This is a genomic window from Tumidithrix elongata BACA0141, from assembly GCF_036349135.1.
Taxonomy (GTDB): Bacteria; Cyanobacteriota; Cyanobacteriia; order Pseudanabaenales; family Pseudanabaenaceae; genus Tumidithrix; species Tumidithrix elongata.
The window spans coordinates 1-45,531 of the sequence record NZ_JAZBJZ010000032.1; the positions used below are offsets into that span (position 1 = coordinate 1).

Genomic DNA, 45,531 nt, shown 5'->3' on the forward strand with positions numbered 1-45,531 from the left:
TTTCTGGCAGCTTTTTCTATCTTATTCTCCTGTCCGATTTATGGGGAGCATTATACTGGGGTAGGAAGTCAAATTTATCTGACAATTGAAGCAAAGGCTTTAGAATTGGACTTGCAACGCTTATTTGTTGAGGTAAGCATTACTGCAAAGCCCTTCTTTGAACGTATGGGGTTTTCCGTTTTATATCAGCAAGAGGTAGCTTGTCGAGGCGAAACATTCGTCAATTATGTTATGGAGAAATTGCTGTAAAATTGAACATATATAGCAATGTAATGGCTGCTAAAAGTGAAGATTTTGCTAAATTAGTTGAGGTTTTAACTATGCAATTTATAAAAATTGTGTGCAGTTGATATCTTGGTCAAGCAATCTGTATTCTGTATGCGTTGCATTTGCCTGAATTCCATTTTACCAACGCATGTAGCAGACCTAAATGGGTCACAACTAATTTTTAGCGTAGGTATCTTGCCTGCACAAATCAAAAAACATCCAATTCTCATAAACGATTAAGGATCGCTATGGTCAAATGATAATCAAGAATAATATGGCTTAGATCAGTCGGTTTCTATCTTTACAGAAGGCATTATTCAAGAACAGTGAATTAAAGCTCGATCGCAATCATAAATGTTTACCCCTGTGACTGCCCACACTCAAGATGAACTTACTTCTGCGATTGTTCGCGAACCTTTGGTAGTTGCACCCGATACAACTGTGATGGCGGCGATCGCAAAAATGAGTGGTGTTCGTACAGTTTGCTCCACATTCAAAAACGTCAATAGTCAACAAGAAGATTTGCATATTGAGGCGCGATCGAGTTGCGTATTGATTGTCGAAGACCAGAGACTTTTAGGTATTCTCACAGAGCGGGATATAGTCCGACTTAGCGCTCAGAAACGATCTTTAGACAATTTAGCAATACGCGATGTCATGGCATCAAAGGTGATTACACTTCGCGAGTCTGCCTTTACCGATCTCTTCTTTGCTGTGAATTTACTCCAGCAGCATCACATTCGGCATATACCAGTTCTCGACGACCGCGATCGCTTAGTGGGATTGCTAACCCATGAGAGTTTGCGTCAAACTTCACGACCAGTCGATCTCCTGCGCTTGCGCACTGTGGCTGAAGTCATGACCTCTGAAGTAATTTGTGCGGTTCCGAATGTTGCCATGTTAGAGATCGCACGATTGATGAACGATCGTCGTGTCAGTTCCGTCGTCATTGTAGAATTCCAGGTAGGTAGGCATCAGGAATCCCTGCAAATTCCAATGGGAATTGTGACTGAGCGCGATATCGTTCAATTTCAAGCCTTGAACCTAGATTTAGAGACCTGTCAGGCTCAGGTAGTCATGAGTACGCCAATTTTCTCGGTAAATCTTGAAGATTCGCTTTGGGTCGTGCAGCAGATTATGGAGCAGCGATCGATCCGTCGGTTGGCAGTTACAGGTTCTCAAGGTGAGCTATTAGGCATTGTCACCCAGACCAGTATTTTGCAGGCACTTAACCCCTTAGAACTTTACAAGTTAGCAGAAGTTTTAGAAAATAAAGTTTTACGACTAGAAACCGAAAAAATAGACCTACTAGAAAGTCGAAATACCGAACTAGAAAGGCAAGTTGCAGAACGAACTGCCACATTACAAGCAAAAGTAGTACGGGAACGACTTATTACCTCAATCTCCTCCCAAATTCGGTCTTCACTCAATTTGCAAGAGATTCTCGATACCACCGTTGAGGAAGTGCGAACGTTTTTAGAATGCGATCGCGTTGCTGTTTGGCAGTTTCAAACAGATTGGAGCGCAATCGTTGTAGCCGAATCAAACACCGATGGAAATGGCTCTCACCTTGGGCAGCGAGTATACGATCCTTGCTTTGCAGATTGGATTGATGCCTATCGTAATGGCAAAATTCGTGTTGTGTCTGATATCTACACCACCGAAATGAGCGAATGCCATCGAAACCTATTAGAAAACTTGCAGATTCGGGCAAAAGTTTTAGTACCGATCCTGTATAAAGAAACCCTATGGGGAGTGGTGAATGCAACGGAAAGTCACTCTCCTCGTGAGTGGCAAACAGATGAGATCGCGCTCTTGGAACAGCTTGCTGCTCAACTTGCGATCGCGATTCAGCAGGCAACTGCTTACCAACAGGTGCAAGCTGAGTTGTTACAACGACAACGGGCGGAGTCAGAGTTGTTAGAGAGCAAACACTTTGTCGATGCGATCGCCAATAATTCACCACAACTGCTATATGTTTTCGATCCGATTACGGGTAGATATCTCTACGTTAACAATCAGTCCCTAGATCTACTAGGCTATATTTCTGAAGAGATTCGCCAAAGAGGTTTAGAGTTTTTTGTCGATATTCTGCACCCGCAGGATCTACCGCAGTTTATGCAAAATCTGCTCTTTTGGGAAAATGCTCAGGATAGTGAAGTGTTAACAGCAGAGTGTCGGATGCTTCATCAAGATGGCTCTTGGCATTGGATGCGATCGCGAGAAGTTATTTTTAGCAGAAACGATAATGGTATTCCCAACCGAGTACTGGGTACAGCTCAAGATATTACCGATCTTAAAGCGTCAGAGCAAGCTCTCAACCAACTAAACCAGTCCTTAGAAGCAAAGGTAGACGAACGCACTTTCGAACTTAAAGAACGTGAAGAACAAATGCGCAGTCTATCAAGTCGATTGGAACTAGCCGTCAAGTCCGCTCAGATTGGCATTTGGGAATGGGATGTTGTTCTGGATAAGCTCATTTGGAATGAGCAGATGCACGAATTGTATGGAACGAGTCCATCGAGCTTTGATGGCTCCTATGAAGTGTGGTTGAGTAGGTTGCATCCAGACGATCGCCCCAATGCTCAAATTTTTACTAAACTGGTATTACAGGGCGCGGTTGAATATGATACAGAATTTCGCATCACCCATCCTAACGGTGCGATCAAGTGTATTAAGGCCTATGCACTTGTAAATCGGGATCCACAGGGTATTGCCACTAGGTTGATCGGTGTGAATTTTGACATTAGCGATCGCAAACGCACAGAAACTAGATTACAAGAACAGGCACAAAGAGAGGCCTTACTGCGAGAAATTACCCAACGGATTCGCCAATCGCTCGACTTGTCTGCGATTTTTGACACGGCTTGCCAAGAGATTCGTCAATTTATGCATACCGATCTCGTAGGCATCTTTAAATTTCATCCTGACTCCAATTTTAATGATGGCGAGTTTGTTGCCGAATCAGTGCTTGAAGGGTTTGACTCTGTCTTAGCGATTAAGATCCACGACCATTGCTTTGGCGAACAGTACGCCATCCATTATCAGCAGGGCAAAATCCAGGCTGTAGATGATATTTACAATGCGGGACTGCTTGATTGCCACCGAGATGTTTTGGCACAGTTTCAAATTCGAGCCAATCTCATTGTGCCGTTGCTTAACGGAGAAGATCTATGGGGCTTACTCTGTATCCATCAATGTTCTGATTCTCGGCATTGGAAAAAATTTGAAATTGAATTTATTCAACAAATAGCCAATCAGTTAGCGATCGCGATTCAGCAGGCAAGTCTCTTACAGCAGTTGCAAAAAGAACTAGTGGAACGATTAGCTGCCGAAACCAAACTTACAGAGAGCAATCAACAACTTGCGATCTCTAATGAAGAACTCCTGCGTGCCACTCGCCTCAAGGATGAATTTCTCGCCAATATGAGCCATGAATTACGTACGCCCCTTAACGCAATTTTGGGAATGGCTGAAGGGTTACAGGAAGAAGTGTTTGGGGAAATCACGATTAAACAACGATTGGCATTGCAAACCATTGAGCGCAGTGGCAGCCATTTACTCGAATTAATTAATGACATTCTCGAACTGGCAAAAATCGAAGCCGAGCAAGTGCAATTGCATTGCACATCCGTATCCATCGAACAGATTTGCCTTGCAAGTTTAGCGTTTATCAAACAACAGGCTTATCAAAAACAGCTTCAGATTGAGGTAAAAATTCAACCCAACTTACCGACAATATTGCTAGACGAGCGGCGCATTCGGCAGGTTTTGATTAATTTGCTCAACAATGCTGTGAAGTTTACGCCTGAGGGTGGGCATATTACATTAGAAGCAATGCTCGTTTCTCCGCAACCCTCTTCCCTTCAAAACTTTGTTCAGATTGCTGTGACCGATACAGGTATCGGTATTGCACCAGAAAATCTCAACAAGCTATTTAAGCCCTTCGTCCAAATTGATGGTGCTTTAAACCGCAAATATGAAGGTACAGGGTTGGGTCTCGCCCTCGTTAAGCGTATCGTCGAGCTGCATGGCGGAGCAGTAGACTTGATCACTGAGGTTGGGGTGGGAAGTCGTTTTACGGTTAATTTACCCTGTAACATACTTTCGCTAGAATCCTCTGATGCTGCGAACAATATCGCTCCTGAGCTAAATTTTACCTTCCAGGAACCCGAAGAACCAGTGGAAACTATAAAATTACCGCTGATTTTGCTGGCAGAAGATAATGAAGCGAATATTAGTACCCTCTCTAGCTATTTGAGCGCAAAAGGGTATCGTATGGTTGTAGCAAAAAACGGACAGGAAGCGATCGACCTCACCAAGGCAAACCATCCTGACCTAATTTTAATGGATATTCAAATGCCAGTTCTTGATGGTCTAGAGGCAATCAAACAGATTCGCGACGATCGCCAATTTGCCCATATTCCCATCATTGCCCTGACCGCCCTAGCCATGCCGGGCGATCGCGAGAAATGTCTTGCCGCAGGTGCTAATGAATATCTAACCAAACCTGTTAAGCTCAAACAATTGGCAAATGTGATGCAACAACTTTTAGCCGTCAAGGATGAGAATAAATGAACATGCCCTCAATCTTAGTTGTAGATGATGAACCCAATAACTTTGATGTAATCGATGCTTTTTTGTCAGATAACGAGTATCAGTTGCACTATGCTTCTGGAGGGCAAGAAGCATTAAAGTCACTAGATATATTCCAGCCTGATGTCATCCTATTGGATGTGATGATGCCGGGAATAGATGGAATGGAAGTATGTCGGCAAATTAAAGCCATGCCTGAATGGCAAGGAGTGCCAATCATCATGGTTACTGCCTTAACTGCTAAAGAAGACCTAGCTCGATGTCTCAAGGTTGGTGCTGATGATTTTATTAGTAAGCCTGTTAATAGCGTCGAGCTTCGCGCTAGAGTTAGCTCCATGCTACGTATTAAGATGCAGTACGAAAACATAAAATCGTTATCTCAACTCCAAGCAAACACCATCGATCTGCTACAAAATAGCTTAAACGAGTTGCGACGCAACATGGTCTATAGTCTACCCCACGAGCTGAATACCCCTTTAAATGGTATTTCTGGAATCATTGGTATACTGATCGATCAGTATGATTCTATGACAGCCGAAGAAATTCATGAGTTTTTAGGATTAGCACAACAATCATCATTTAGACTAGAAAAACTAATTCAAAGATTTTTGACCTACCTACAGTTAGAAATGTCTGCGAGTAAGATAAATAGTCCTACATCAATTGGTCGCGATCGCAACGAAATAGCTGTTCAATCAGTAATTGAAAAAATAGCCAAACTGCAAGCAACTAGCTTTGGTCGAGATCCTGACTTGGTTCTCAAGCTAGAAGATGGCAATGTGCTGGTGGGGGCTAAAGATTTTCAACGCATCATCGAAGAGTTGCTAGAAAATGCTTTTAAATTTTCTCAAAAAGGCACGCCTGTCACAGTAACCTGTAAACCCATTCATCATCGATTGCATTTATGGATCTCAGACCTTGGGCGGGGAATGACGGAAGAACAGATCGCTAAAATAGGGGCATTTATGCAATTTGAACGTAAGTATTACGAACAGCAAGGCGTTGGCTTAGGCTTAAAAATTGTCAAGAAAATTGTAGAAGTTTATGGTGGTGAGTTCTCAATTTCAAGTATTTATCACCAAGAGACAACCGTTCACATTACATTGCCAATGGTAAGTTAATCGCAATGCATCAATTTTCTATTCTAGTTATTGACGATGAGCCTGAGAACTTTGATGTGATTGAGGCTCTCCTACATAATCGTGGCTATCAGTTACACTATGCCTCGGGTGGGAAAGAAGCGATCGCCTCCCTTGATGCATTTCAGCCCGATGCGATCTTGCTGGATGTGATGATGCCAGAAATAGATGGCATTGAGGTTTGTAAACGTATTAAAGCTATGCCCCAGTGGCAAGCAGTACCGATTATTATGGTCACAGCCTTAACTGCTAAAGAAGACCTCTCCCGCTGTCTTCAAGCAGGTGCTGATGACTTTGTCAGCAAACCCGTTAATGGGCTTGAACTACGGGCTCGGGTTCAATCTATGTTGCGGATTAAACAGCAGTACGACCAATTACAAACATCCCTTGAGCGCCAAGCTATCTTAGAAGCAGAAAAATTAGAGTTATTAGAAGACCGCAATACTGAGCTAGAAAGACAAGTGGAAGAGCGAACGGTAATGCTCATTCACAATGCTTTATACGATGCCCTCACCGATCTGCCCAACCGCAAGCTTTTAATGGAACGGCTTGAGTGTGCGATTATCCAAGCCAATCAAACGGAAAATTATACCTTTGCTGTTTTATTTCTTGACCTTGACGGGTTTAAGATGATCAATGACAGTTTGGGGCATCTTGTTGGCGATCGCCTGCTGATCGACATTGCTCAAACCATCCAAACCAAGATTAACGAAACCGATCTAGCTTCTCGGTACTTGGCTTCTAGACTGGGGGGGGATGAGTTTGTCATTTTACTAGAGGATATCGCAGACATTCAAGATGCGTTGCGGATTGCGGAACGGCTGTTTGAAGAATTTCAGACTCCCTTTAAGCTCAACGAGCGTGAAATATTTATCACGACCAGTATTGGAATTGTACTGGGAACACCAGATTATACTAGAGCCTCAGACTTGCTTCGAGATGCTGATATCGCTATGTATCGCGCTAAAGCTCAAGGGAGAAATTCTTACAAAATTTTTGACGCCGAAATGCACACGCAAGCTGTAAATCGGCTCACGCTTGAAACCGATCTGCGAAAGGCGCTGGAGCGAGAAGAGTTTGTCGTATACTATCAGCCAATTGTTGATATTGTTGGCGATCGCCTCATTGGCTTTGAAGCTTTGGTACGTTGGCAACATCCCACGCGCGGTTTCGTCTCTCCAGCAGAATTTATTCCTGCGGCAGAGGAAAATGGATCGATCGTACCGCTCGATAGCTGGATGTTTGAAAAGGCTTGTCAGCAAATGGCGATCTGGAAAAGCAAGTATCCTAGCCATTTCCCGCTCAAGATTAGTATTAATCTTTCTGCACAGGATCTTCGCAAAGCTAGTTTCATTGAAGACATCGATCGCATTCAATCTGAGACAGGGTTAGAGGGAAGTGCCATAGCGCTAGAAATTACTGAGAGCATGCTGATTGAGAATATTAAAAAGACAATTGACTTGTTAACTCAGTTAAAGGAAAGGAAAATTCAGATCAGTATTGATGACTTTGGCACTGGATACTCATCCCTCAATTATCTCCACCGCTTTCCCGCCGATAATTTAAAGATCGATTATTCTTTTGTCAGTCAAATGCAGCAAGGAAATCGCAATTATCAAGTTGTGAGTACGATCATCGCCTTAAGCAACCACTTAGGCTTAGATGTTGTCGCAGAAGGAATTGAAACACCTCAACAACTGCAATGGCTACAGCAGCTTGGATGTGAATTTGGACAGGGCTACTTATTTTCTAAGCCCTTATCTGTCAAAGAGATAGAAACGCTTTTTCTCTGTGAAGCACCGAAGAAACTCTGCCAACCTCATGGAAGCAATTCGCCCTAAAGTACCGCCCAAAGCACCTTTGATTCACAGGCATCTTACCCTATCAAGGAACCTCGTCCGTTCCAAATCGACTTCATCTTTAGATCTTAAAAGTTCATGATTCGTTATTTACCCCTTGTGGTTGGTTGTATTGGTGGATTAGGACTTATGTTTAACAGATTCTTAACGCCAACCATCACCTCCAGTCAATCGCGCTCAGATGCCCTAGGCATAATTCTCAGCGCCCTACTAATTTTAATTGGGTTACTTTGGCAGCAGATCCAGCCCAAACTACCCGAATCCGTGGTGTTGGTGGGCGAGGAAGGATTTGAGCTGGACCAAACCCTATCGGAAGCAGTCAAGACTGAACTGGCCTGGGCATCTCACACCTTGCTCACAAATAGCGTTACCAAGTCGCTTGTGGTTTGGTATGAGGGCAAGACCATCTGCCGTCGAGGCGTGCTTGGAAAAGCGAATCAACTCAATGTTGGAACCATTGTGCAACGCGTGCTAAAAACCCAAAAACCTGTGTATTTGGTGAGTTTGTCCATCTATCCGGGGCGGTTTGAGTTTGACTATTTGCCCGAAAACACGCAAGGCGTGATTGTGCAGCCATTAGGGGAGAAAGGTGTAATGGTTCTGGGTGCAAACGCACCGCGTAGTTATACCAAGCAGGATGAAAATTGGGTCAGCGCGATCGCGTCAAAATTACTACATAGCCTTGAGTCTTGACTTGGAAATCATCACAAACCCCAGAGGTACAAGTTTTCACCTATAATCCTATCGACTCAGAAAATCGTAGTTTTCCGACTTACTCTTAACGTATCAGTAAATTTTTAGACAGATGGCAATTTTAGATCGGCAAGGTCGCCTGTTTGGCAAGGTTAGTATTCTTGATATTGGTGCGATCGCGGCAATTTTAATCACCGTAATTGGCTTATTTTTGCTCCCTGGGAATAACGGCAACTCTATCGCCCAAATGCTCTCTGCTGACAGCAAGCCTGTAGAAGTAGATATGATTGTAAAGGGGCTAAGCATTATTGACCCCGCCAACGTCATAAAAGTAGGTGATAAAGTCAGTATTATCATTCGCAATCAGCCACGCGAACAGGTCACAATCAAAAAAGTAGAAATTTCCATTCCCAAAGTACTTGTCGCCAAAACCGATGGCACAACAATCTCAGTTCCCGATCCTCGTTCCATTGACACATCTCAAAGAGATATTACGATCGTTCTATCTGGCCCAGCTCGAATAACCGATAGTGGTGTAGTTTTTGGCAGTGAAAAAGTAAAAATAGGGACTTCCATTGATATCGAAGGGCCAAAATATATTATGCGTGGCAGTGCGATGGGAGTTCGTTATTAACTGTTTACTTCTGTCTCATATCGCAGCCTGAATTATCAATATGCCCATCGGGCATTGTGGTAAGACATAAAATTGCGCCTGTGAGGTCAGCCCTTGTAAGATTCGTTTGGTTGAGGTTGGCAAAGCTGAGATTGGCGCCTGTGAGGTCTGCGCCCTCAAGGTTAGCACCGATAAGTATGACACCTTCTAGGTTGGCTCTATTGAGCTTGGCATCAAAGAGGTTGGCTTTATTGAGATCGGCATCAAAGAGATTGGCTCTATTGAGATTCGCATCAAACAGATTCGCACCTTTGAGGTTAGCTCCTTTAAGATTTGCATTAAAGAGATTGGCTTGCCAAAGGTTAGCTTCGCTCAGATTGGCTTCATTCAGATTGGCTTCGCTCAAATTGGCTCCCCTAAGAATAGCCCTGTTGAGATTGGCTTCACTCAAATTGGCTTCAGTCAAATTGGCTTTGGTAAAGTTAGCTTTGGTAAGATTGGCTCTGTTAAGGTTAGCTCCGTACAGACTAGCTCCGTTAAGACCAGCTTCGCTAAGGTTAGCTCTGTTAAAGTTCGTTTCTGTCAGATCTGTTTCTGTCAGATTGGTATTTGTAAGGGTAGCGCCAATCAGTACCGCATTAGAAAGATTGGCTTGCACAAGGCTTGCACCACTGAGATCGGCGGCAAAAAGATTAGCTCCACTCAGGTTAGCTCCTTCAAGGTCAGCATCTTTTAGATTGACACCTCTGAGGTTTGCTCCAGCTAGGTCACATCCATTGGCAACAAACTTTTCTCCAGCAATACCATCCGATTGTAATAACCATTGCCTATGCTTTTCCAGCCTTTCTCGGATATCCATGCGTAAATAGCCTGTAATTTGCCCTAGAAATACATAAACACGACAACTGATAAATCCCGATAAAATAGAAATTCCCGAGGCTTCTCGTAGAGCGACGCGATCGAAGCAATTACCTAACTGCATTATCATCGTTTTTACTATAAGCAATAACCAAAAGGCAAATTCTGAATGGCGAATTTCCTCCGCTACGTTTAAGGTGCGATCTGTTGATTGATGGAGATAATTTGTAAAAAAGATAATGAGTTCGAGGCGCTCATCAAAAATATTAGGATTGTTTTTTTGCAAATGGTTTCAAAATTTTAGCAAAGCGATCGCTAGAAAACAGTTTTTTATGGTGACGGTGAAAAACGAATAACGAGCGATCGCTTTCTTAAACAGAGTGCTTGGGGCTGAGTCTATTTGTAGTCAGCCCCTCAAAGTTAATAATTGGTTAATAATTGACGAGGGACACAATCGGCACATCAGGCAGAACCTTACGACCTGCTAAAAAGTCCAACTCAACAATAAAGCCAAAGCCCACAAGCGATCCGCCTGCCATAGAGACCAGTTTTGCCGCCGCTGCCGCCGTACCACCCGTAGCAATCACATCATCTAAGATCAAAACCCTACTGCCTGATGGAAAAGCATCTTGGTGCATCTCTAACTTGTCCGTACCATACTCCAAGGCATACTCGACTTGATGCACTGCGGCTGGTAGCTTATTGGGTTTGCGTACGGGGATAAAACCACAACCTAAATGCTGTGCCATCGGCGCACCCACAATAAACCCGCGCGATTCCATACCGACAACATAGTCGATCTGGGCATCGGCAAATCCAGATGCAAAGCCTTTAATAATTGTGGTGAGTCCTTGTGGATGTGCCAGTAAAGGGGTGATATCTCGAAACAAAATTCCTGCTTGAGGAAAATCGGGGATATCGCGGATGATCGTTTTTATATCCATCGGGCGTAGAGTATAGGTAATTCGTCTTAAACTTATAGTACAGAAACTTATAGTACAGAACAGTCGAATCGCAAAGCTGTCAATCTCAATTTTGCCCAATCGCCAAAACATCGTTTGTATCATCTAAAGCCAAAATAAATTCATGAATGCACTTTCTTTTCCCACATGGATTATTCATATTTCTAGCGTGCTGGAATGGACGATCGCGATTTGGTTGATTTGGGAATATGCCAAACTTACGCAGCAGGCAATCTGGCGCGGACTAGCGTTTGCCATGCTCCCCGCTTTAGTTAGTGCCATGTGTGCTTGTACTTGGCATTTCTTTGACAATCCGCCTGCCTTAGAATGGCTGGTGACGGTTCAAGCGACGATGACGCTGGTGGGAAATTGCACCTTGGCGATCGCGGCTTATCAAATCTGGCGCAGCCGAGCGACAACCGATCGGGAAATCTTATGAACAAAGAAACGATCTTTGCCCTCTCTTTATTCCCCTATCTTGCCTTCCTGTGGTTCATGACCAAATCAAAACGTATGCCTAAATTGGCATTGTTTGGGTTCTATGGCACGTTAGTCTTTGTTGCCCTCACAATTCCCGCAGGAATCTATGCCTTAAAAGCCTATGGCGATACGCTCGCAAATGTGGACTGGTTGCATGGTGGGGCAGAGGCATTTTTAACCCTTGCCAATATCCTTGTGGTACTTGGGTTTAAAGCTGAAATCGATCGCCTCAAGCAGGGCTCAACCACCCCAGCAGATCGAACTGTCGAATAGCCCCAAGTTAGCCCCAAGTTAGTCCCAAGTTAGTCTATAGTCAGAAATCTCGATGGAATTCAGATATTAAGCCCTAAAGTAGCAATTTGTTTTCCATGTCACAATGGTGTTGTAGAGATTCAAATCGAAACGCTATGTTGAACAAGACAAGAGGGAAGAGCTATTTGTTAGCTCACCTGAAATTCGCTTATTTATTCCCGATATCGCTCATATTCTCTGCGGCTTTTGGGAATATTGCCATAGGGGCTAAATCTGCTTGGGCGCAAAAAACCGATGCCGATCTACCCAATGTTGAGGGGCAGGTCAAGCCTAGAAAAGGGGATGCCAATACGCTGCGATCGCTTCAGGGAGAGCCTGTAACCCCTACCAATGGGAACTTATTCGATCGCTCAGTCAGTGACCCTACCTCTGATGTCAATTTGCATAAAACAGAAATCAATTTTGTGCCGATTATTCCGGTTACCCCCGCAATTCCCAATGCTTCGCCACAAAGCCCAACCTTAAACGTACCTGGCGTTTTTACGAGCGATCCGCTTCATGCCATCCCCCTATTTCAAGGTTCAGGGGATGCTGATAGCAAACCTCAAAAAGATCCTCAAAAGGGACGAAAGTAAGGATAGCCGCGTGGTGCCCCAAATTCTTTGTCCATCTCAAAGTTGACCACCCCCCAGCGGGGCTCAGCTTGCTCTGGCGGACTAAACTCAACCAGCAATCCATAAAGCCTTTGAATATCGCTGTCAACAGGGCTACGCTCTAAATAAGGACTGACTAAACTGATATAACGATGGGCGATCGTTACTTTTGTGGCACGGTATCCTTGGGTATAAAGCTTGTCCAGCGTTTCGTGAATTTCAAAACGAATCCCATCAGGGTGGGTATGTTGCCGATACCATTCACCATCCCATAGCCGCCACTGACGCTCTGACTGAAGATGGACAAGGTCTTTGGTTTCTTGTTTGACTTCAAACGCTCCATGTCGAGGGCAGAGATAGGTATCAGTCAAAATTAAAGCTGGAATAATTTGGCGGCAGTGGGGACATTTGATCTCTGGTCCAAAAACGGGATATTGCTGGGATGATATGACATTCCACATGGATATAACCTTAGGGATACAAGACTCCAGAGCCTAATTTCTGAAACATCAGGCTTGATGGCGATGACTCATACTTGAGATTCTGGTTGACAAATCACAACTTGAGAATTCACATACCCCAGTCATTTTAAGGGTGATTAAAAACGCTAGGTAAAAGCCTAGAGATGCTTTGAGCTTTATTGGCTAACAACGCTAGTGGTCAATTTTAACATGCTGACTGTGTTTAGGCAGTGTTGAAAATTCGTCGCGATCGCAAGCCCAAAGTACTGTAATACCAATATCCCTTCAATTGGCAACAGATCCCCAAGCATTGATTTTTTCGAGTTTTAGCGATTGATTGGGTCTGAGATTCATCACAAATTGCACGATTTAAGCAAAAATGCGAGCGATACAATGTTTATATATTCCCGTTGGGGATCGAGCGGCTATGAGTAGCTAGCCATATTTCTTGAAAGCGAGAAGCTAAGCTCATACGAGCATAGGGGGTAGTGAGTGACAGATTTTGAGCAATATCAGGATTGTCTAAGGGCTAAAGCACAGCTAGAGCAAAAACTTGCGGCTCAACAGGCAGCTTTGCAAGCAGAAATTAGCGATCGCCTCGCCCTCGAACAGTCATTTTTGCAAATTGGTACGGCTCTCGAAAGTGCCAGTGATGCCGTATGTATTTCCGATACGAAGGGTATGGCAATTTATGTTAACAAGGCATTCTCCGATCTGTTTGGCTATTCTTTGGCTGAGCTAAAAAGCTCTGAACTACCGCCGACCCTATTTGCCAATCCGCTGATCGCAGAGGCAATCCTCAAAACTGTGATCGCTGGAGGTTCTTGGAGCGATGAAATCGAAATGTGTAACCGCATGGGGCATGTGATTTCCGTCTCGTTACGTGCCGATGCGATCAAAGATTATTCAGGAACCGTGATAGGGGCGGTAGGCATTTATACCAACATCAGCGATCGCGTTGTAGCCGAAGCCGAAACCAATCGTAGCTTTGCCCTTTTAGGAGCCACCTTAGAAGCCAGTGCTGATGGCATTCTTGTCGTCGATCACCAGGGGAAAGTCGTGATCTGCAATCAAAAATTTGCCGATCTCTGGCACATTCCCCAACGCATTCTTACTTCTCACAATGACAGTCAGATTTTGAGATTTATGCTCAATCAACTTGAAGCGCCTCAGGTATTTACCCAAACAGTCAAACAACTACCTATCCATGCGGATAGTTTTGACAGGGTTAAACTTAAGGATGGCAGAACCCTAGAATGTTACTCACAGCCTCAACGGGTTGATGGTATCTGTGTGGGAAGAGTTTGGAGCTTTCGCGACATTACAGAACGCCTCGCAGCAGAGATGGCTTTACGGTCTTCAGAGATCAAATCGAGAAAGCAAGCGCAACGATTAGAAAAGGCGCTGAGTACGCTAAAGCATACACAGGCTCAGTTAATTCAAACTGAAAAGATGTCAAGTTTGGGTCAACTTGTAGCGGGGATTGCCCATGAAATTAATAATCCCGTGAACTTTATCTCAGGTAATCTTGCCCATGCAGACAGCTATACCGAAAATTTGCTCGATCTCTTAAATTTATATCGTCAACACTATAGCGATCCTATACCCGAAATTAAAGCCAAGTCCGAAGAAATTGATGTCGATTTTCTGGCAGAAGATTTTCTCAAACTGATTGCCTCGATCAAAATTGGGGCTGAGCGAATTCAGTCCATTGTGCGATCGCTGCATCATTTTTCCCGCACCGATGAAACGGGTTTTAAACCTGTTGATATTCACGCAGGACTAGACAGCACTTTGATGATTCTGCAAAATCGGATCAAGGCGTCTCCCGAACATCCTGAGATTCTGATCGTTAAGGAATATAGTGCGTTGCCAGCGATCGAATGTTTTGCCAGTCAGCTCAATCAGGTGTTTATGAATATTCTGGTGAATGCGATCGATGCCTTAGAAGAGGAGGGGCAATCACGCGGTAAGTGGTCTCTCGTGAATGGACAGCCCACATGGCAGAATGGGCAGACAAAGGCTTTGAGTATTCGCATTCAAACCATTCTGCTTGATGACTGTAACATTGCCATTCGCATTGCAGATAATGGTCGGGGAATTCCTAAATCCCTTGATGCCAAATTATTCGATCCGTTTTTTACCACCAAACCCGTTGGAAAAGGGACAGGACTGGGCTTATCCATTAGCTATCAAATTATCACCGAGAAACATGGTGGCAAACTGTATTACATTTCCGAGGAAGGACAAGGTACGGAATTTGTGATAGAACTTCCAATTCAACAAGATCCAGATCGGGTATGAACGAGGAGGCGATCGCTATCAGAAAATTAGATCGATGTCTAATTCTTTTAAATCGATAAAACATAACCGATGGCGTTGATTTTGAATCACAGAAATTGCTAGGGATTGGATGCCGATCGCGGCGATCTCCACAATTTCTCCTTCCACCTCTAGGCAACCCAGATTCTGACCGTAAAAGTCCAAGAGAATAATCGCAGTTTTGCCAATCTTTGCGCGATCGCTTGTTAGTGAAGCATTCATAGGTACAGTTTCGCAAGCTCCTGTAATCGCATAGCCCCAAGATGTCGATGCAATTAAAATCGGTTGGTAAGCTAAAACAATTCGTGTGATGTGGTAGGGCTTTAGCTGAAGCAAAAGAATCGTTTTAGGATTTTTTGCCTCTACCAATAGCAATTGGTTGGAGGGTTGACCCGCGATCGCTTGAGAAATAAGAGATGGCAGGGTGCGTTTTTCCATGAGGTTTCCCCTGCGGGAGATCACCATGAGACGACTATCTTTGGTGTCGGTGCGATTGGAGATCGCGACAAGGTGATGTTGGTCAAGGGGGACAAGAAAGTGAATCGTTCTCTGGTTAAACCCTAATTTCACAGATCGCAAATATTTGAGGTTCTTAATTTCTAATGAATTGTCGATCGCAACTGCAATCCAATCAGCTTCTGGAGATATCGCCCATAGAAATTTTTGTGATACCTGCTGCTGACTTTGCAGTTCTCCCCTTTGAATTTCTGAAGATTGATTCGTTTGATAAATAGTCTGCCATTTTCCCTCTAGCTGCCGATGAATGCTGCGTTGGGTAATGACAAAGATGATTTGCTTAGAGATGAAGATTGCAGCGATCGCAGGATTAAATTTAGCCACAAACTCTTCTTCTTCATAAAAGCTCAAATCCTTGGCTACGAGTTGTTTTTGTAGTTGATTTGCCGTGGCATAGTAAATCCATTCGCCATCTTGAGATGCATGGGCGATCGCCACCACGCGATCGGACATATTTTGCCATAGGAGTAAATCCGCTTGTTCAGCTAAGGAGATCGTTGGTAAATCGTTGAGTCTGGCAATTGGCTCTAGATTCAGGTCTATCACTTCAGATGAGTTGGCGATCGCTTGCAATTCTTCCAGCATCTGACGTGCGGTCGTGTAACGACGAGCTGGGAGTTTCTGAAGTGCTTTTGTGATAATTGCTTGCAGCGATCGCGGCACCAAATCAGGAATGGTTACCCTTTGATTCATGTGCGCGGACATTAATTCGGAAGGTTTGCCTGTAAAAGGCCGATCTTTTAGCAGCAACTCATAGAGTATGATGCCCACCGCATAGATATCCGAAGCGATCGAAAACTGCCCATAAAATCGTTCGGGAGCCATATACCCGGGCGAACCAGTATTGCCTGCCCCATTTTCCTCTGACATCTCTTGACTGAGTCGGGCAATACCAAAATCAGAGAGCTTCGCTTGCCAACCATTAGCTGTTAAGGTCAACAACACATTCTCAGGCTTAAGATCGCAATGAATAATCTTGGCATTGTGGGCATGTTCTAATCCCAATAAAATATCGATTACCAAATCAATGCACTGCTGGGGGGTAAGTTGATAATGATGATCGATCAGTTCCCTCAATGTCCCTGAAGCACAGTATTCCATAACAAGGTAGCGGCAGTTCTTGCTATGTACTAGTGACATGCAGGACACAATATTAGGATGCTGTAAACTGATCAAAAATCTCAGTTCCCGCAACAATTTACTCGTAGGAAATCTTTTTTGCTCTAATTCCTTAAGGGCAACTAAATTTTTAGTTTCACGGTTACGGGCACACAAAACTCTGCCAAACTGACCTCTGCCAACCAGACCAATGATTCGATATTTTGAAAACTGGGAGGATTGGCTTTGTGACATATAAGAAAGAGAGACAAGGGAGGGAGAAGCAACACAAAAACAAGGCTACTATCCCCTAGCTACCAAAGTGACATTTGTTAAAAAGCACAGTCAGATTCAGCTAAAGAGATTACTTCTCATCTTACCTAGAAGCCCCAAAATGTAAAAATCTCTAAAAAATAATCAACCCCTCAGAAAGCAAGCTCCTTATAAAATTAGCGCAGTAAATTTGTATTGTATTTATGAAAATTTGAGATTTGAGCTTTTCAGTTTCCATGGGCTGGCGTCAAAAGTTTTCGTGAAAATAATATTGGTCGCGATCGCTTGCCATCAGCACCTTAGCCATAAAAGTGTTGTACGAAATTCACACTTATTTACAAAACAGTCAAAGTTAACATTTCGTTGCAAAACAAATCGCGAGATGGGTTGAGATAGTAGATATGATGGTACAGAACAAGATACAAAATGTAATATTCACGCTTACAAGTTATTAAGCCAATCACAATCAGCCAGTAACAAATCGTAAGTCTGTGGAAATCATTGCAGTAAGAGCGAAAGATAAATAAGAAGGATAAATTTCAGGTATGAGTCAAGCTTCCGTATCAGGTGATGTGCCTAGCATGGGTCGTCGCCAGTTTATGAATCTTCTAACTGGTGGAGCGGCTGGCGTAACAATACTAGGGGCACTGTATCCCGTAGTGCAATATTTTGTGCCGCCTTCTAGTGGTGGTAGTGGTGGTGGTGTAACAGCCAAAGATGCCCTCGGTAATGATGTTGTTGCCTCCCAATTTTTGGCTACACATCAAGTTGGCGATCGCGTACTGGCTCAGGGGCTAAAAGGCGATCCAACCTATTTAGTTGTGACTGACAACAAAGATATTGCATCTTACGGAATTAACGCCGTTTGTACGCATTTGGGCTGTGTTGTTCCATGGAACGTAGCAGAAAATAAATTTATGTGTCCTTGTCATGGCTCTCAGTATGACAGTACAGGTAAGGTAGTACGTGGACCTGCGCCACTATCTTTGGCATTGGTTCATGCTGAAGTTTCTGATGACAAGGTACAGTTTATCCCTTGGAAAGAAACTGATTTCCGCACCAACGAAGCACCTTGGTGGTCATAGATTTGGTTCGCGTTCAGTGGTCAGTTGATGGATATTAATTACTCATTTCCCATTAATCGCTGATTACATAATTTTGCACTTATATATTTCTTAGATATTTAAACCATAATCGATGAAAAAGACGTTGCTCGTAGCGATCGCTGCTATAACCATTCTGTTTTATGGGCTGGCAGCATCCCCTGTTCAAGCCTATCCCTACTTTGCCCAAGAAGCCTTTGAAAATCCAAGAGAGGCAACAGGGCGGATTGTCTGTGCTAACTGTCATCTAGCTGAAAAGAAGACAGTGCTTGAGTTGCCCCAATCTGTCAAGCCTGACACTGTATTTGAAGCAGTGATTAAAATTCCCTATGACCATAGCCAACAACAAGTTACGGCCGATGGTTCAAAGGGCGGGCTAAATATCGGCGCAGTCTTAATCTTGCCAGAAGGATTTAAAATTGCTCCAGAAGATCGCATTCCTGAAGAATTAAAAGAAAAGACCAAAGATATTTACTATCAACCCTACAGTGACACCAAAGAAAATATTGTGTTGGTAGGTCCGATTTCAGGCGATGAATATTCTGAAATTGTTTTCCCTGTTCTATCTCCCGATCCTGCTACTGATAAGAACATCCACTTCCTCAAGTATGCTGTTCACGCAGGTGGTAATCGCGGTCGCGGTCAGATCTATCCTACAGGGCTAAAGAGCAACAACAATGAATATACGGCGTCAGTAGCTGGCACGGTTGCGCAGATTTCCCCAATCACTCCCAATGAAGATGAAGGCATCTATGGTGGCTACGAAGTTACCATTCAGCCTGAAACTGGAGACCCTGTTGTCGAAAAGATTCCTGCTGGACCTAGCTTAATCGTCTCTCAGTACGATTCTGTCAAAGCAGGTGCACCTCTAACCAAAAATCCTAACGTGGGTGGATTTGGACAAGCTGATGGTGAAATTGTGTTGCAAGATCCAAGACGAATTCAATGGCTCTTGGCTTTCTTTGCTTCCGTCATTGTGACGCAAGTCATGCTAGTGCTCAAGAAGAAACAAGTTGAAAAGGTTCAAGCCGTAGAACTAAAGTTCTAACGCCTAAGAATTGGACAACTACGCAATTCTCCTATTCAAGATATCGATAAAGCGGGCTAAATGCCTGCTTTATTTTTTAGCCAAACAATAGAAGTAATACCATTTTCAAAAAAAGATGCGTTGCATCTTTTTTTGAAAAGACCGCGCGGAGCGCGGAACCCAAAAATCGATCTGTCGCAAATTTAAGAGAAATTGGTATAACAGGTCTGTTCCGAAGCAATGAGTTTGGGTTAAGGAAATCTTGAGATTGGTTTATGAGAGATTTGCAATCATCTTATCGACTAACCTAGAGAAAAGTTCTCGCTCATCTTGGGTTATTCCCAATGTGGTTTCTTCGATCAGTTGAAACACGATGGGTGGAAGAACTTCTTGCAACTGCTTACCTGTAGCTGTGAGCCAAATTCTCCAGATGCGCCGATCGCTAATATCACGTTCGCGATAAATCAATTTTCTCTCTTCCATGCGATCGAGAACTCCTGTAAGGGTTCCACCCACCTGTTGCAGCTTTTCTACAATTTTTGTAGTTGCCAATCCATCCTCTTGCCATAGGCAGCATAAAACTACCCAATGAAAGGGCGTTAGCCCCATTTCAAGTGCATCTAGTTGCTCTTGAAATCTGCGACTGGTTAGTTGTGACAGCAAGCGCATTCGATAGCCAATACCATGAGGAGCAAGAACCGATTGGCATTTTTTGGGTATTTTGGGCTTAGGCGATAGGGCAGTCATAGACAACTTAGGCAGTCAATATTACTACGCGTACTTAGAGTGTGTGTAGTCTACTACACAAGCCCAATTTCAAAACATATTGGATATAGCACTTTAAGGCTCAAGTCAAAACTGTAAAGTTTGCCCCATGAGCGTTAGCCTAAATTGGCTAAGCGACAAGGACTTTTTTCATGGTTATGCGGAGCAATCATAATTTTTTACTGCATAACTTTGAGCAAATGGTCGCATCACAAGTTTTAATAATTGTGCCAATTGCGATCGTACGTATAGCAGCAACGACAAACATTTTGCATAGGTCTCAAGCTTTTTATAGTTTGCGTTCGATCGGCTAAGTGTATTTTTGTCCACTATGAACCTAGTGAACGCGTGAGAATGCTTATACAATACAAAAGTGTAAGCAGTCGGTTAGTTTTACCAAAATTTTTTGAGTACTTTTTTAAGGTGCGTTTTGTAAGTTTATTTAGTCTCGATACTTAAACTGTGTCTACCACAATCGAATTCCAAGCTAAAACTGACCTCGACGAGTTATCCCAAGTTTTAATATGGTTTAACCAACTTTACCGTCCCTTTATTCCAAAAATGGACTGGATGAAATGTCAAACGGCTCTTGCCGAGGCCTTTACCAATGCTGTGCGTCATGCGCATCAGGGTAAGCCTGCTGAGACCCCCATTTGGCTAGAAGCTTCTATAACGGATCGATCGATCGAATTTAAAATTTGGGATTTGGGCGTTGGTTTCGATCTAGAGAAAAAACTAGCAAACTTATCTAGAGTTGTCGATCCAGAGGCAACTGGCGGCAGGGGGTTAGATCTGCTCGATCAGATTGCCGATATTCTCAGTTATAGGCGGACAGAAGACGATCGCAACTGCTTACATCTAGTACGACACTATCTTGCAAATCCTGAACTAGACCAAAGTCTGCCAAATTCATAGCTTTTGCTTTTCTGTAATTTCAAGCATTATAGAGATCGCCCCATGCGGCTCAGATCTAACTTGGCACGCAGTTCTTCCTTCACCCGCGCCAGAATCGATGCCTCATCCAAGGTTTCGAGAATGCGGTTAACCACAGCTTTGGGCCCTTGTGCTCCCCATGAAGCACCATTGGCTAAATATTCCTTGGTTACTAGGCCGATCGCGTAGGTAGATACCCCCGCTACTGCAGCCTGAGTAATCGCGATCGAGATATAGCCTCCCATGGTTAGCCCACCAGTCACTGGCGCTGCAATGCCTAAAAGACTCTTAAGCGAACCCAGTCCCAAGGTTGCCAACAGCTCGCTTGCCCCAATTCCTCCCATACAAATCGCAATTTTTTGCATCAAAGCGATCGCACCGCGATTGGTCATATCAATGCCATAAAGTTTAGACAAGGCTACAATCATTGCCACATCAATGATCGCTGTGCTGATCACATCTATCACTGTGATTGGGTTGACTGCGATCGCGACTGCTTGAGTAATTACAGCATTCCAGATCAGACGATTGGCTTTTTGGTCGCGGATCAGCATTTTGCGTTGCACAACCCGTTCTTGTACTAGGTCAGCAAACATCATGCTATTTAGTGCCACCAGCGATTTTCCTTCGCGATCGAGGACTTCTAAAATTTTCAACTTTAAATCATCTATTTGGGGTTGTCCTGCAACCAATTCCGCTTCAAAGGAGCCATCGGGCTGCTTGACGGCTTTTGCTACTAAGGGCGAAGCGGCTGCCATGACAATTTCATCGGCTGAGAGAATCTGGCGCACCCTTTCATCTCGAATTTTGGCATAGATCGCCATGCGATCCTGCGGGGGATATTGATCGATTTTGTTAAATATCAGCAACATTGGCTTGCTGGCCGATCGCAGTTGAGAGAGTGCCTCGTACTCCACTTTGGTCATATCTCCTGCGACCACAAATAAAATCAAATCGGCTTGCTGTGCTACTTGCTGTGCCAACTCTGCACGGGTATTGCCGTCAACCTCATCGATGCCGGGGGTGTCGATCAGTTCGATGCGGGTTTCCCCAGAACCGTTAAGAGATGCCCGCAAAATTTCGCGATCGCGATCGCTGGTCAGAGATTCCCTCGAAAGTTGCCAGTCTGCCCTTTGGCTGGTACGCGTTACCCCATGAATGGGCCCTGCCTCAAAGACGCGATCGCCCATTAGCGCATTCAGCACTGAGGATTTCCCCCGCCCCACCATGCCAAATACAGCAATTTGCACAACCTGCTTTTCTAGCTTATCTAGCATTTGCTGAAGTTCTTCTAGCTCGGGTTCAAGGCCTTGTCGCTCTCTAGCAGTAAGGTCGAGATTTTGCACGAGATCGCGCAGGGTGCGCTGAGCCTGCCTGTAATTAAGTTCGTCAAAAATCCGATCGAAACTTAGAAAATCTTCATTCATAGAACTATTCTCCATAATCTCCCTGCCAGAAATTCAAAGTCTAAAATCAGGAACTATAATTATTATCGTGAAGTCAAGACAAGTTAGTGATAGGGCTAGAGGGGTAAAGCACAGCCAACCTGACTTAAACAACGTAAAAGGTGAAAGCATCAAAAGACCATTTTGAAAACAAACTGATTTTTTGCTAGGGAAATAACTTGCCTCACCTAAAAATCCAAAATGAGCTGTATTTGATAATATGCTTCGACTAGCTGAGCGCTTGCCATCGAAGCCCCAGCAGATTTAGGTTGAGCGCATTAACCTGAGCTTGTCTAAGGGAAACCAAAGCCTACCCTAAATTAAATTCACAAACCGAATCGATTCGTGTATCTTTAACGCAATTAATGAACAGGAGATGTATGTCCATGATGAAATCTTTGCTAAAGCTCGCTACAGTGGTCAGCATAGCAGGGGCGATCGCCATCAGTCCGATCGCAAATCTAAAAGCACATGCTTTGACTGAGGCTCAGGCGATCGAGCGACTGAATGGTATTCCCATCTTCACAATTACCGATGATAAAGGCGCACCACTCCTAGGCTCATTGGCCCAACAAGCAGGACGTAAGCCCGAAGATCCAGACCAGTTGATGCTATTTTTTCTCAGTCCTGATGATGCTCAGGCAATGCTGAATCAACTTAAAGCTTCAAATCCAAGTGTGGGTGGCAAGGCAAAAATTAGTACAGGTTCTATGTTCCAAGCCATTAAGCTGGCTGAACAAAATAAAGGCAAAAAGGTAGCTTTCCAATTTGTTCCCTCTAAGGCAAGCATTGATTCTGCTAGAAATCTCTTAAGCGCTCAAGGTAAGCCCGCCGATCAAATCCCTAATGTGCCTGTTTTCTATGCTACGGGTGCTCAAGGAAATGGACAAGGTCTTTTAACCCTCGAACAAAATGGCAAACAAGTCGTACCGTTTTTCTTTGACCAAAAAGATCTACAAGGCTTGATCGATCGCGCGCGTCAACAACAACCTGATGTCGCCAAAGACACCAAGATTCAGGTAACTTCCCTTTTTCAGGTGCTAGATTCTATGGTGACGAAGGATAACAAGCCCAATCCTGAAGCCGATCGCTTTGAGTTTGTGCCGTCTCGTTCTGCTTTTGAATATGTGCTCAAGAGCCAGCCTGCTCCTACCCAGCCAAGCGTAACACCGCAGCCTAAGCCAAAAGCAATGCTAAAAGCGAACTAACTTAGTTCGTGCCACATATAGCATTCCTATGGGGACAGTGCCCCTGTAACTGCCCAATACTTTTTGGGTAATCAGAAGCAGTAGTCCCCATAGAACTCATTCTCTTTCATTGTCGGGTCAATAGGTTATGGCGAATTCATATGAAATTCATATGAGGGGGGACGATTAGACCTATTGAGAAGCTCAAAGTTCAGTGAGAGGGCAGGCTGGATGCCTGTCCTGTGAATTTTGCAAGAGCAGTCAAGCTATGCGCCGTAATAGAAGCGTTCGTGAACTACTTTCCCGTCTTTCCATCGCTGTACAGAGACTTGATCGTGGGTGACCTTACCCCATTCTGCATGGGTATAGTCAACGAACCATTCAGAAATAATTACATCTTCACCATAGGCAACAGCTTTGACCTCTGCTCCCCGAAATTCAGTCACTTTAGAAAAGAAGTCTAGTGCAGCGTTACACCTTAATTTTAGGGTAAATATCGCAGTTTTCATGTTAACGAGGACGGATTTATAGGAGAACCGTCTTAGCATCACAATCTGAATACCATCCTACAATATCCTTCTTCGTCACAGTATTAAGTGCATCTTCGCGTTATCCAATTCCTCACGGGTACGAGGTTTACGAAACTCTTTGATTTTTGACCATAAGAGTTCAATTGGCGATAAATCTGGCGAATATTTAGGTAAAAATATCACTTTTGCTCCTGCGGCTTCTACCGCTGCTTTGACTTGTCGATCTAGATGAACATTGAGATTATCCATCAAGAGGATTGCTCCTACCCATAACACTGGCACAAGCATTTGGGTAATAAAGGTCATGAAGGCAAATATATCTGTCCCACCTTCATAGGTCAGTGTTGCTAATACTTCTTTCACAGATATAGCACTAATCATCGTGATGTTTTTGCTTCGATTTTTGGGTCTGCTCCCATGTGCCCTTTCTCCTGACAATGCTCGACCAAATAGTCTTGTCATTCCTAAATGAACACCCGATCCGTCTAAAAATACCATCTGAGCAGGATCGAGCTCCCAAGTTGTTTTCTGGTACTCTTTCCTCAATTGTTGAATCAACTGACTTACAAAACTTTTGCCCACCTGAAACCGTTGTGCTAGTTTTCTTACGGATTGTTGCCCTTCTTAATGTGCTTTGATGATGCATTTTCTCAGGTCTTCTGAATATGCGACTCCCATTTTTCCTCTTTTCTCTGATTCTACCTTGTGTCCATACTTTCTTGAAAATCGCGATATTTCAAGCAAACAGTTTGAAATTCTGGCAGAAATGCAAGCACAAAATCTTGTTCGGGAATACCCTTTTGTACTAATTTCTGAGTAATTCCATTCTCTATTCCATCATACTCAATGAGAACCTTACCATTTTTGATACTCACATAGATGACGCTCTCTATGCCAACCAAATTACATCAGCGCATAGCGATGATTAACGGCATCAAAGAACAGATCTTGCATGTCGTTAAGAATTACAGTGTCTTGCATTTCCTATCTGTTGCTTTCACCAATTAAATTGGTATAACATTCCATTGCTTCTACTTCCAAAAAAAAGGAGCCTGTCACGGCTCCTCAGAAGATTTATTTGGAGAAATTTGGCTAGAAACGCTAGTACGGAAACTTAATTGGCTGAGGTTAGCAAGCTGATAAATCCTTGGTCTGTACCGTATTCGATCGCTAACAACAACACAAATCCAATCATCGCAAACCGACCATTCCACTTTTCTGCGAACTCCGTAAAGCCAAAGCGGGACTCTTCATCAATATAAACAGGTGGTTCGTAAGCGAAGTTGTTTAAAAGTCCTCGGTCGTCTTTGATTACGGTGCGCTGGGTCATGGCTGTTTGGTTTGAATTCTATGTTAACTAATGTAACAAACCCTTCACTTAACTTCATCTTCCTGAGGGCATAAGTCAACCCAAACCCAATATGTTTGAGTTAAACGATCTAGCCGCACTAAACCTCTAGAGACTTTAAGAGATCTTGCTCCCCTAGAATTGGGGTTGGGGGCTAACTACCAATGCCTAGCCGCTCAGCAACGGCAGGCGTCAAGGGTAAAAGGGTAAAGAGCATCCAAAACAGGGCAACCAGACCTAAGGCATCGCGATCGCTATCCAGATCAGAAATCTCATTCAGCATCGGACGCTCTAGATCGCGCAAAAGAATCAAAATAATGCCAGCCCAGTAAAGCGCTAAGGGATTAATTAAGGTAGCGATCGCCAAAAAGATTAAGGTTAAAGCTGTTGTCCAGCCCGCCGTTTTACGCCCATAGACCGCTTGTACAATTCTGCCGCCATCCAATTGTCCCGCTGGCATTAAGTTCAGTGCTGTAATCACCGAGCCTAGCCAGCCCAAAAGCACCAAAGGATGAATGCTGATCAGATCGACATGCAAAGCATTGCCGAGGATCAATTTCGCCAGTGACCCCACGAGTGCTGAAGCTTGAAAAATCTGACTGGGAATTTCCACCCCGCCCAAGCCTCGAGCCGTTAAAACTAGACCCACGACTAAAAGCAGTAAAGATAACAGTCCGCTGGCAAGGGGAGCGGCGATCGCAATATCAAATAAAGCCTTACGATTGGGAATCGGTGACTGGATGCGGCTAAATGCCCCAAACGAACCGAGCTGTGAAGATGGAAGCAAAAAGGGCCAACTCATTTTGACCTGATAGCGCTTTGCCATCCAACGCATTGCCAATTCACGGCAGACCAAAATTAAGATAATGCCCACACTAAAAGGAATAGCCGTAAAAAACTGTTCGGGATGTTGCGACAAATCTACCCCTGCAATTTGTCCGCTCAGCGATAAAGCCGTGTAGGCATTGGCAAGCACCAAAATACCGACCAGCACCTTTTGCGGAATGCCTTCATCCACCAAGTTAAGGCTATGGGGAAGCACAATCACCACAGGTCGTTTTTCTTGACCTTCGACCAAAAATAGGTTGTAACGATCGCCGACGCGATCGCTTAAGGATTTCGATAGACGTTGATGCACTTCTTCAGCATCACCACGCAAATTTCCTCTAAAAATTACACCCTCTTGATAGGGAATTGTTTCCGTTGCGTAAAATGTCTCAATCCCAAAAATGCCTTGAATTAATTTTAGATCGTTGGCTGGGATCGGTTTAAACTTTGAGGCTTGTTGTAACTTCAGCTTTTCAGTCTGCATACCCACCTGGGGTGGCAAGATCTCTGGGGCTTGCGTTTCAGAAATGGCAGCAAGATTTTCTGGCTTATTGGACGGGCGATCGGTCTGGGACTTTCCATTCAGGGCTGTTTTTCGCACCTGATTGCCTAAAATCACATATCCCACCGTTGATGACACCAGTAAAAACAACAGTGCCGCAAAACTCAAAAATACACCCGATAAAATTAAGCCAAAGTAAATCACCCAAGGTGACATTAAAAAAACGAGTTGTAACCAAGATAAAATTCCTAGCTTGCCAAATTGACGGGAACGATAGTACCCCCAAGCTAGCAAAGCTAAGGTGAGTGTAAAGATTGCTAAAGGAATGAAAAGCGTTGGTTTCATAATAATTAAAGTTATAAGAACTAGCGTATCTCACAAAACTCTGAATTTCTCGTTTGCTTAGAGATCTATTCGGTTTCGATCGCTTTAGTCCTCATTTTCTGAATGCTCGATCGCCTGAATGCTATATGATCGCATTTGTAAAAGAGTAAATACATTACCGTTAATTAAATTGGCAAATCTATTAATTAACTCAAATTTAACTCAATTAAAATATGTGTAGAGTGGTGGCGTGGGCATTCTAGTTGAAAATGTATCAAAACAATTTGGCGACTTTCAGGCATTAGATAATATTAACCTTGAGGTCAAGAATGGTTCGCTAACGGCACTTTTAGGCCCTTCAGGGTCGGGTAAGTCCACATTACTCAGGCTAATTGCAGGCCTTGAAACCCCCGATCGGGGCAAGATTTTTATTACGGGAAAAGATTTTACCTCTCAAGACCCACGCGATCGCAATATTGGGTTTGTGTTTCAGCACTATGCCCTGTTTAAGCACATGAGCGTGCGTCAAAATATTGCTTTTGGGCTAGAAATTCGCAAAAATCCCAAGCAAAAAACGCAGGCAAGAGTCGATGAATTGCTAGAACTAGTGCAATTAAAAGGTCTAGGCAATCGCTATCCTTCCCAGCTTTCTGGCGGTCAACGGCAAAGGGTAGCTCTAGCCCGAGCCTTGGCAGTAGAACCACAGGTACTCTTGTTGGATGAACCCTTTGGTGCGTTAGATGCTCAAGTTCGCAAAGAATTGCGGGCTTGGTTGCGCCGCTTGCATGACGAAGTGCATGTCACTAGTGTATTCGTTACCCACGACCAAGAAGAAGCGATGGAAGTTTCTGACGAGATTGTGGTGATGAATAAAGGCAAAATCGAACAGATTGGTAGCCCAGCCGATGTTTATGACAACCCTGCCACATCCTTTGTAATGAGCTTTATTGGCCCTGTAAACATCGTTCCCGCCCACAACAAAATTGCTGCCAATAGCAACAACAATTCCAATCAAGATCACGTATTCATTCGCCCTAGGGATATCTTGATTGAAACCGTTCCCAACGATACAACCATGCCTGCGCGAATCGATCGCCTCATCCATTTAGGCTGGGAGGTTCAGGTAGAATTGGTGATGGACGACGGACAGGTTCTTACCGCTCACCTCAGTCGCGATCGCTTTGATGAATTGCAATTGCAACCTCAGCAAGTAGTTCACATCAAACCTAAAGACGCAAAGGCTTTCCCTTTAAATTACTCAATTTGATCGAAGTCCCAACTATGTAAAAATCTCCAAAAAATCAAAAATGGTATAAATCATTTCCTCATTCATCGCAATAGAATGACTACCAAGATGATTAAAAACGGGAAAAGGTGAACCCATTTGATTATCCATTATTCGCTGATTCTACAAAGCTTTTCATGAATGCACGGGAATTTTCCACTGCATAGATGCCAAAAAATAGAGGCAATCGATCAATTACCTCTTTACAGCGAAACTAAGGAACTAAGAACCTTTCTACCAGCTAGATTTGGTTACACCGGGTAACAAACCTTCGTGAGCCATTTCACGGAAAACGTGGCGCGATAGACCAAAGTCACTGTAATAACCGCGAGATCTGCCTGTCAACCAACAGCGATTGCGCAGTCTGGTGGGGCATGCGTTACGAGGAAATTGTTGCAGTTGGCGGTGTAGGTTGACTCTTTGTTGCTGTGTCAAAGAAGCGTCAGCGAGTTGATCTTTAATAGCATCACGCTTTTCAGCATACTTTTCTACTAGCTTTTCGCGCTTTTTCTCGCGCTCAATCATGCTCTTTTTAGCCATTGGGATTTTATGTTGGGAAGTGCGGTGTTCAATTTATGACAGCTACCTATAATAACCAATTTAGCTAGCTATGTGCAAATTTAATTTACTTTTTGAAGGGTAGAGCCAGATTTACTCGATAGATCTAAGGATCGTGCATTTATTAAGGTGCTGTTCTTTAGAAATAATGGGCATTCTAAATAATGACTCTAAATCATTAGAATTGCAGGTAATTTAGTTCGCGATCCTAATTTAATAAACCTTTTTAATAAACCTTTTCTCCTTGATAATTTCCTGGTGGATTGTACTGACAAACAAAAATATCATTGATGCCATCAGTGGCTAAGCCACATCCTACCTCGGTTGTGTTTCTCCAGATAATTTGAGAGTAATGACCGACATCAGACCATTGCCCCGTCTTTGAAATATCTGGGAAAATCCCAAGAACAAAATTTTGTTTCTCGATGCCCCAACTTCCTACCATCTGGGATTGGCTAAACCATTTAGCACTGCCTTTCCAGATATTTTCACCATTGTTCGTGCCACTATGTTCAAAACGATTCGTTGCGGCTAACCGATCTGCCCATTGCTGTGCTGATTTGGCGAGATCGTCTGACCAAGTCAATGCTGGTAAGTTCAGATCCCTGCGATAAAGATTGTGGGCGTTTAAAATCTCTGTTTGATTCACCCCATTACTTTGGGCTTGGATAGCACCAAGGGGTACAGTCGTTGAAAATAGGATGCTAATGGTTGTTGCCCCTGTAAATAGCCAAGAAGCGGGCTGATTAACTTTAAACATGATTTTAGACGCTTAGATAGGGGAATAGGGGCAGCTTATAAATTGCGCCGATAAATTGCGCCGACGCTTTTAGACAGAAAAAAATTGCTTACAAATCATGCCCGATCGCGATATCAGCAAAAACTGAATGATGAGGGCTGAGAGCTACTCTTCATAACCATCGCCCATGACCAACTAGAGACTGTGTTACAAACAGTTACAAAATGAAGTTAGAATGGACTACTGCAAACATTCTACGCAATTAGCTGATTCGCTTTGATTTGCCGATTCATCCAAATTCGTATACTAAATCTATCAAGATAAGCAAAAAATTACTATGGCAGAAATAACGACCCAACAAGTACAAGAATTACGCGCCAGAACTGGGGCTGGCATTAAAGATTGTAAAAAAGCTTTGCAAGAATCAGACGGTGATGCAACCAAAGCCACTGAGTATCTTAGACAAAAAGGATTAGCATCAGCAGTCAAAAAAGCTAGCCGTGCAGCCACTGAGGGCATCGTACATAGCTATATTCACTTTGGTAGCCGCATCGGTGTGCTCGTAGAGATTAACTGCGAAACAGATTTTGTTGCCCGCCGCGAAGAACTCAAGGAACTTGCCGATAACGTGGCCAAGCAAATTGCTGCTTGCCCCAATGTCGAATATGTAAGTACAGCCGATGTTCCTGCTGAATTTGTTGAGAAGGAAAGAGCGATCGAAGCTGGGAAAGATGACCTTGCCAGCAAGCCCGCCGCAATTCGCGACAAGATCGTGCAGGGAAGAATTGATAAGCGCTTGAAAGAATTGAGCCTGTTAGATCAGCCTTTCATCAAGGAGCAGACGATTACCGTTGACGAACTGGTCAAACAGACAACCGCAAGACTCAATGAGAACATCAAAGTCAGAAGGTTTGTTAGATTTGTTGTGGGTGAAGATTCACAGAAAGAAACGGAAGAGAATTCATAGAACATAACAGCCAACTCTAAAAGAAGAATGAAGCTATGCTGCGGCAAATTGAGCAAGAAATTGAGGAGATTGAGATAGCGATCGCAAAGGTAAAGACAAAGCTTGCGTCTGTTTTTCTCGAATATACCCAAGCTTTGGCTCAAACGGTGCAGCAGCAATTGATTCTGTCAGTCTTTCAGCTTTGTACGCACGATCGCCCAGAGGCTTTTTTGTCCTTGTCTCTGAGCGATCGCCAAAAGCTACAGAAAGATCTACAAATACTTGCCAAATCCGCCGTTGAAAATGTCAACCAAGTCCTCGGTCAGTCCGATCCATCGAGTCTGACTGACCAAGAAATGGTCGATCGGGCTTTGACCTCTGCTTTTTTAGAAGTTTCCCATACGGCAAATCAGTTGCTTGTAAAGGCAAATATTTTAAAAGAGAGCGATTCCGAAGCGACTAAATCTGAAGAAAGCAAAAAAATTCACTTGCGGCCGTCGGAAGTAGAGTTTACCAGTCGCGATGTGATGTCCCATCGTGGCGAACTGCGCGTACTATCAGCAAAATGGCATCAACTCCATAGCGAATTGGAGAAAAAACGACAGGCAAAAATCGTTGCCGAGGCTGAGCAAGCTTGGCGCTCTACTTGGATGGAACAATAGTTTTCTGCATAGGTCTCTGCATCGATCCCGCCATCCCCAAAATTTAACGCGCTCATCGCATCGTCACAAACTCCTCTGCTGCGGAGGGATGTATGCCGATTGTGGCATCAAGATCTTTTTTCTTACCTCCCATATTCAGAACGATCGCCATTCCTTGAATGATTTCTGCAGCGTCTTTACCTACCATGTGAATGCCTAAGAGACGTTCTTCCTCACCTACAACGACCAACTTCATTAGGGTCTTCTCATCTGCACCAGTGAGGCTGTGGAACATCGGGCGGAACTGAGAACGATAAACTTTAACGGAATCTCCGTACTGTGCCAATGCCTCCGACTCAGTTAACCCCACTGTTGCTGCCTCTGGCTGCGAGAAAACAGCGGAAGCAACACCCCGATGGCTCATGAGGCGAGGAGTATGACCAAAGACAGTATCCGCAAAGGCGCGTCCTTCCGCGATCGCCACAGGCGTGAGATTGATCCGATCGGTACAGTCACCCACGGCATAGATATGGGGCTGACTGGTGCTGCTATCGGGTTTAACTGCGATCGCACCCTTTACAATTTCCACACCGACAACTTCTAAATTCAGTTTGTCAAGATTAGGTTTGCGACCCGTTGCTGCTAGGACTGTATCTACAGTAAGGCTTTGCGGGTTGCGGTCGCCGTCTAAAAAAGCGATCGTCAAGCCATCCTCACCCTTCGTAATTTGGAGAGAAGGTGCATCGATTCCCGTATGGAAATGAATGCCATGGTTGGTCATTCCTGTTTGAATACTGTTGCGAATATCTAGATCGAAGCCTCTCAAAATATGGGTGTCACGAATAATTTGGGTAACTTTCGCACCTAAGCCATTCATAATCCCCGCAAATTCCACGCCAATATAGCCACCACCAATCACAGCAAAGCGTTTAGGAAACTGTGGTAGGTGAAACATCTCACGGGAGGTAACTGCATGTTCGATGCCCACAAGGTCGGGCTTGATTGCTTCACCACCGACAGCAATGAGAATACGTTCCGCAGTAACTTTGCGATCGCCCACCTCTAAAGTATGCGCGTCGAGGAACTTGGCAAAACTGGGGATTAACTCCACATGATTCTTTTCTAAGAAACTAATATGCAGACTGCTGAGGCGTAACACTTCCTGATTGATTGTCTGTACCAACTTTGCCCAATCAAATTCTGGTTTTACGGCTGACCAACCATAGCCCTCGGCATCGTGATAGAGATGCGAAAACTGTGAGGCATAGACCATCAGCTTTTTGGGTACGCACCCCCGAATCACACAGGTTCCCCCAACTAGGTCGGCTTCGGCGATCGCTACTTTTGCACCATAGGCAGCAGCTCGCTTAGAAGCAGCTAAACCGCCCGACCCCGCACCAATCACAAACAGGTCATAATCAAATGCCATAATTTATTCACTAATTCTGTTGTTCAATATTACTTTCTTCTCAATATTTAGGGTTATTCAAGTGCCAGTTCTTGAATTCAATTTGTTACTATGAATAGCTCATTCTTAAATTCTCTAAGAGGAAACGTACCTAATATTAACTAGATATTAGGAAAACTTTATATTCATTCTGCTATCGTAACGTAACATGCTTAAAAACCTTTTCTTGACTTGGCTTCTTAACTCTCATAAAGAGGTTATCTTATGAATAAGAAAAGAATTTTAGTTATTGAAGACGTAGAGGAAATCAGAGAGAATCTCCTCGATATACTAGATAGCAATGGATTTGAAACTGCGGGCGCCAGCAATGGCAAGATTGGTTTGCAGATAGCGAAAGAGTTTCAGCCCGACCTCATTCTTTGTGACGTCGATATGCCGGAGTTAAATGGTTACGATGTGTTGAAATACCTGCATCAAGATCCGCAGTTAGAGGCAATTCCGTTTATTTTTTTAACAGCATTGGCAGACATGAAAAGCCTTCGTCAGGGCATGGCTTGTGGTGCAGATGATTATCTCACGAAACCTGTTCATATAGATGAGCTATTGGAAGCGATCGCTACACGCCTTAGTAGAACAGCCGTAGTTTCCTCGCATTATACCAATGCATCTGCGAACGTTTCACCTCCCTCAGAGCTGAATGGAGCGAACCCTGAAAAGCTCTTTTTATCACCACTGCAAACTAAGATTCTTCAACTTATTGAAGATGGAAAGAAAACAAGTGAGATTGCAAAGGTGCTCCACATCGGTCTTGAAGCAGCAGAATTTTTGGAGTCCGTCGCTACGAGACTGAGTACGCGCTTGCATAGGCAAGCAATTTTAAAATCTCAATCGCATCCAGAAAGCTTTATACCCATCCAAGAGGATCGCTTAACGCCACGCCAGCTCGAAATCTTAAAATTGGTGGCAAAAGGGATGACGACAAAAGAAATTGCTAGCGAGCTATTTATCAGCGTAAAAACGGTCGAAACCCATCGAGGTCAGATGATGGAAAGACTGAATATTCGGGAACTGGCAGGCTTAGTTCGCCATGCTATTCGGATCGGATTGATCGATCTCAATGAAGACTGATCTTTTCATTAGGAATTAACATATTCTTTTCTAAAAGATACGTTGACCAAATCAATTCTTCATGTTTAGGGTTTAGGGTTTATAGGCGATCGCAAAGTTCCTAAGTCATACAAACCAGTCGTTCCTTCAGGAATTTCAAACGGAATCATTGTGGATGATTCACTATAAAGACGCAATTGATAGCGACCAGGTTTGAACCCAGTCAAGGCAAATTTTCCGACTCGGTTGGTAAATAGGGTTACAGGCTGCCACTCTGGATCGGAAAGGGAACTAACTTCACCCGATTGTAGGGCGAGTGCCTGACCTTTGGCATCGAGCAAAATACCGCGAATAAATACGGTGGTATCTGTACCAACTCGAATCACCGTACCGCTTTTATAGGTAGGTAACGTGTAATAAAGGGGATTGCCAATATCCACACCTGTAGGAGCGTTTGGTGCTTCGATCAATAGGCGCGAGACACTGTAAGAAGAGAGATTTGGCACGACCGCAGCCCCAAATTCATCGGCACGGCTGAGATATGAACCCTGCCCATCAGGATTCACGCCCACTACCTGTCCCGCCAAGCCTTTTTGAGGAACGACGATCGCAAAACTATCGCTAATTGGACGAGAGAAAGCCCAATTCCCATCAGCAAAGGCGATCGCCGTTCTCAAGCTAATTTGTGCGTTGGCTTGCGTATTATTGGAAGCAAACAGAATATCAGGCGTGAAATTCACAATGCCACGATAACCTGTATAGGTGAGGTCGCTATTGAGACGATAGCCTGCCTGACTTGTGATAATTCCCAGCGATCCGTTAATAGACTCACTCACCTGCGGATCGCGGAAACTCCACGACACCTGTTGTGTCGGACTCCCTGTATTGCGAACCTCGGCACTTGATTGGAGGGATTGAGAACCTTGAGCTAGATTGATTTGCATACCCAAAAAAGCACGCTGTTCGTTGACCCCATTGGTGTCACGGCTTTGGGATAGGGATAGATTGAGGGATATCCCATTTGTAAAGGTTTTAGATAAATCTAACGCGATTCGGTAGGAATCAGGTGTATCGCGACCAAAACGGTATTGAGCGCTGAGTCCTGCACTAATATCACTAAATAGCCTTTGGTGGTAAAAGGCGGATAGATCTAAGGCAGTACTATTCCGAGGGACTCCATCATTACCAAACGTAATAAATCTAGCGCCGCGCTGTTCCAAATTGAACCCAAAGGAGCGATCGGTATCGCTCGCATTAAAAAAATCATAACCCAGCCGCCATGCAAAGTCTTGCCCCACAGTTTGATCATTGCTAAAGGCGAGATTCCATGCAAGGTTTCCAAAAGTGGTAGCGAAAATGCCTTCGATGCCCACAAGTTGCTGATTGTTGCTGGCTTGAGCATAGCCGCCTAAGGTTAGCACTTCACTTACTCCCCAGCGGTGCGCTAAAGAGAGAAGTGGTTTTGACCAGTCGTAATTACGTCCACCTCCGATCGCTTTAGAGGGAAACCCAAAACTATAGGCAAACTGTTGTACGTCAGGAGCGAGAAGATTGGAGGCAACGGCAGAACTAAAGTTGATGCGTTGTTCTTGCCCGCGATCGTCCGTCACGATTAACTGAATGTCATTAATGCCTGTGGTGAGGGGTAGTTGACGTAAATCCTGTTGTCCTGCGGGTAAGAGTAGGGTTTGGGCAAGGCGACCATTGGCATAGACTTCCACCTTGGAAGGACGCTCTAAGAAAAACTCAAAGTTGTTGATCGGACGAATGATGGAATAGGGTTGCAATGAGAAGTTTCGCGCCATCGCAATTCCACCTACGGCGATCGCATTTTGAAAGCCTGTCGTCGGAAAGCTATAATCCCCTGCCAGATAGCGCACTGCATTCACAGGATCGTCACGCACGATCCGCATATCGCCACGTACCAATTCCGGCTGTCCTGATTCTATATATGACCAGTTCCCTTCTAATACCCAGTTATTGAGATTGATCGCCCCATCAAAGCCTAAAAATAGAGGCAGTCGCTGAAGTCCCTGAGATTGATTGCTTGTCAATGTCAAGCGATCGCTGGCAAAGATGTTCACATAACCACTCAACGCACTGACGGGTAGAGCTTCTTTGGCTTCGGGAGGTAGACTAGAGCGATCGCCCAAAACATTGACAGCACGGACGGCAGGACTGATCTGCAAAAACACCGCAAGACGGCGTTCGTCAAAGTTTGCTTCTATACCATTTTTTGACAAGACATCAACGGAGCAGTCCTCAGCATTACCGATCGCTGCTTGCAGGTTAGTCAGCACATCGGGACGTAAAATCGGCGTAAGAATTTGCAGGAGAGGTTTTGTCTGTAAGCGAGTCTGCTGTGGTTGACCGGGGACAAAGGTGGTAAGAACTGTTGCTTGTTCGCGATCGTCAATGACGAGGGGAACGCTCAGAGTTTGTTTGCCAGTATTGGAACGAGGATGCCCAAACACGCGCTGAAAGGTTTCATCATCGGTGGATGGGTTCGCGGGTTGTGGGGACTGAGTTTTGGGGTTAGTGGGTTGTGGGCTAGTAGGTTGTGGAGGCTGGGCAAGGGTATAGTCTGCAGCTAGAAGTGTAGGAAGACATATAGCAAAGTATAGACAACTAAATTCGATCGCTCGACACTTCATGATTTATGGGATCTATACTTTGCGATCGTGATAAGTCTAGTGAAGTATAAAAGTTTCGGAATGCAATGACAACCATAGAAAACAAGATGGAGAGGGCTAGAGGGATTAATTGCCGCGATCGTACTCAAATGTGGCAGTGAGCTTCTCATTGGGTAATCCTGCGGGACAGGGTAACGAGAAACGGCGTTTGCTACCTGCGAGCAGATTCTCACCATTGACACCTGCGAGTTGTTTTGCTTCTAGCTTGATGAGGTTGGCTTCTTTCCCAACAGGGGCGAGATTGAGCCTTAGGTTTGTTAGCAGCGTATGGGCTGTGCCCTGATTTGCAAAAGTTAACACTAATCTATTAGTATTTTTCCCAGTTTTATCGGTTTCGGGCTGACAGATGGCACTCTCTAGAGAAACATTTGGTGAGACATTGGGCGGCACAATATAGACCGAACCTATGTATTGAAATAAAACCTTAATCGTAACTGACGTAGCACCTTGGGTTTGGCGAATTTCTGTCAAGTCAACGGGAAGTTGTTCAGCAATGATGCGATAGGAAAGTTCTTGCGGGGGAGTGGCATTACCGACCCAAGTTACGCGAACAGTTTGACGTTCTCCCGGTTTGACTAACATTTGCGGCGGGTAGAGAATGAAGTCATCATCGGCAGCAGTATTAGTCTCCTTGCCGTCCACATCCATCTGACGCTTTGCCATCCGAATTTGAATGGCTGTAGCTTTCTTGCCCGTATTTGTCACTAAAAAAGATTGGGTGGCTTTTTGTCCCGAAGGCGAAAAAGTTGACAACATTGGAGTAAACAGGAAAGTAGATTCTACCTGAGCCGAAGAAGGAATTGCTGAGACTAGATTTGCTCCAAGTATGAGTGGCAAGATAACTGCTAGCGATCGCTTGTTCATAATTATGACCCCTCTATAATTTAAAATATTTGAGAATTGTTAGGATTGATCTATCTATTTAGTAACAAGTGTAAAGAGCAATAGATCGGAGTAGCTGCCTGCAGGTTTGGCGGATATTGCAGTCTGGCTAATGGCTATTTGAATTTGACGATTACACCCGTTTTGACTAGCACAGTCGGTGATTAAGTTACTGACATTTTCGACTACTTTCTTTGCCGTTAGTTGACCTTGATCTATTCCATTATAGGTTAAGGTGTAGGCAATCGCTTCACCAGAGCTGCGTTTGAGCGCACCTCCATTTGTAGACTCAGCACTTATCGTGAAACCATTTACACTATCTGACTTTACAGTCAATGCACCAATAATCGTATTAGGCAAGGCAGTATTTGGTGTTAGGGCGATTGGTGGAGAGATGGCGGAGGAGTTGAAGCTTATAGAATTATCCGCAATTGCTGGAAAGGCTTGTAAGTAAAAGAGCCCCGCAAAGAAGATGTAGATGACTGAGAACTGTTTAAACATAAACCAAGGCTAATTGCAATGCAACTAGTAATAGTATAGGGGACGCTTTGCGTCCCCTATACTCGATTGTTCAAAACAGGTGTGAAAAGGCATCTTCCCAAGTGGCATCAGAGGAAATTATTGTTTAGTAGCAATTGAGAAAGTAACCGTATCTTTATAGTCGCCAGTTTGAACCAGTCTCGCATCCTCAGTTATTTTGATTTGTACATCCAGAGTTGCACCCGGAGCTACAGCGAGGTCTGTAGTGTTCCAAAGTCTTTGAGAGGTAGCTAAGGATTTATAGCCATCAGATCCTGTCAAGCTAGCATGAGAAAGCTGCAACTGATAGGCAATTGCTGAACCACCTGTATCACCCTTTCTTAGCTTTCCAGCTTCAGCACCATTACCAGATGTAGCAGAGATAGAGTAACCTGCAGCATCATTTGAAATCACCGTCAATGTCCCCGCACCCACATCAGTAAACTTCCCATTCGCAAAAGTTGGCGTTAATGCAGAAAGAGGTGGATGGTAGATAACTGATTGAACTAATGGGTTAGTTACAGTTATATCGCCAGCGTTGGTTTCAGAAGCCTTTGCAGCAGAAGTCCAAGCTGTCATTGCCCCCATTGTCAAACCGATCGCAAGAATTGCACGTCCAGAAACAAGACCGAATTGACGAAGTGTAGTGTGTAACATAATCTTAACTCTCCCTCTCTTTTTTAGAAAAACCTTATTGGAATGGATAGCTTTGCCTATCCTCTTTTGTCGTTCTCGAAGCCATCCAATCGTTGTGGGGTTTGTCTTTCCCCTTTCTCTCTTTGTCCTTCGATGTATTTAATTTATCGCGAATACATCTCTGCGTATATCGGGGAATACCCTGATATTGATTTAGCTTCTCTGCTCTCAACTTTCTCTATATATTGGAAAAGAACACGACTTGGAAGGATGTTTTGGGAACCTGACGCTCTATAAGGGTTTCAGCTTTGGGGCAAAACCCCAATGTTAACGCAAATACTGGCTTTCAGCCCTATTTTTGATCGCTAACCTACCAAGTCGTGAAAGAAATCATAAAAAAATCCCCTTTCCTACAGGAAAGGGGATTGATCAGCTAATACTTTTTGTGACATCACGAGAAACTATTGTTTAGTAGCAATTGAGAAAGTAACCGTATCTTTATAGTCACCAGTCTGAACCAGTCTCGCATCCTCAGTTATTTTGATTTGTACATCCAGAGTTGCACCCGGAGCTACAGCGAGGTCTGTAGTGTTCCAAAGTCTTTGAGAGGTAGCTAAGGATTTATAGCCATCAGATCCTGTCAAGCTAGCATGAGAAAGCTGCAACTGATAGGCAATTGCTGAACCACCTGTATCACCCTTTCTTAGCTTTCCAGCTTCAGCACCATTACCAGATGTAGCAGAGATAGAGTAACCTGCAGCATCATTTGAAATCACCGTCAATGTCCCCGCACCCACATCAGTAAACTTCCCATTCGCAAAAGTTGGCGTTAATGCAGAAAGAGGTGGATGGTAGATAACTGATTGAACTAATGGGTTAGTTACAGTTATATCGCCAGCGTTGGTTTCAGAAGCCTTTGCAGCAGAAGTCCAAGCTGTCATTGCCCCCATTGTCAAACCGATCGCAAGAATTGCACGTCCAGAAACAAGACCGAATTGACGAAGTGTAGTGTGTAACATAATCTTAACTCTCCCTCTCTTTTTTAGAAAAACCTTATTGGAATGGATAGCTTTGCCTATCCTCTTTTGTCGTTCTCGAAGCCATCCAATCGTTGTGGGGTTTGTCTTTCCCCTTTCTCTCTTTGTCCTTCGATGTATTTAATTTATCGCGAATACATCTCTGCGTATATCGGGGAATACCCTGATATTGATTTAGCTTCTCTACTCTCAATTTTCTCTACAAATAAAAAGCCCCCTCTCCTACTGGGAAAGGGGTTGGAGTGAGGAGATGCTCACCTACTTATTGGTCAGTGTAAACGTCAGTGTATCGGAATAAAAACCCGCAGGCTTGCTCTGTACTTCAGACTGCGAGATGGAAATTTTCACGTCGCGATCGCATCCCGAACTATCAGCACAGTCTGTAATTAAGGCACTGTTATCTTCAACCACGGTCTTCGTGGTAATTTGCCCCTTTTCAGAGTTGTTGTAATTCAATGTATACGCCATGCCCGCCCCCGATGAGTGTTTGAGTAAACCAAAATTGGTAGACTCTACCTCAACTTTAAACCCCCCATAGGTATTTGACTGCACGTTCACATTGCCCACACTAGTTGGGGATAAAGCCGTATTGGCCGTCAACGGAATTGCCGTTCCTGTCGTACCTCGGCTTGGCGTAAAGGTAATCGAATTTAGTGTAGGTAAATCAGCATAAACATTATCTGCTTGGGCGACCGACGGAAAAATAGCGATCGCCGCGATCGCAATCCCAAAAACTTTTAAGCCATGATGAAGATAATTTACCAACATAGTTTTTATCCTAAGCCATATCGAACCCAATACAGCATATTGCGATACCTATAAACAATAAAAAAGGGGTGGAGGGCATCCTCCTGCCTAGAGATATTAACTCTATCCCCCTTTACGAATAAGAGAGGTATTGGGGATGCCCCCAAAATTTAATCCACCTCAATAAGTTCATCTCAACAATTGGTTGCGAATATAGTAATGACTGCTAGCCCTTGCAGGCAAGATACCTGCGCTACTAATGAATTGCCACTCAGTTAGGATTTATAAGAATAATTTATCAGGATTCCGACATTCGGGCTATCAGGGGTTTCCCTGATATTTGCCCATGACGATCGCAGTCTCCCTACCCAGAATCTTGTAAATTTTGAATGCATTTTGATACAACTCATGCACTTCAAACATCTGTATAAACACGATTTCAAACATCCTAGTGTCAAAGTCTTTAAGGTCAAAACATTTAATCATTCATCTGATTTGATTTGGACTTAAAAATATGACTTATTTGCTTTCTCTCATAGGAACTGAATCATCTATTGACCGATCAGAGCAATTCCTATGCTACTACATCAATAACGCTATGAATATTCAAATTGTTCGAGTCATCAATGAGGCAAAGTGTCTTTTCGATCGCGTGGTTTTCTCAAGAGAAAGCATTTTATTTACAGCATTACCAGAATCATATTTAGAAATCCATTCACCTCTAATCGATGGGATCAGAATCAGTAGAGTTGACTGCAAATTGTTACATATTCATGAAGTATCTAATCTTGCCAAATCATTTGTTGAAGTTCTTAACTAGAACCAGATCAACAAAGGTAGAAGTAAAACTCCGAAAGGAACAGGATCTTTGTGGAATTGTTGTTGCAATGGCAGGGTAGCGATCGCTGCCCGATTGGATGCAGATCGTACAGTAACGATTTGCATAAATAGAATTTGCAGCGATCGCTGAACAGGCAAATCTGTTTAGTTATTTCAACATTCTTATTATCAAATTATTTTTATTTCTAATTGCTATAAATATTAGAGCGTATGGCTTTGAGTAATTGATGGGTTGTTAGGGCAATATATTTATGATTTATTTAGACTATGATGGAATTATAGGATTTATAAGAGGTTACCCATAAGCTACACCTAGACGGAGGGGAAAACTCTCAATGTAATTGCACTGAACGCATCCCCGTCGCAGTTCAAGCAGATATTTGCGAATCTTCTGACTACAACATAGACGATAGGTCTCACCAATAACTACGCAATTGAGCCTGAAATCTATATCTTCTATATCCTCAACAAGACAAAAATAGCACCATTCCTTTTTAATTGCAGGAATTGTTTTACTAGTTGTCATACTTCTGCGAATCACATTTCTATCCACTAAGTATAGATTTTGAATGCGATCGCTAGATAAGGTTCTCAGCCTATCCCAACATCAAGCTACCAGAATCAAATCCATTCGCAAGTATGACTGCATCTCCTTTTCTAGAACAGTCGTATCAGTCTATATCGTCTAACCAATTTACCCTTATTCAAGTTTTGGAGCTTTTATCCCATGCCTTTTACCATCCAATCTGCACAGTCTATCTTTCCTGACGTTCAGTCTGCTGCTATCGTTCCTAAAACGATCGAACAATTTAACCAACTCAACGCGGAAGATCAACTAGCATTAATCTGGTTTATCTTTACTGAAATGGGTAAAACGATTACAATTGCTGCTCCAGGCGCAGCCAGTATGGTTTTTGCCCAAGGAATGCTAGACCAAATCAAGAAAATGTCTCCCACTGAGCAAACGCAAGTGATGTGCGATCTAGCAAACCATGCGGATACACCGATCTGTCGTTCTTATGGCTTCTTTAGTATGAATGTCAAACTTGGCTTCTGGAACCAACTTGGAGAATGGATGGAACAGGGGATTGTCGCTCCTATTCCTAAAGGTTATCAGCTTTCCCCTAAGGCAACTACTGTTTTACAATCCATCGAAAATGCCGAGCCAGGGCAGCAGATTACCATTCTTCGCAATACAGTGGTTAACATGGGGTTTGACTCGAAGGATCTATCCCACCCCGAAAATGTTGCCGACCCTGTCGTCGTTCCGACTGACATGGCAACTCGAACTCAAGCCAAGATCGAAGGTGTGACGAATGCGACAATCCTGGGCTATATCGATTGCATGAACGCCAATGACTTTGAGGCAGCCGTGAATCTGTTCGCATCGAATGGTTCTCTGCAACCTCCCTTCCAAAAACCGATCGTCGGTCATGAATTAATCCTTACCTACATGCGAGCAGAATGCCAAGGGTTGAAGATGATGCCAGAGCAAGGTGTGATTGAGAAATTGGAAGAAGGCTATACCCCGATTAAAGTAACAGGTAAAGTTCAAACCCCTTGGTTTGGTAGTAGCGTGGGCATGAACATTGCATGGCGATTTTTGCTCAATCCTGAAGGCAAAATTTTCTTTGTAGCGATCGATCTCTTGGCATCCCCCAAGGAACTATTGAATCTAGTCCGTCCTTAACTAATGAGCAAAATGCCTACACTATATAATCCTGCGGTTTCTCAGGAACCTCGACGGAGCCTATCTAACAAGATTCCACCTTCCATAGGAAGAGAGTCTCTCTTTTTCTGACTGGAGAAAACTGGTAGATTCAAGACCGATGAAACGGATGAATTTCAAGAGCGAAAAATGATGGAAGAGCTAGATGGTATCTTAGAACCAGAAATTTACAATCTGGAAGATGAAGAAGAACCTTTCGATCCAGAGGAATAATCGTTCTCTTGATATCATGCCCGATTCGTAGGGGTAATTCCTGAATTGCCCCTACGAGGATTCAAGCGTAACGGAGTAAAAAATATAATGTCTCATAGAAGTTAAAGGAGAACTGTATTGGCTGAATTATCTACCACTACCCTTAACTTTTTAGAAATTAAGCAATTAACAAAGCCACAGGATAGCGTTTATAGCACTCTCGTTGCCTGCCTTATGATTAGCCTCTGGGGAATCAGTCTTGGGATTCTTCTAAGGCTGAATTTTTTTGATTTGGGCATATGGTTCGTTCTGAGTGCCTTACTTTGGCAAACTTTTCTATATACAGGATTATTTATTACCATCCATGATGCCATGCATGGTTCGGTGTGTATGCAGAATCCTCAACTCAATGATTGGATCGGCTCATTGGCTGCCTTTTGCTATAGTTTTTTTTCCTATCAAGAACTTTTGCGAAAGCACCAGCTACATCACCTTTATCCCGCCAGCGATCGCGACCCAGATTTTCACGATGGTCAGCATAAGCATCTCCTAGCTTGGTACTTGCATTTCATGAGCCATTATTGGAACTGGACTCAGTTGATGAAGGTTGCTGCTGTCTTTGCTATGCTTTGCCTGATTGTGAAAGTGTCCTATCTCAATTTGCTTCTCTTTTGGACAGTTCCACCGATTTTGAGTTCAATGCAACTTTTTTACTTTGGCACTTTCTTACCCCATCGAGAACCAAAATCAGGTCATCAAAATTCACACCGATCGCAGACAAATTCATTGCCTGTTTTGTGGTCATTGATTGCTTGTTATCATTTTGGCTATCATCACGAACATCACGCCTGTCCCTACATTCCTTGGTGGCGACTTCCAGATGTTCATAGAATTTTTGTCAAGCAATGTAAGTAATTGAGATTAAACAGCAAGGGGCAATTCATGAATTGCCGAGTTCTCAATGAATTGCCGAGTTCTCAAATTGAAGCAGCAGTGCTTCGACAAGGCATTCGCTAGAATGGTATATTCTGCTTTTGCAAGTGTGGAGAACTTATGCGGTTGAATGTAGGATGCCAACTTTTATTTGAAGCGATCGCGCCTTCTCCTCTCATTCTCATGCTCCGCCCCCTGAGTGGGTTGGGGCAACAAGTAGTATGCGAAGAATATCGGTTTGAACCTAACGTTCCAGTAGTTGAGTATATCGATAGCTATGGCAACCTCTGTCAACGCCTATTAGTTCCTGAAGGCAAATTTCAAGTAGACACCTCAGCAACGGTGGAAACAGCAGATGAAATTGATGTTCAACCGAGTGCAGCTTTCGTTCTCGTGCAGGAATTACCAGATTACACCCTCCAATTTCTCTTACCCAGTCGCTACTGTCAATCGGATTTACTCGGTGGGTTAGCCAATGAGATTACGGCAGGGATTGAGTCTGCCTACGAGCAGGTGGAAGCGATTAGAAATTGGATTTATACCCATATTGAGTATCGTTATGAAACCAGCAACGCCTCCACATCAGCGATGGAAACCGTAGAAACCCGCGTGGGTGTATGTCGTGATTTTGTGCATTTAGGCATTGCACTATGCCGTAGTCTGACGATTCCTGCACGTATGGTGGTTGGCTATCTTTACGAACTCAAACCCATGGATCTCCATGCTTGGTTTGAAGCTTTCGTAGGCGATCGCTGGTATACCTTTGACGCCACGCAACCCAAACCTCGCGGGAATCGCGTCGCGATCGCCTATGGTCGAGATGCGGCAGATGTAGCTTTAGCAACTCAATTTGGGCTCTTAACCCTCACTAGCATGGGGGTATGGGTTCGCGCATCAGAATCTGCAAGCGATCGGAATCGTTGATTACAAGCTATAATGACCATATACCAGCGACAACGCTACAAGGTGCGAGGTATCTAATATCGCTATGAAGCTTTGAGTCACTCTAGGTTACCGAGGCTTCCAACGCTACAGACTTGAGCCAAATTATATAAATTTTGATTGGAGATATCGTTATGTCAAAGGAAAAAAAGGGCAATAAAGAATCTAAAAAGCCTAAAGCTACCAAAGAAGAAAAGAAGAATCGGAAAGCTGCTAAAAGAGAGGGTGGAACGACCACACTCTTTGATAAACCCCAGTAAGTTTCACATCTGTAGGTTTTGATTATTCTAAAATCCTGCTTCTCATTCAAGGTGAGGAGTGGGATTTTTGCATGTGTTTTACAAACAGAGTCATTTCTTGGGAAACAAAGTTCAAATAATTGATGAAGAACACTGTGCTAGCGGTGTTTTGTAATCCAAAACCGCAGCTTCAAAAAGCCATTTCCTTGTTCTATAACGTAGTCAATCAAATAACCCTTGAAATGAAACTGCATGCTGTTATGGTACGGGAACAAACAACTCTAACCCATCTTGGTTGTAGGAGGCAGCGATGAATAATGTAATTGAACTCACTTAAGAGCAGGATCTTTACCTCAGGAATTTTGAAGATCCGCCAATTCAAGGATGAAATGCAACGCCTAGAGATCTTTGCGTAAAGGGACTC

At 43.8% G+C, this 45,531-nt stretch carries 42 protein-coding genes and 1 pseudogene; 23 read left to right on the forward strand and 20 right to left on the reverse strand.

Features of this window, described 5'->3' with window-relative positions; all coding sequences use genetic code 11:
* The 6 genes from V2H45_RS10000 to V2H45_RS10025 form a co-directional block, all read left to right on the forward strand.
* The coding region (locus V2H45_RS10000; RefSeq protein ID WP_330483495.1) for a GNAT family N-acetyltransferase at nucleotides 1–249 on the forward strand (249 nt) is incomplete at its 5' end.
* A gap of 372 nt (nucleotides 250–621) precedes the next feature.
* Nucleotides 622–4,845, forward strand: a complete 4,224-nt coding sequence (locus tag V2H45_RS10005) for a GAF domain-containing protein (RefSeq protein ID WP_408648763.1) — start codon at nucleotides 622–624, stop codon at nucleotides 4,843–4,845.
* 2 nt (nucleotides 4,846–4,847) lie between these two features.
* The gene (locus tag V2H45_RS10010) at nucleotides 4,848–5,984 is read left to right on the forward strand and encodes a hybrid sensor histidine kinase/response regulator (protein ID WP_330483497.1); all 1,137 of its coding nucleotides are present in this window, start codon (nucleotides 4,848–4,850) and stop codon (nucleotides 5,982–5,984) included.
* Between the two features lie 5 nt (nucleotides 5,985–5,989).
* The gene (locus V2H45_RS10015) at nucleotides 5,990–7,843 is read left to right on the forward strand and encodes an EAL domain-containing response regulator (RefSeq protein ID WP_330483498.1); all 1,854 of its coding nucleotides are present in this window, start codon (nucleotides 5,990–5,992) and stop codon (nucleotides 7,841–7,843) included.
* A gap of 96 nt (nucleotides 7,844–7,939) precedes the next feature.
* Nucleotides 7,940–8,554 carry a cofactor assembly of complex C subunit B gene (locus V2H45_RS10020; RefSeq protein WP_330483499.1) on the forward strand — a complete coding sequence of 205 codons (615 nt, stop codon included), beginning with the start codon at nucleotides 7,940–7,942 and terminating at the stop codon, nucleotides 8,552–8,554.
* 112 nt (nucleotides 8,555–8,666) lie between these two features.
* On the forward strand, nucleotides 8,667–9,188 hold the full coding sequence (locus tag V2H45_RS10025) for a DUF4330 domain-containing protein (protein ID WP_330483500.1): 522 nt from the start codon (nucleotides 8,667–8,669) through the stop codon (nucleotides 9,186–9,188).
* A gap of 4 nt (nucleotides 9,189–9,192) precedes the next feature.
* Here V2H45_RS10025 and V2H45_RS10030 read toward each other — a convergent pair whose 3' ends face one another.
* Nucleotides 9,193–10,149, reverse strand: a complete 957-nt coding sequence (locus V2H45_RS10030) for a pentapeptide repeat-containing protein (RefSeq protein ID WP_330483501.1) — start codon at nucleotides 10,147–10,149, stop codon at nucleotides 9,193–9,195.
* A gap of 307 nt (nucleotides 10,150–10,456) precedes the next feature.
* Nucleotides 10,457–10,969, reverse strand: a complete 513-nt coding sequence (locus V2H45_RS10035) for an adenine phosphoribosyltransferase (protein WP_330483502.1) — start codon at nucleotides 10,967–10,969, stop codon at nucleotides 10,457–10,459.
* A 142-nt stretch (nucleotides 10,970–11,111) separates the two neighbouring features.
* Between V2H45_RS10035 and V2H45_RS10040 the strand changes: the two genes are divergently transcribed.
* The 3 genes from V2H45_RS10040 (at nucleotide 11,112) to V2H45_RS10050 (ending at nucleotide 12,354) form a co-directional block, all read left to right on the forward strand.
* Nucleotides 11,112–11,426, forward strand: coding sequence for a DUF2499 domain-containing protein (locus V2H45_RS10040; protein ID WP_330483503.1), 315 nt, complete (start codon nucleotides 11,112–11,114; stop codon nucleotides 11,424–11,426).
* Nucleotides 11,423–11,740, forward strand: coding sequence for a DUF3593 domain-containing protein (locus V2H45_RS10045; RefSeq protein ID WP_330483504.1), 318 nt, complete (start codon nucleotides 11,423–11,425; stop codon nucleotides 11,738–11,740). Before V2H45_RS10040 ends, V2H45_RS10045 begins: the two co-directional genes overlap by 4 nt.
* Before the next feature lie 134 nt (nucleotides 11,741–11,874).
* Nucleotides 11,875–12,354: a hypothetical protein gene (locus V2H45_RS10050; protein ID WP_330483505.1), complete on the forward strand. Its 480-nt coding sequence runs from the start codon at nucleotides 11,875–11,877 to the stop codon at nucleotides 12,352–12,354.
* On the opposite strand, the gene V2H45_RS10055 is transcribed toward V2H45_RS10050, so the two are convergent.
* On the reverse strand, nucleotides 12,336–12,833 hold the full coding sequence (locus V2H45_RS10055) for a TIGR02652 family protein (RefSeq protein WP_330483506.1): 498 nt from the start codon (nucleotides 12,831–12,833) through the stop codon (nucleotides 12,336–12,338). The two genes, V2H45_RS10050 and V2H45_RS10055, sit on opposite strands and share 19 nt — an antisense overlap.
* Nucleotides 12,834–13,325: 492 nt before the next feature.
* On the opposite strand from V2H45_RS10055, the gene V2H45_RS10060 reads away from it, so the two are divergent.
* Nucleotides 13,326–15,137 (forward strand): PAS domain-containing sensor histidine kinase, encoded by a 1,812-nt coding sequence (locus V2H45_RS10060; RefSeq protein WP_330483507.1) that lies wholly within the window; start codon nucleotides 13,326–13,328, stop codon nucleotides 15,135–15,137.
* An 18-nt stretch (nucleotides 15,138–15,155) separates the two neighbouring features.
* Here the strand turns inward: V2H45_RS10060 and V2H45_RS10065 are convergent, their stop codons facing one another.
* Complete coding sequence (locus V2H45_RS10065) at nucleotides 15,156–17,024, reverse strand: serine/threonine-protein kinase (protein ID WP_330483508.1); 1,869 nt, start codon at nucleotides 17,022–17,024, stop codon at nucleotides 15,156–15,158.
* Nucleotides 17,025–17,587: 563 nt separating this feature from the next.
* Between V2H45_RS10065 and petC the strand changes: the two genes are divergently transcribed.
* Both petC and V2H45_RS10075 read left to right on the forward strand, forming a co-directional pair.
* The gene (petC, locus tag V2H45_RS10070) at nucleotides 17,588–18,127 is read left to right on the forward strand and encodes a cytochrome b6-f complex iron-sulfur subunit (protein WP_330483509.1); all 540 of its coding nucleotides are present in this window, start codon (nucleotides 17,588–17,590) and stop codon (nucleotides 18,125–18,127) included.
* 112 nt (nucleotides 18,128–18,239) lie between these two features.
* Nucleotides 18,240–19,193, forward strand: a complete 954-nt coding sequence (locus tag V2H45_RS10075) for an apocytochrome f (protein ID WP_330483510.1) — start codon at nucleotides 18,240–18,242, stop codon at nucleotides 19,191–19,193.
* Nucleotides 19,194–19,445: 252 nt separating this feature from the next.
* Here the strand turns inward: V2H45_RS10075 and V2H45_RS10080 are convergent, their stop codons facing one another.
* Nucleotides 19,446–19,919 carry a MarR family winged helix-turn-helix transcriptional regulator gene (locus V2H45_RS10080; RefSeq protein ID WP_330483511.1) on the reverse strand — a complete coding sequence of 158 codons (474 nt, stop codon included), beginning with the start codon at nucleotides 19,917–19,919 and terminating at the stop codon, nucleotides 19,446–19,448.
* A 480-nt stretch (nucleotides 19,920–20,399) separates the two neighbouring features.
* Here V2H45_RS10080 and V2H45_RS10085 point away from each other — a divergent pair, with 480 nt between their 5' ends.
* Nucleotides 20,400–20,852, forward strand: coding sequence for an ATP-binding protein (locus tag V2H45_RS10085; protein WP_330483512.1), 453 nt, complete (start codon nucleotides 20,400–20,402; stop codon nucleotides 20,850–20,852).
* 26 nt (nucleotides 20,853–20,878) lie between these two features.
* Here the strand turns inward: V2H45_RS10085 and V2H45_RS10090 are convergent, their stop codons facing one another.
* Nucleotides 20,879–22,297 carry a GTP-binding protein gene (locus V2H45_RS10090; RefSeq protein WP_330483513.1) on the reverse strand — a complete coding sequence of 473 codons (1,419 nt, stop codon included), beginning with the start codon at nucleotides 22,295–22,297 and terminating at the stop codon, nucleotides 20,879–20,881.
* A gap of 404 nt (nucleotides 22,298–22,701) precedes the next feature.
* On the opposite strand from V2H45_RS10090, the gene V2H45_RS10095 reads away from it, so the two are divergent.
* Nucleotides 22,702–23,523, forward strand: coding sequence for a Tic22 family protein (locus tag V2H45_RS10095; protein ID WP_330483514.1), 822 nt, complete (start codon nucleotides 22,702–22,704; stop codon nucleotides 23,521–23,523).
* Nucleotides 23,524–23,768: 245 nt separating this feature from the next.
* Here the strand turns inward: V2H45_RS10095 and V2H45_RS10100 are convergent.
* From V2H45_RS10100 to V2H45_RS10120, 5 genes and pseudogenes are all read right to left on the reverse strand, one after another.
* A pseudogene (locus V2H45_RS10100) lies at nucleotides 23,769–23,966 on the reverse strand (SnoaL-like domain-containing protein); the annotation flags it as partial.
* Nucleotides 23,967–24,086: 120 nt separating this feature from the next.
* Nucleotides 24,087–24,614, reverse strand: a complete 528-nt coding sequence (locus V2H45_RS10105) for a transposase (protein WP_330483516.1) — start codon at nucleotides 24,612–24,614, stop codon at nucleotides 24,087–24,089.
* 116 nt (nucleotides 24,615–24,730) lie between these two features.
* The gene (locus V2H45_RS10110; RefSeq protein ID WP_330483517.1) at nucleotides 24,731–24,907 is read right to left on the reverse strand and encodes an element excision factor XisI family protein; all 177 of its coding nucleotides are present in this window, start codon (nucleotides 24,905–24,907) and stop codon (nucleotides 24,731–24,733) included.
* Nucleotides 24,908–25,146: 239 nt separating this feature from the next.
* Nucleotides 25,147–25,362 carry a chlorophyll A-B-binding protein gene (locus V2H45_RS10115; protein WP_330483518.1) on the reverse strand — a complete coding sequence of 72 codons (216 nt, stop codon included), beginning with the start codon at nucleotides 25,360–25,362 and terminating at the stop codon, nucleotides 25,147–25,149.
* A gap of 172 nt (nucleotides 25,363–25,534) precedes the next feature.
* The gene (locus V2H45_RS10120; protein WP_330483519.1) at nucleotides 25,535–27,055 is read right to left on the reverse strand and encodes a site-2 protease family protein; all 1,521 of its coding nucleotides are present in this window, start codon (nucleotides 27,053–27,055) and stop codon (nucleotides 25,535–25,537) included.
* Nucleotides 27,056–27,284: 229 nt separating this feature from the next.
* On the opposite strand from V2H45_RS10120, the gene V2H45_RS10125 reads away from it, so the two are divergent.
* A complete protein-coding gene (locus tag V2H45_RS10125) occupies nucleotides 27,285–28,301 on the forward strand; it encodes a sulfate/molybdate ABC transporter ATP-binding protein (protein ID WP_330483520.1) in 1,017 nt (338 codons plus the stop codon).
* A gap of 252 nt (nucleotides 28,302–28,553) precedes the next feature.
* Here V2H45_RS10125 and rpsN read toward each other — a convergent pair whose 3' ends face one another.
* Together rpsN and V2H45_RS10135 are read right to left on the reverse strand one after the other, a co-directional pair.
* Nucleotides 28,554–28,859: a 30S ribosomal protein S14 gene (gene rpsN, locus V2H45_RS10130; protein ID WP_330483521.1), complete on the reverse strand. Its 306-nt coding sequence runs from the start codon at nucleotides 28,857–28,859 to the stop codon at nucleotides 28,554–28,556.
* A 244-nt stretch (nucleotides 28,860–29,103) separates the two neighbouring features.
* Complete coding sequence (locus V2H45_RS10135; protein ID WP_330483522.1) at nucleotides 29,104–29,637, reverse strand: CAP family protein; 534 nt, start codon at nucleotides 29,635–29,637, stop codon at nucleotides 29,104–29,106.
* A gap of 316 nt (nucleotides 29,638–29,953) precedes the next feature.
* On the opposite strand from V2H45_RS10135, the gene tsf reads away from it, so the two are divergent.
* Together tsf and V2H45_RS10145 are read left to right on the forward strand one after the other, a co-directional pair.
* The gene (gene tsf / locus V2H45_RS10140) at nucleotides 29,954–30,583 is read left to right on the forward strand and encodes a translation elongation factor Ts (RefSeq protein WP_330483523.1); all 630 of its coding nucleotides are present in this window, start codon (nucleotides 29,954–29,956) and stop codon (nucleotides 30,581–30,583) included.
* A gap of 35 nt (nucleotides 30,584–30,618) precedes the next feature.
* A complete protein-coding gene (locus tag V2H45_RS10145; protein ID WP_330483524.1) occupies nucleotides 30,619–31,224 on the forward strand; it encodes a hypothetical protein in 606 nt (201 codons plus the stop codon).
* 52 nt (nucleotides 31,225–31,276) lie between these two features.
* Here V2H45_RS10145 and gor read toward each other — a convergent pair whose 3' ends face one another.
* Nucleotides 31,277–32,632 (reverse strand): glutathione-disulfide reductase, encoded by a 1,356-nt coding sequence (gene gor, locus V2H45_RS10150; RefSeq protein ID WP_330483525.1) that lies wholly within the window; start codon nucleotides 32,630–32,632, stop codon nucleotides 31,277–31,279.
* 243 nt (nucleotides 32,633–32,875) lie between these two features.
* On the opposite strand from gor, the gene V2H45_RS10155 reads away from it, so the two are divergent.
* Nucleotides 32,876–33,739 (forward strand): response regulator transcription factor, encoded by an 864-nt coding sequence (locus V2H45_RS10155; protein ID WP_330483526.1) that lies wholly within the window; start codon nucleotides 32,876–32,878, stop codon nucleotides 33,737–33,739.
* 65 nt (nucleotides 33,740–33,804) lie between these two features.
* On the opposite strand, the gene V2H45_RS10160 is transcribed toward V2H45_RS10155, so the two are convergent.
* From V2H45_RS10160 to V2H45_RS10185, 6 genes are all read right to left on the reverse strand, one after another.
* Nucleotides 33,805–36,372 (reverse strand): fimbria/pilus outer membrane usher protein, encoded by a 2,568-nt coding sequence (locus V2H45_RS10160; protein WP_330483527.1) that lies wholly within the window; start codon nucleotides 36,370–36,372, stop codon nucleotides 33,805–33,807.
* A 105-nt stretch (nucleotides 36,373–36,477) separates the two neighbouring features.
* Nucleotides 36,478–37,275, reverse strand: coding sequence for a fimbrial biogenesis chaperone (locus V2H45_RS10165; RefSeq protein ID WP_330483528.1), 798 nt, complete (start codon nucleotides 37,273–37,275; stop codon nucleotides 36,478–36,480).
* Nucleotides 37,276–37,329: 54 nt separating this feature from the next.
* Nucleotides 37,330–37,794, reverse strand: a complete 465-nt coding sequence (locus V2H45_RS10170) for a hypothetical protein (protein ID WP_330483529.1) — start codon at nucleotides 37,792–37,794, stop codon at nucleotides 37,330–37,332.
* 117 nt (nucleotides 37,795–37,911) lie between these two features.
* The gene (locus tag V2H45_RS10175; protein ID WP_330483530.1) at nucleotides 37,912–38,469 is read right to left on the reverse strand and encodes a hypothetical protein; all 558 of its coding nucleotides are present in this window, start codon (nucleotides 38,467–38,469) and stop codon (nucleotides 37,912–37,914) included.
* Between the two features lie 440 nt (nucleotides 38,470–38,909).
* Complete coding sequence (locus V2H45_RS10180) at nucleotides 38,910–39,467, reverse strand: hypothetical protein (protein ID WP_330483530.1); 558 nt, start codon at nucleotides 39,465–39,467, stop codon at nucleotides 38,910–38,912.
* A gap of 276 nt (nucleotides 39,468–39,743) precedes the next feature.
* Entirely contained in the window at nucleotides 39,744–40,253 is a 510-nt protein-coding gene (locus V2H45_RS10185) for a hypothetical protein (RefSeq protein ID WP_330483531.1), read from the reverse strand.
* A 493-nt stretch (nucleotides 40,254–40,746) separates the two neighbouring features.
* Between V2H45_RS10185 and V2H45_RS25585 the strand changes: the two genes are divergently transcribed.
* The 5 genes from V2H45_RS25585 (at nucleotide 40,747) to V2H45_RS10205 (ending at nucleotide 45,128) form a co-directional block, all read left to right on the forward strand.
* Nucleotides 40,747–41,052 carry a DUF1830 domain-containing protein gene (locus tag V2H45_RS25585; protein ID WP_408648764.1) on the forward strand — a complete coding sequence of 102 codons (306 nt, stop codon included), beginning with the start codon at nucleotides 40,747–40,749 and terminating at the stop codon, nucleotides 41,050–41,052.
* A gap of 747 nt (nucleotides 41,053–41,799) precedes the next feature.
* Complete coding sequence (locus tag V2H45_RS10190) at nucleotides 41,800–42,762, forward strand: orange carotenoid protein N-terminal domain-containing protein (protein WP_330483532.1); 963 nt, start codon at nucleotides 41,800–41,802, stop codon at nucleotides 42,760–42,762.
* Between the two features lie 369 nt (nucleotides 42,763–43,131).
* A complete protein-coding gene (gene crtW / locus V2H45_RS10195; protein WP_330483533.1) occupies nucleotides 43,132–43,908 on the forward strand; it encodes a beta-carotene ketolase CrtW in 777 nt (258 codons plus the stop codon).
* Nucleotides 43,909–44,046: 138 nt separating this feature from the next.
* Entirely contained in the window at nucleotides 44,047–44,850 is an 804-nt protein-coding gene (locus tag V2H45_RS10200) for a transglutaminase family protein (RefSeq protein ID WP_330483534.1), read from the forward strand.
* Nucleotides 44,851–45,002: 152 nt separating this feature from the next.
* Complete coding sequence (locus V2H45_RS10205; RefSeq protein WP_330483535.1) at nucleotides 45,003–45,128, forward strand: hypothetical protein; 126 nt, start codon at nucleotides 45,003–45,005, stop codon at nucleotides 45,126–45,128.
* Nucleotides 45,129–45,531: the final 403 nt, after the last annotated feature.

Excerpts from the sequence above, each read along its gene's own strand:
- V2H45_RS10005 (WP_408648763.1), top strand. The coding sequence starts at position 622 with ATGTTTACCCCTGTGACTGCCCACACTCAAGATGAACTTACTTCTGCG.
- V2H45_RS10010 (WP_330483497.1), top strand. The coding sequence starts at position 4,848 with ATGCCCTCAATCTTAGTTGTAGATGATGAACCCAATAACTTTGATGTA.
- V2H45_RS10015 (WP_330483498.1), top strand. The coding sequence starts at position 5,990 with ATGCATCAATTTTCTATTCTAGTTATTGACGATGAGCCTGAGAACTTT.
- V2H45_RS10020 (WP_330483499.1), top strand. The coding sequence starts at position 7,940 with ATGATTCGTTATTTACCCCTTGTGGTTGGTTGTATTGGTGGATTAGGA.
- V2H45_RS10025 (WP_330483500.1), top strand. The coding sequence starts at position 8,667 with ATGGCAATTTTAGATCGGCAAGGTCGCCTGTTTGGCAAGGTTAGTATT.
- V2H45_RS10030 (WP_330483501.1), bottom strand. The coding sequence starts at position 10,149 with ATGCAGTTAGGTAATTGCTTCGATCGCGTCGCTCTACGAGAAGCCTCG.
- V2H45_RS10035 (WP_330483502.1), bottom strand. The coding sequence starts at position 10,969 with ATGGATATAAAAACGATCATCCGCGATATCCCCGATTTTCCTCAAGCA.
- V2H45_RS10040 (WP_330483503.1), top strand. The coding sequence starts at position 11,112 with ATGAATGCACTTTCTTTTCCCACATGGATTATTCATATTTCTAGCGTG.
- V2H45_RS10045 (WP_330483504.1), top strand. The coding sequence starts at position 11,423 with ATGAACAAAGAAACGATCTTTGCCCTCTCTTTATTCCCCTATCTTGCC.
- V2H45_RS10050 (WP_330483505.1), top strand. The coding sequence starts at position 11,875 with ATGTTGAACAAGACAAGAGGGAAGAGCTATTTGTTAGCTCACCTGAAA.
- V2H45_RS10055 (WP_330483506.1), bottom strand. The coding sequence starts at position 12,833 with ATGTGGAATGTCATATCATCCCAGCAATATCCCGTTTTTGGACCAGAG.
- V2H45_RS10065 (WP_330483508.1), bottom strand. The coding sequence starts at position 17,024 with ATGTCACAAAGCCAATCCTCCCAGTTTTCAAAATATCGAATCATTGGT.
- petC (WP_330483509.1), top strand. The coding sequence starts at position 17,588 with ATGAGTCAAGCTTCCGTATCAGGTGATGTGCCTAGCATGGGTCGTCGC.
- V2H45_RS10075 (WP_330483510.1), top strand. The coding sequence starts at position 18,240 with ATGAAAAAGACGTTGCTCGTAGCGATCGCTGCTATAACCATTCTGTTT.
- V2H45_RS10080 (WP_330483511.1), bottom strand. The coding sequence starts at position 19,919 with ATGACTGCCCTATCGCCTAAGCCCAAAATACCCAAAAAATGCCAATCG.
- V2H45_RS10090 (WP_330483513.1), bottom strand. The coding sequence starts at position 22,297 with ATGAATGAAGATTTTCTAAGTTTCGATCGGATTTTTGACGAACTTAAT.
- V2H45_RS10095 (WP_330483514.1), top strand. The coding sequence starts at position 22,702 with ATGATGAAATCTTTGCTAAAGCTCGCTACAGTGGTCAGCATAGCAGGG.
- V2H45_RS10115 (WP_330483518.1), bottom strand. The coding sequence starts at position 25,362 with ATGACCCAGCGCACCGTAATCAAAGACGACCGAGGACTTTTAAACAAC.
- V2H45_RS10120 (WP_330483519.1), bottom strand. The coding sequence starts at position 27,055 with ATGAAACCAACGCTTTTCATTCCTTTAGCAATCTTTACACTCACCTTA.
- rpsN (WP_330483521.1), bottom strand. The coding sequence starts at position 28,859 with ATGGCTAAAAAGAGCATGATTGAGCGCGAGAAAAAGCGCGAAAAGCTA.
- V2H45_RS10135 (WP_330483522.1), bottom strand. The coding sequence starts at position 29,637 with ATGTTTAAAGTTAATCAGCCCGCTTCTTGGCTATTTACAGGGGCAACA.
- tsf (WP_330483523.1), top strand. The coding sequence starts at position 29,954 with ATGGCAGAAATAACGACCCAACAAGTACAAGAATTACGCGCCAGAACT.
- V2H45_RS10145 (WP_330483524.1), top strand. The coding sequence starts at position 30,619 with ATGCTGCGGCAAATTGAGCAAGAAATTGAGGAGATTGAGATAGCGATC.
- gor (WP_330483525.1), bottom strand. The coding sequence starts at position 32,632 with ATGGCATTTGATTATGACCTGTTTGTGATTGGTGCGGGGTCGGGCGGT.
- V2H45_RS10155 (WP_330483526.1), top strand. The coding sequence starts at position 32,876 with ATGAATAAGAAAAGAATTTTAGTTATTGAAGACGTAGAGGAAATCAGA.
- V2H45_RS10160 (WP_330483527.1), bottom strand. The coding sequence starts at position 36,372 with ATGAAGTGTCGAGCGATCGAATTTAGTTGTCTATACTTTGCTATATGT.
- V2H45_RS10165 (WP_330483528.1), bottom strand. The coding sequence starts at position 37,275 with ATGAACAAGCGATCGCTAGCAGTTATCTTGCCACTCATACTTGGAGCA.
- V2H45_RS10170 (WP_330483529.1), bottom strand. The coding sequence starts at position 37,794 with ATGTTTAAACAGTTCTCAGTCATCTACATCTTCTTTGCGGGGCTCTTT.
- V2H45_RS10175 (WP_330483530.1), bottom strand. The coding sequence starts at position 38,469 with ATGTTACACACTACACTTCGTCAATTCGGTCTTGTTTCTGGACGTGCA.
- V2H45_RS10180 (WP_330483530.1), bottom strand. The coding sequence starts at position 39,467 with ATGTTACACACTACACTTCGTCAATTCGGTCTTGTTTCTGGACGTGCA.
- V2H45_RS10185 (WP_330483531.1), bottom strand. The coding sequence starts at position 40,253 with ATGTTGGTAAATTATCTTCATCATGGCTTAAAAGTTTTTGGGATTGCG.
- V2H45_RS25585 (WP_408648764.1), top strand. The coding sequence starts at position 40,747 with ATGACTTATTTGCTTTCTCTCATAGGAACTGAATCATCTATTGACCGA.
- V2H45_RS10190 (WP_330483532.1), top strand. The coding sequence starts at position 41,800 with ATGCCTTTTACCATCCAATCTGCACAGTCTATCTTTCCTGACGTTCAG.
- V2H45_RS10200 (WP_330483534.1), top strand. The coding sequence starts at position 44,047 with ATGCGGTTGAATGTAGGATGCCAACTTTTATTTGAAGCGATCGCGCCT.
- V2H45_RS10205 (WP_330483535.1), top strand. The coding sequence starts at position 45,003 with ATGTCAAAGGAAAAAAAGGGCAATAAAGAATCTAAAAAGCCTAAAGCT.